The 57,671-nt window shown below is 42.7% G+C and carries 52 protein-coding genes and 1 pseudogene (1 of these 53 running past the window's edge); 30 read left to right on the forward strand and 23 right to left on the reverse strand.

The features are described from left to right. Positions 1-93 precede the first annotated feature (93 nt). Positions 94-786, forward strand: a pseudogene (gene rsmI / locus JMX89_RS09850) (16S rRNA (cytidine(1402)-2'-O)-methyltransferase); the annotation flags it as partial. A 58-nt stretch (positions 787-844) separates the two neighbouring features. Beyond that, on the forward strand, positions 845-1,864 hold the full coding sequence (locus JMX89_RS09855; RefSeq protein WP_201531963.1) for an adenosine kinase: 1,020 nt from the start codon (positions 845-847) through the stop codon (positions 1,862-1,864). A gap of 115 nt (positions 1,865-1,979) precedes the next feature. On the opposite strand, the gene JMX89_RS09860 is transcribed toward JMX89_RS09855, so the two are convergent. Together JMX89_RS09860 and nfuA are read right to left on the reverse strand one after the other, a co-directional pair. Further along, entirely contained in the window at positions 1,980-3,284 is a 1,305-nt protein-coding gene (locus JMX89_RS09860; protein WP_201531964.1) for an O-acetylhomoserine aminocarboxypropyltransferase/cysteine synthase family protein, read from the reverse strand. Between the two features lie 224 nt (positions 3,285-3,508). Further along, positions 3,509-4,192 carry a Fe-S biogenesis protein NfuA gene (nfuA, locus tag JMX89_RS09865; RefSeq protein ID WP_041753256.1) on the reverse strand — a complete coding sequence of 228 codons (684 nt, stop codon included), beginning with the start codon at positions 4,190-4,192 and terminating at the stop codon, positions 3,509-3,511. 366 nt (positions 4,193-4,558) lie between these two features. Between nfuA and JMX89_RS09870 the strand changes: the two genes are divergently transcribed. From JMX89_RS09870 to JMX89_RS09885, 4 genes are all read left to right on the forward strand, one after another. Then, positions 4,559-5,518 (forward strand): alpha/beta fold hydrolase, encoded by a 960-nt coding sequence (locus tag JMX89_RS09870; protein WP_201531965.1) that lies wholly within the window; start codon positions 4,559-4,561, stop codon positions 5,516-5,518. Between the two features lie 206 nt (positions 5,519-5,724). After that, the gene (locus tag JMX89_RS09875; protein WP_201531966.1) at positions 5,725-6,774 is read left to right on the forward strand and encodes a bifunctional nicotinamide-nucleotide adenylyltransferase/Nudix hydroxylase; all 1,050 of its coding nucleotides are present in this window, start codon (positions 5,725-5,727) and stop codon (positions 6,772-6,774) included. 110 nt (positions 6,775-6,884) lie between these two features. After that, entirely contained in the window at positions 6,885-8,282 is a 1,398-nt protein-coding gene (locus tag JMX89_RS09880) for a nicotinate phosphoribosyltransferase (protein WP_201531967.1), read from the forward strand. Further along, positions 8,276-9,118: an SGNH/GDSL hydrolase family protein gene (locus JMX89_RS09885; RefSeq protein ID WP_201531968.1), complete on the forward strand. Its 843-nt coding sequence runs from the start codon at positions 8,276-8,278 to the stop codon at positions 9,116-9,118. The genes JMX89_RS09880 and JMX89_RS09885 overlap by 7 nt, the downstream gene beginning before the upstream one ends. 118 nt (positions 9,119-9,236) lie before the next feature. Here the strand turns inward: JMX89_RS09885 and JMX89_RS09890 are convergent, their stop codons facing one another. Next, entirely contained in the window at positions 9,237-9,518 is a 282-nt protein-coding gene (locus tag JMX89_RS09890) for a type B 50S ribosomal protein L31 (protein WP_011281173.1), read from the reverse strand. Positions 9,519-9,952: 434 nt separating this feature from the next. On the opposite strand from JMX89_RS09890, the gene JMX89_RS09895 reads away from it, so the two are divergent. After that, positions 9,953-10,576, forward strand: coding sequence for a YceI family protein (locus tag JMX89_RS09895; protein WP_201531969.1), 624 nt, complete (start codon positions 9,953-9,955; stop codon positions 10,574-10,576). Positions 10,577-10,696: 120 nt separating this feature from the next. Here the strand turns inward: JMX89_RS09895 and JMX89_RS09900 are convergent, their stop codons facing one another. Next, positions 10,697-11,131 carry a hypothetical protein gene (locus JMX89_RS09900; protein WP_201531970.1) on the reverse strand — a complete coding sequence of 145 codons (435 nt, stop codon included), beginning with the start codon at positions 11,129-11,131 and terminating at the stop codon, positions 10,697-10,699. A 610-nt stretch (positions 11,132-11,741) separates the two neighbouring features. Here JMX89_RS09900 and JMX89_RS09905 point away from each other — a divergent pair. Next, a complete protein-coding gene (locus tag JMX89_RS09905) occupies positions 11,742-13,334 on the forward strand; it encodes an FAD-dependent oxidoreductase (protein ID WP_201531971.1) in 1,593 nt (530 codons plus the stop codon). 94 nt (positions 13,335-13,428) lie between these two features. Here the strand turns inward: JMX89_RS09905 and JMX89_RS09910 are convergent, their stop codons facing one another. Further along, positions 13,429-14,106 (reverse strand): TIGR00730 family Rossman fold protein, encoded by a 678-nt coding sequence (locus JMX89_RS09910; protein WP_020444341.1) that lies wholly within the window; start codon positions 14,104-14,106, stop codon positions 13,429-13,431. A 343-nt stretch (positions 14,107-14,449) separates the two neighbouring features. Here JMX89_RS09910 and JMX89_RS09915 point away from each other — a divergent pair, with 343 nt between their 5' ends. Then, entirely contained in the window at positions 14,450-15,343 is an 894-nt protein-coding gene (locus JMX89_RS09915; protein WP_201531972.1) for an alpha/beta fold hydrolase, read from the forward strand. A gap of 10 nt (positions 15,344-15,353) precedes the next feature. On the opposite strand, the gene JMX89_RS09920 is transcribed toward JMX89_RS09915, so the two are convergent. Then, the gene (locus JMX89_RS09920; protein WP_201531973.1) at positions 15,354-16,082 is read right to left on the reverse strand and encodes a putative quorum-sensing-regulated virulence factor; all 729 of its coding nucleotides are present in this window, start codon (positions 16,080-16,082) and stop codon (positions 15,354-15,356) included. Between the two features lie 336 nt (positions 16,083-16,418). Between JMX89_RS09920 and JMX89_RS09925 the strand changes: the two genes are divergently transcribed. Continuing rightward, positions 16,419-17,009 carry a M23 family metallopeptidase gene (locus tag JMX89_RS09925; RefSeq protein ID WP_133104877.1) on the forward strand — a complete coding sequence of 197 codons (591 nt, stop codon included), beginning with the start codon at positions 16,419-16,421 and terminating at the stop codon, positions 17,007-17,009. Between the two features lie 13 nt (positions 17,010-17,022). On the opposite strand, the gene phoR is transcribed toward JMX89_RS09925, so the two are convergent. The 3 genes from phoR to dtd form a co-directional block, all read right to left on the reverse strand. After that, positions 17,023-18,099, reverse strand: a complete 1,077-nt coding sequence (gene phoR / locus JMX89_RS09930; RefSeq protein ID WP_201531974.1) for a phosphate regulon sensor histidine kinase PhoR — start codon at positions 18,097-18,099, stop codon at positions 17,023-17,025. 105 nt (positions 18,100-18,204) lie between these two features. Continuing rightward, positions 18,205-18,909 carry a phosphate regulon transcriptional regulator PhoB gene (gene phoB, locus JMX89_RS09935; protein WP_011514526.1) on the reverse strand — a complete coding sequence of 235 codons (705 nt, stop codon included), beginning with the start codon at positions 18,907-18,909 and terminating at the stop codon, positions 18,205-18,207. A 147-nt stretch (positions 18,910-19,056) separates the two neighbouring features. Next, entirely contained in the window at positions 19,057-19,512 is a 456-nt protein-coding gene (gene dtd / locus JMX89_RS09940; protein WP_201531975.1) for a D-aminoacyl-tRNA deacylase, read from the reverse strand. Between the two features lie 186 nt (positions 19,513-19,698). On the opposite strand from dtd, the gene asd reads away from it, so the two are divergent. The 6 genes from asd (at position 19,699) to phoU (ending at position 26,107) form a co-directional block, all read left to right on the forward strand. Beyond that, on the forward strand, positions 19,699-20,532 hold the full coding sequence (asd, locus tag JMX89_RS09945) for an archaetidylserine decarboxylase (protein ID WP_201531976.1): 834 nt from the start codon (positions 19,699-19,701) through the stop codon (positions 20,530-20,532). A 300-nt stretch (positions 20,533-20,832) separates the two neighbouring features. Next, a complete protein-coding gene (pstS, locus tag JMX89_RS09950) occupies positions 20,833-21,987 on the forward strand; it encodes a phosphate ABC transporter substrate-binding protein PstS (protein ID WP_149409984.1) in 1,155 nt (384 codons plus the stop codon). A gap of 189 nt (positions 21,988-22,176) precedes the next feature. Then, positions 22,177-23,127, forward strand: coding sequence for a phosphate ABC transporter permease subunit PstC (pstC, locus tag JMX89_RS09955; RefSeq protein ID WP_011514530.1), 951 nt, complete (start codon positions 22,177-22,179; stop codon positions 23,125-23,127). A gap of 83 nt (positions 23,128-23,210) precedes the next feature. Continuing rightward, a complete protein-coding gene (gene pstA, locus JMX89_RS09960; RefSeq protein WP_201531977.1) occupies positions 23,211-24,125 on the forward strand; it encodes a phosphate ABC transporter permease PstA in 915 nt (304 codons plus the stop codon). A 99-nt stretch (positions 24,126-24,224) separates the two neighbouring features. Continuing rightward, positions 24,225-25,160 carry a phosphate ABC transporter ATP-binding protein PstB gene (pstB, locus tag JMX89_RS09965; protein ID WP_201531978.1) on the forward strand — a complete coding sequence of 312 codons (936 nt, stop codon included), beginning with the start codon at positions 24,225-24,227 and terminating at the stop codon, positions 25,158-25,160. Between the two features lie 215 nt (positions 25,161-25,375). Then, on the forward strand, positions 25,376-26,107 hold the full coding sequence (gene phoU / locus JMX89_RS09970) for a phosphate signaling complex protein PhoU (protein ID WP_011514533.1): 732 nt from the start codon (positions 25,376-25,378) through the stop codon (positions 26,105-26,107). 104 nt (positions 26,108-26,211) lie between these two features. On the opposite strand, the gene JMX89_RS09975 is transcribed toward phoU, so the two are convergent. From JMX89_RS09975 to fadB, 4 genes are all read right to left on the reverse strand, one after another. Continuing rightward, entirely contained in the window at positions 26,212-26,841 is a 630-nt protein-coding gene (locus JMX89_RS09975) for an HD domain-containing protein (RefSeq protein ID WP_201531979.1), read from the reverse strand. Between the two features lie 185 nt (positions 26,842-27,026). Continuing rightward, the gene (locus JMX89_RS09980) at positions 27,027-27,602 is read right to left on the reverse strand and encodes an isochorismatase family protein (protein WP_201551458.1); all 576 of its coding nucleotides are present in this window, start codon (positions 27,600-27,602) and stop codon (positions 27,027-27,029) included. A 247-nt stretch (positions 27,603-27,849) separates the two neighbouring features. Then, positions 27,850-29,022 carry an acetyl-CoA C-acyltransferase FadA gene (fadA, locus tag JMX89_RS09985; protein WP_201551460.1) on the reverse strand — a complete coding sequence of 391 codons (1,173 nt, stop codon included), beginning with the start codon at positions 29,020-29,022 and terminating at the stop codon, positions 27,850-27,852. 144 nt (positions 29,023-29,166) lie between these two features. After that, complete coding sequence (fadB, locus tag JMX89_RS09990) at positions 29,167-31,326, reverse strand: fatty acid oxidation complex subunit alpha FadB (protein WP_201551462.1); 2,160 nt, start codon at positions 31,324-31,326, stop codon at positions 29,167-29,169. A 710-nt stretch (positions 31,327-32,036) separates the two neighbouring features. Here fadB and JMX89_RS09995 point away from each other — a divergent pair. From JMX89_RS09995 to JMX89_RS10005, 3 genes are read left to right on the forward strand one after another with little or no spacing between them, the layout of a single operon-like run. Further along, positions 32,037-33,164: a polyprenyl synthetase family protein gene (locus JMX89_RS09995; protein WP_413786921.1), complete on the forward strand. Its 1,128-nt coding sequence runs from the start codon at positions 32,037-32,039 to the stop codon at positions 33,162-33,164. A gap of 40 nt (positions 33,165-33,204) precedes the next feature. Next, positions 33,205-34,023, forward strand: coding sequence for a DUF72 domain-containing protein (locus tag JMX89_RS10000; protein ID WP_201551464.1), 819 nt, complete (start codon positions 33,205-33,207; stop codon positions 34,021-34,023). Then, positions 34,023-34,799 (forward strand): hypothetical protein, encoded by a 777-nt coding sequence (locus JMX89_RS10005; protein ID WP_201531984.1) that lies wholly within the window; start codon positions 34,023-34,025, stop codon positions 34,797-34,799. Before JMX89_RS10000 ends, JMX89_RS10005 begins: the two co-directional genes overlap by 1 nt. A 92-nt stretch (positions 34,800-34,891) precedes the next feature. On the opposite strand, the gene JMX89_RS10010 is transcribed toward JMX89_RS10005, so the two are convergent. Then, positions 34,892-35,521 (reverse strand): superoxide dismutase, encoded by a 630-nt coding sequence (locus JMX89_RS10010; RefSeq protein ID WP_201531985.1) that lies wholly within the window; start codon positions 35,519-35,521, stop codon positions 34,892-34,894. A 457-nt stretch (positions 35,522-35,978) separates the two neighbouring features. Between JMX89_RS10010 and rdgB the strand changes: the two genes are divergently transcribed. From rdgB to JMX89_RS10035, 5 genes are all read left to right on the forward strand, one after another. Next, a complete protein-coding gene (gene rdgB / locus JMX89_RS10015; RefSeq protein WP_227673072.1) occupies positions 35,979-36,641 on the forward strand; it encodes an RdgB/HAM1 family non-canonical purine NTP pyrophosphatase in 663 nt (220 codons plus the stop codon). A gap of 446 nt (positions 36,642-37,087) precedes the next feature. Continuing rightward, positions 37,088-38,431, forward strand: a complete 1,344-nt coding sequence (tig, locus tag JMX89_RS10020) for a trigger factor (RefSeq protein ID WP_011514543.1) — start codon at positions 37,088-37,090, stop codon at positions 38,429-38,431. 407 nt (positions 38,432-38,838) lie between these two features. Continuing rightward, positions 38,839-39,534 (forward strand): ATP-dependent Clp endopeptidase proteolytic subunit ClpP, encoded by a 696-nt coding sequence (gene clpP, locus JMX89_RS10025; protein ID WP_133104853.1) that lies wholly within the window; start codon positions 38,839-38,841, stop codon positions 39,532-39,534. A gap of 133 nt (positions 39,535-39,667) precedes the next feature. Beyond that, the gene (gene clpX, locus JMX89_RS10030; RefSeq protein WP_201531986.1) at positions 39,668-40,942 is read left to right on the forward strand and encodes an ATP-dependent protease ATP-binding subunit ClpX; all 1,275 of its coding nucleotides are present in this window, start codon (positions 39,668-39,670) and stop codon (positions 40,940-40,942) included. Between the two features lie 451 nt (positions 40,943-41,393). Then, positions 41,394-42,377, forward strand: coding sequence for a c-type cytochrome (locus tag JMX89_RS10035; protein ID WP_201531987.1), 984 nt, complete (start codon positions 41,394-41,396; stop codon positions 42,375-42,377). Between the two features lie 127 nt (positions 42,378-42,504). On the opposite strand, the gene JMX89_RS10040 is transcribed toward JMX89_RS10035, so the two are convergent. From JMX89_RS10040 to argS, 3 genes are all read right to left on the reverse strand, one after another. Next, a complete protein-coding gene (locus tag JMX89_RS10040) occupies positions 42,505-43,599 on the reverse strand; it encodes a PTS transporter subunit IIC (protein ID WP_201531988.1) in 1,095 nt (364 codons plus the stop codon). A gap of 144 nt (positions 43,600-43,743) precedes the next feature. Continuing rightward, on the reverse strand, positions 43,744-44,535 hold the full coding sequence (locus tag JMX89_RS10045) for an SPOR domain-containing protein (RefSeq protein ID WP_201551466.1): 792 nt from the start codon (positions 44,533-44,535) through the stop codon (positions 43,744-43,746). A 66-nt stretch (positions 44,536-44,601) separates the two neighbouring features. Beyond that, the gene (gene argS, locus JMX89_RS10050) at positions 44,602-46,431 is read right to left on the reverse strand and encodes an arginine--tRNA ligase (protein ID WP_201531989.1); all 1,830 of its coding nucleotides are present in this window, start codon (positions 46,429-46,431) and stop codon (positions 44,602-44,604) included. Positions 46,432-46,846: 415 nt separating this feature from the next. Here argS and JMX89_RS10055 point away from each other — a divergent pair, with 415 nt between their 5' ends. Then, positions 46,847-47,065 carry a DUF2788 domain-containing protein gene (locus JMX89_RS10055; RefSeq protein ID WP_020444359.1) on the forward strand — a complete coding sequence of 73 codons (219 nt, stop codon included), beginning with the start codon at positions 46,847-46,849 and terminating at the stop codon, positions 47,063-47,065. 43 nt (positions 47,066-47,108) lie between these two features. Here JMX89_RS10055 and cmoB read toward each other — a convergent pair whose 3' ends face one another. Both cmoB and cmoA read right to left on the reverse strand, forming a co-directional pair. Continuing rightward, positions 47,109-48,200 (reverse strand): tRNA 5-methoxyuridine(34)/uridine 5-oxyacetic acid(34) synthase CmoB, encoded by a 1,092-nt coding sequence (gene cmoB, locus JMX89_RS10060; RefSeq protein WP_201531990.1) that lies wholly within the window; start codon positions 48,198-48,200, stop codon positions 47,109-47,111. Positions 48,201-48,260: 60 nt separating this feature from the next. Beyond that, on the reverse strand, positions 48,261-49,049 hold the full coding sequence (cmoA, locus tag JMX89_RS10065) for a carboxy-S-adenosyl-L-methionine synthase CmoA (RefSeq protein ID WP_201531991.1): 789 nt from the start codon (positions 49,047-49,049) through the stop codon (positions 48,261-48,263). A 232-nt stretch (positions 49,050-49,281) separates the two neighbouring features. Here cmoA and msrA point away from each other — a divergent pair, with 232 nt between their 5' ends. The 4 genes from msrA to JMX89_RS10085 all read left to right on the forward strand — a co-directional run bounded on the left by msrA (position 49,282) and on the right by JMX89_RS10085 (position 53,142). Beyond that, the gene (gene msrA / locus JMX89_RS10070; protein ID WP_201531992.1) at positions 49,282-49,803 is read left to right on the forward strand and encodes a peptide-methionine (S)-S-oxide reductase MsrA; all 522 of its coding nucleotides are present in this window, start codon (positions 49,282-49,284) and stop codon (positions 49,801-49,803) included. Between the two features lie 214 nt (positions 49,804-50,017). Further along, a complete protein-coding gene (gene tmpT, locus JMX89_RS10075) occupies positions 50,018-50,677 on the forward strand; it encodes a thiopurine S-methyltransferase (protein WP_201531993.1) in 660 nt (219 codons plus the stop codon). Between the two features lie 12 nt (positions 50,678-50,689). Then, complete coding sequence (locus JMX89_RS10080) at positions 50,690-51,403, forward strand: DUF1499 domain-containing protein (RefSeq protein ID WP_201531994.1); 714 nt, start codon at positions 50,690-50,692, stop codon at positions 51,401-51,403. Positions 51,404-51,669: 266 nt separating this feature from the next. Beyond that, positions 51,670-53,142 carry a lytic murein transglycosylase gene (locus JMX89_RS10085; RefSeq protein ID WP_181210872.1) on the forward strand — a complete coding sequence of 491 codons (1,473 nt, stop codon included), beginning with the start codon at positions 51,670-51,672 and terminating at the stop codon, positions 53,140-53,142. Between the two features lie 129 nt (positions 53,143-53,271). On the opposite strand, the gene JMX89_RS10090 is transcribed toward JMX89_RS10085, so the two are convergent. The 4 genes from JMX89_RS10090 to JMX89_RS10105 all read right to left on the reverse strand — a co-directional run bounded on the left by JMX89_RS10090 (position 53,272) and on the right by JMX89_RS10105 (position 56,935). Continuing rightward, on the reverse strand, positions 53,272-53,571 hold the full coding sequence (locus JMX89_RS10090) for a hypothetical protein (RefSeq protein ID WP_011514557.1): 300 nt from the start codon (positions 53,569-53,571) through the stop codon (positions 53,272-53,274). Positions 53,572-53,776: 205 nt separating this feature from the next. After that, positions 53,777-54,811, reverse strand: a complete 1,035-nt coding sequence (locus JMX89_RS10095) for a DUF4062 domain-containing protein (RefSeq protein WP_201531995.1) — start codon at positions 54,809-54,811, stop codon at positions 53,777-53,779. 195 nt (positions 54,812-55,006) lie between these two features. Beyond that, positions 55,007-56,008 carry a glutamate racemase gene (gene murI, locus JMX89_RS10100; RefSeq protein WP_201531996.1) on the reverse strand — a complete coding sequence of 334 codons (1,002 nt, stop codon included), beginning with the start codon at positions 56,006-56,008 and terminating at the stop codon, positions 55,007-55,009. 171 nt (positions 56,009-56,179) lie between these two features. After that, positions 56,180-56,935, reverse strand: a complete 756-nt coding sequence (locus JMX89_RS10105; protein ID WP_201531997.1) for a DUF1285 domain-containing protein — start codon at positions 56,933-56,935, stop codon at positions 56,180-56,182. Between the two features lie 639 nt (positions 56,936-57,574). Between JMX89_RS10105 and JMX89_RS10110 the strand changes: the two genes are divergently transcribed. Next, on the forward strand, positions 57,575-57,671 hold the 5' portion of the coding sequence (locus JMX89_RS10110) for an electron transfer flavoprotein-ubiquinone oxidoreductase (RefSeq protein WP_201531998.1). 1,541 nt of this gene lie beyond the right edge of the window; 97 of the gene's 1,638 nt are visible here — the first part of the coding sequence; its start codon is at positions 57,575-57,577; its stop codon lies beyond the right edge, outside the window.

The following is a 57,671-nucleotide window of genomic DNA, read 5'->3' on the forward strand; positions in this document are numbered from 1 at the left end:
AGTGCGCTTAACCTTTACAGTGTCTAACTTGTCCATGAATAAGCTCCTTTTTCGTAAACTTATTTCAGGACGGGACAGGCTAAACAAAAAGGTCATAATAAGCTTTGGGCTTATCATGAGCACAATAGCGCCATTCAAACACCCAAAATTATTGAAATGATTGAGCAAGGTCATTCTGTTGCGTTGATTAGTGATGCTGGCACGCCACTTATTAGTGACCCAGGTTATCAATTGGTACAAGCAGCACATGCTGCTGGCGTTCGTGTATCCCCTATTATTGGCGCCTCTGCTGCTATTGCCGCACTGTCTGTTGCAGGATTGCCCTCAGACCGCTTTAGCTTTATTGGTTTTCTACCAGCAAAAACACATGGTCGTCAAAAGCAGCTGGCAGCATTGCACTCTCGCACTGAAACCTTAATATTTTACGAAGCGCCGCACCGTATTATTGCCAGTTTAGAAGATATGGCGACTGTATTTGGTGCTGAGCGCGAAGTAACGTTTTGCCGTGAATTGACCAAAACCTTTGAGACCGTAAATAAAAGTACGCTTGGCGAATTGATTGAATTTGTTAAAGCGGATGACAATCAGCAGCGCGGCGAAATAGTGGTGGTGGTCGCTGGAGCCAATGTTGCGCAAGACGATGATGACATCAGTATTCATGATAAATTACTGCAACGGCTACTAGAGGATTTGTCAGTTAAAAAAGCTGCCGCTTTAGGTGCTGATATTACCGGTGTTAAAAAGAATGCGCTCTATCAGCGCTTACTTGAGCTACAAACTCAATAATTTTTAGACATTCCAACCGAATAGACGCAGTTATAAATTCTTTGAGGAGAGATAAGCAATGTACGATGTGATGGCGATAGGTAATGCCTTGGTTGACCACGAATATCTGTTATCAGATGCTGCACTAGAAGAAACTGACCTGACTAAAGGTAATATGACGCTGGCAGGTATTGAAGAACAACAGCAATTATTGGCATATTTTAAGCTGGCAGAAATAGAACCATCAAAACAAGCGGGTGGCGGTTCAGCTGCCAATGCCATGTATGCGTTTTCAAGTTTGGGCGGTAAACCTTTTTATGCCTGCCGCGTCGGCGACGATAAGCAAGGTGAATTTTATTTAAAAGACTTACATGAAGCAGGTGTTGTCACCTCACCTCAGTCCATTCATATAGGCGGTGTAACCGGCTCATGTGTGGTTGCAGTAACTGAAGATGGCGAGCGTACTATGCAGACGTTCCTAGGTACTTCAAGCGATATAACCGCTGATAACGTTGACTTTAACGCGTTAACTCAAGCTGAGTGGTTGTATTTGGAAGGCTACCTTGCGATGTCTGCAGGTATTCAGCCAGCGATGGATCAATTGCGTCAGCAAGCGACTGTAAACGGTGCCAAGATTGCCGTTAGCTTTGCTGATCCAGCCGTTGTGAAATTCGCTAAAGAGGGTTTGCTAAATATGCTCGGCAATAAAGTTGCGGTGATATTCTGCAATAGTGAAGAGGCACGTTTATTTACAGATGAAAAAGAATACAAGTCAGCGGCGCGTGCGCTACTTGAATACTGCCAAATTGCAGTAGTCACTGATGGTGCTAATGGTGCAGTGATTGCACATCAGCCAAATGATGAGTCCAACATTGAAATTCATGATATCCCTACGCCAGCAGTCGATAGTGTCATCGATACCAATGGTGCCGGTGATAACTATGCGGGCGCATTTCTATATGCTTTGTCACAGCAATATAGTTTGCCAGAATGTGGTCGTCTTGCCAGCGCAGTTGCCGCGCAAGTGATTCAACAGCTCGGTCCACGTTTAGCGTCAGAAGATTATCAGAATATTGCCAAACGTGTACTGACTGCTTAAAAAATGAAGCCTAATACTTAGCAGTGTTTAGATAGCTTAGAAAATATAGTTTAGAGAATATAAAAAGCCCATATCGATTTGATACGGGCTTTCTGCTTTATAAGCTATTATTTAATTAAGCCGCAGCCAATGCTTGCTCTAAATCGGCTTTGATATCTTCGATATGCTCAATACCAATTGATAAACGAACCATATCAATGCTGACGCCTGCCTTTTCGAGCTCTTGCTCATTGAGCTGGCGATGGGTGGTCGTTGCTGGATGACAAGCTAGTGATTTGGCATCACCGATATTCACCAAGCGTGTAATCAGCTTCAAAGCATCAATAAAGCGCGAGCCTGCTTCAAGCCCACCTTTTACCCCAAAAGTCAAAATAGCAGATGGCGTCCCTTTCATGTATTTTTTGGCAAGTTCATGCTCAGGATGGTCAGGCAGACCAGCATATTTTACCCAAGCAACTTTATCATGGTCACGTAGATACTCTGCAACCGCTTGCGCGTTTTGAACATGACGCTCCATACGTAAACCTAGCGTCTGTAAACCTTGTAAAATACTAAAGGCATTGAGCGGGCTAAGTGCTGCGCCAGTATTTCGCAGCGGTGCTACACGAGCACGGGCGATAAATGCTGCAGCGCCAACGTCTTTGACGAAGTTTACGCCATGATAGCTGGCATCTGGGGTATTTAATAATGGAAAACGTTCAGGATAATCGCCCCAAGGGAAAGTACCACTATCGACAATAGCGCCACCAATCGAGGTACCGGTACCGCTCATATATTTGGTCAATGAATGAATGACAATATCCGCACCAAACTCAAATGGACGACATAATGCAGGTGTCGCAACGGTGCTATCAATCACGACTGGCACGCCATATTCATGCGCGATATCACTGAGTGCTTGGATATCAATAATATTGCCGAGTGGATTGCCGATACTTTCCGCAAAGACCATCTTGGTCTTATCATCGATTAAATCACGAATCGCTTCAGGGTTTTTGTGGTCAAAAAAGCGCACCTCGATACCTTGGCGTGGTAATGCATGAGCGAATAAGTTATAAGTACCACCATATAGTGTCGATACCGCAACGATATTGTCGCCTGCTTCACAAATGGTTTGAATCGCATAAGTGATGGCAGCCATACCAGAAGCCACAGCAAGCGCGCCGATACCACCCTCAAGTGCAGCAACGCGCTCTTCTAATACCGCATTGGTCGGGTTCATGATACGGGTATAAATATTGCCAGCGACTTTTAAATCAAATAAGTCTGCACCATGCTGGGTATTATCAAACGCATATGAGCTGGTATGATAAATGGGCACGGCGACCGCTTTGGTGGTCGGCTCTACAGTATATCCGGCATGAATCGTCAAGGTTTCAAGGCGTTGATTATTTTGCTTAGCTGGTTGTCCGTCACTCATGTTGTGCTCCTATATATTTATTCGCTATCAAAAAATACTTGTTGATTAAAATAGCTATCGCTAAACGATAGGCATAAAAAAAGCTGAGTTAATCATAACTCAACTTCTTTATGAAAAGAATAGCAAATTATCCATCACTTAATGACAAAAACGCATAAGCAATAAAAAACAAGCATCCTGTTCGTACTTATAATCACCGATTAGTTTTATTAATCAAAGCATTCTTATTTATAATAGGCGTTTTCAGTACGAGTATGATCGGTCTCATCAATCACTTGAGTCAGCTCGGGTATTTGCTGTTTCAGCTGCACTTCAACGCCTTGACGCAAGGTCATATCAACCGCTGAACAGCCTTGGCAACCACCACCAAATTTCAATACGGCAGTCAAGCCAACGCCTTCTTCATCAATCAATTCAAGCAATTGCACATCACCACCATGCGCCGCTAGGCTTGGATTGATCTCAGACTGCAACACATAGTTGATACGCTCTTCCACACTGGCATCAGCGCCCACTTTTGGCACTTTAGAGTTTGGTGCACGGAAGGTCAACTGACCACCAAAACGGTCTTTATTATAGTCAATTACCGCATCTTCTAAATAAGGTACTGACGCCGCTTCAATAAAAGCAGAGAAATTATCGTAGCTGAATTTCAGGTCAGCACTATCCTCTTCGCCTGGCTGATTGTAAGCCATACAGCACTCAGCGCGCGGTGTACCCGGATGTTCAACAAAAATACGTACGCCAATACCATCGGTGTCTTGCTTAGATAACAAATCCGCTAAGTAACCTTGCGCCGCTTCCGTGATGGTAATATTGCTTTTAGCCTCAGTTTGCTCAGTATCAAGCGCTGACTCGTAATCGGCAGCAGGTTCTACTTGAGTATCCGTTGGGTTATGTTCACTCATAATGCGTCCTATCTGTGTTATGACACCAGCGTGCTGTGTACCCGCTTCTTGTGTCGTCAATGCAAGGGAATATGTGTCAGTGACTATCATGCTTATCGCTTGTTGCTTTGACCATGACAGCTATCTATTTATACGGCTCATTATAGCGCACTTAGTCGACTATTCCGACTGCAGCGGTGTGAATTAGCAGTGGCTATCTGTAATGATCCTCACTTATAGTGAGCTGACCGTATCTTCATTGTATATAAAGACAGTAAGCTGACTTATCAAGTCTATGATGCATTCAGTGTAGTTAAAAGCTGTTACAAGCAATGAGAGCAGCTAAAGAAATTTGCTCAGAAAACTTAAGTCTTAAGAGAGCCCTGTATGTTGACTGAAAATCTAAAATTTGTGAGCACAAAAGATAATGTACAAATCGCTATTTGGCATATTTTTGATAGTAAAAAACAGCAATATTTATCTAACAACTCTACTTATAGAGCCCAAAATATCTTTTTAACTCATGGTACATTTTCAGACAAAAAAACCTGCTTAAGAATCGCTGAATACTTAGCAATACTCGGACATCATTGTTATATCATGGAATGGCGCGGTCATGGTGCAAGCTTAGCATCAAAAGATAAATTTAACTTCGAAACCATTGCCACTTATGATTTTGCTGCGACGTTTGACTATTTATGTCATCAATTAGACCTCGATAATCTGCACTGCGTCACTCATAGCGGCGGCGGTATCGGCTTAACCATGTTTCTCATTCAAAACCCAGACTATATCGACAAAATAAACAGTATCAGCCTATTTGCCTGCCAAGCCTATGGCGCCGCCTTGCACCCTATTAACCGTGTCAAAATATTTATCGCCAAATATCTCAATCGCTTATCGGGCTATATTCCTGCGCAAAAACTCAAACTGGGTCCTGTCAATGAAAGCTACCATACAATGAAGCAGTGGTATGACTGGAACTTACAGCAAAACTTTCACAGTAGTTTTATCAAGCAAGGCGATACGAATAAAAGCGACATGAATAATAATGGGGTGCCACATATAATTTCTGATACTAGGCCTTTTGATTACCGACAGCATATGCCAAAGATTACCATACCCATATATGCTATTAGCGCCAAAGGTGACCAGTTTATTTCCCCCACTTTGGGTTGTCGCGCACTGTTTAATGATTTTAATAATCATGCGAATACCTTTCGTGAGTACTCGTTTAGCAATGGCAATTTAGACGACTATACGCATAGCCGCATTTTAAATAGCCGTCATGCTGCCAGAGAGGTTTGGCCAACAGTTGCGGCGTGGATTGACAAGCATAGCGACTAACTTTATATATTTACCTCTAGCTTGATTGCTCAATAATATAGATACAGCCTTAAACATCTTTACACTTGCCAGCCAGTTGCAGCCTGTGTCAGTATTGATGTCTTTAAATTATTTTGAATTGATAATATTTTGAATCCTAGTTAACAACCAATAATTAAAAAATCCCCATTAATAATTGATAGCAGTACGGCAGGAGCTGGGCGTTTATGAGTGAAGCATCAGAGCAAACTTCAAATAAAAACAATACACACTATCGCTATTTGGTATTTATCGGGCGTTTTCAGCCCTTTCATTGTGGTCATAAAGCAGTTATTGATGAGGCACTCAAGCGTGCTGACAATGTGATTATGCTCATCGGTTCTGCTAATCTGCCACGTAGTTTGCGAAATCCTTTTAGTGTTGCTGAGCGCGCGGCTATGATTAAGGGCGCCTATTCAGCAGAGAAAGCTGCGCGTATCCACTGCGTTGGACTCGATGATGCACTCTACAATGACACGCGTTGGCTACAATATGTACAAGCTGGCGTCAAATCCGTCACTGGTGACTTGCAGACTGATATCGGTCTGATTGGTCACTCAAAAGACAGCTCATCGTATTATTTATCTTTGTTCCCCAACTGGGCATCTGTCTCCGTACCCAATTATCATAACTTATCCGCAACGCCTATACGTGACAGCTATTTGATGGGTGCTACACCAACGCCTGAGCGCACCCCTGAGTCAACGCGCAACGTATTGGATGAATTCAAGAAAACAAGCGAATATCAACAACTGCACGATGAAGCCGATTTTGTTGATAAGTATAAAAGACAATGGGAGTCTGCTCCTTATCCGCCAACCTTTATGACCGCCGATGCCTTAGTCGTACAGTCAGGACATATCTTGCTGGTTGAGCGCCGTAGTATGCCGGGGCAAGGATTGTGGGCATTGCCGGGTGGATTTTTAAACCCAAAAGAGACACTATTTGACGCCTGTATCCGTGAGCTCCGTGAGGAGACTCGCCTCAAAGTCCCTGAGCCCGTATTGCGTGGCTCTTGTCATAGTCAGCATACCTTTGATGATCCTTACCGCTCAGCGCGTGGGCGTACGATTACTCAAGCATTTTATTTTCAGCTCAAAAATGACCCAAAAGGCTTGCCAAAAGTAAAAGGCGGCGATGACGCAACCACAGCGTTTTGGTTGCCGCTCGCCGAGCTTGATGCCAAAATGATGTTTGAAGATCATTATGCGATTATCACCAAAATGGTCGGCTTATAATATTTTGTCAGACGGCTATGCGATCCTTTATTAATAATTTCCTAAACCGATAGACGGTAAAGGCTTCGCGCCGCCATCGTTGCGGCATCTCAAAGCAGAGGAGTTCTGTGATGTACACCAGTAATTTAAATAATTTAATCCTAAATAGCGACAGCTACAAAACCTCACATTGGGTGCAATATCCAAGCGGTAGTGAATATCTATCGAGCTATATTGAGGCACGTAAAGGCGACTACGATGTGGTGTTCTTTGGCTTGCAAGCCTTTATCAAAGAATATCTAAGCACGCCAATCACTCATCGAGACATTGATGAAGCCGAAATGGTCATTCAAGCACATGGCTTAACCTTTAACCGTGCTGGCTGGGAGCGCTTGGTTGATAAACATGGTGGTTATTTACCACTACGTATCGAAGCCATACCTGAAGGTAGTATCGTGCCTGTATCCAATGTCGTCTGCCAAATCATAAATACCGACCCTGAGTTTTATTGGCTACCAAGCTATATCGAAACGGCGCTACTGCGCGCAATTTGGTATCCATCAACGGTCGCTAGTGTCTCGCACTATTGTAAAAACATCATTCGTCAAGCACTAGAGAAGTCTGCGGACAATACAGAATCGCTAACCTTTCGTTTGCATGATTTCGGCTCACGCGGGGCTTCTAGCCAAGAGTCTGTCGCCCTCGGTAGTCTTGCACATTTAGTCAATTTTGCCGGTACCGATTCGATGACGGCTTTGGTGGCTGCCAGCCGCTGGTATCAGATGGATAAAGACATGCCAGCATTTTCTATCCCTGCCGCTGAGCATAGCACGATGACGGCATGGGGACGCGACGGTGAAACTGCTGCCTTTGCCAATATGATTGAACAGTTTGGCGGGGCAGGTAAAAGCTTTTCTGTTGTCTCTGACAGCTATGACTTATGGAATGCCATTGACAATATTTGGGGCGGCAGCCTAAAAAACGATGTAAAAAATATGGGCGGTACCTTAGTTATCAGACCAGACAGTGGCGACCCGGCCAAAGTCGTACGCGAAGCCTTGGAGCGTCTGGCAGTAAAGTTTGGTACGACAGTCAACAGTAAAGGCTACAAAGTCCTGCCCGATTATGTGCGTGTTATTCAAGGTGATGGCATCAGTCCACAAAGCTTGAGTAAGATTATCGATGTGGTCATGAAAGCAGGCTTTAGCGCTGATAACGTGACTTTCGGTATGGGTGGTGGACTGCTACAACAAGTCAATCGCGATACCATGAGCTGGGCAATGAAAGCCAGTGCTATCTCTATCAATGGTATATGGAAAGACATCTATAAAGACCCGATCACCAGTCGTTCAAAGCGCTCGAAAAAAGGGCGTTTGGCATTAATCAAACACAGTAATGGACAGCTAAAAACGATTAAGGCTGAAGACCTATCTGCAGACGCAGATAACCTACTACGTGATATTTATGTTGATGGAAAATTACTTATAGACGAGAGTCTAACTATTATTAGAGAGCGTGCAGGATGGTAGCTACTAGCAAAATACAGAATAAAATAGCCGCTGCTGCAAAGGATGTTTTATTTGCTCCTGTATACCTTTATCAAGGTCGAAAAATCAAACGAGATACGGTCCGTTTGCCTGAGCCAAATGGAGAAAGACATGGGTCTGTGCAACTGGATCATGCCAGTAACGAGTCAGCCGCTCAGAATAAACCCGCACTACATATCATGATCGTTGGTGATTCAGCAGCCGCTGGGGTCGGTAGTGAAACGCAGCAAGAAGCGCTCGTTGGTAAGCTCATTCCAATCTTGCAGCAGCAGCCCACTATTAATGAGCAGTTTGCGGTATTGAACTGGTCACTGCAAGCGACAACGGGGCACACCAGTTTTGATATTCTACGCAGGCTATATATTATGCCAGCACCAAACGAGCCTATCGATGTGATGATACTAAGTGTTGGGGTCAATGATACGACATCGAGTGTTGCTGTAAACAAGTGGCAACAGCAAATCAAAGATATTATTGCCATCGCTCAGCGTAAGTTCGGCGTGCGCAAGTTGGTTTTTTTAAGTCTACCGCCTATGGCACAAATGCCAGCAATACCTGCTCCGCTAAATAACTTTGTTGGCGCAAAAGCGTCTATTCTTGACGGAATATTGCAGCAAATCTGCAGGGCTCATAAAAACGTCACTTATATGGCAACGGATTTCCCACGCATGATCGCTGAGCACTCTAACGGTACGCCGATCGATATCAAGGTAATGTTTGCGAGCGATGGCTTTCATCCAAGTAGCCTGATGTATGGCTATTGGGCGCAGCAATTGTCGGAGCTGATTGTAGATTTACTTGATTCATCAACCCATTAGCCAAAAGCTAGCACAAAAAAACCGCTGAATAGTCAGCGGTTTTTTATATTCTTAATACCATCACTGTGCATGCTTGAGAGAACACATGCTCAAAATAATATCACACAATACGTGTGAATTATTCTGCAGCGTCAGTATCAGCAGCTTTCTTACGGCCACCAAACGCACCAAAACGTTTGTTGAAGCTTGCAACACGACCTTCAGTAGAAGTTTTACGTTGCTCACCAGTATAGAATGGATGCGACGCACTTGAGATATCAAGTGGGTAGTATGGATATTCTGAACCTTCGTATTCACGAGTGGTTTTGGTTTTAACAGTTGAACGAGTCAAGAAGAACACGTCAGCGTTAGTGTCGTGGAATAAAACTTCTTGGTAATTAGGATGGATATCTTTACGCATAATAAACTCTCTATGTCCGATGTATGTATAACGACTTTGCAAAACAGCATTTTTAACAATGCGTTCAGCAAACGATGACATACGTAACTGAGGCACTAAGGACATTGATAAGTATGGCAGCTGCGTCACTGGCTTATTCCAGCACCCAACACCATTCCTCTGCTCGCTTAGCCTTTCCCCAGCGGGAAAATCAAACCGCGATTTTACCGGTTTTTGGGGTTTGATGCAAGCAGCAGTTGTGAGGGTTATCAGTGCTAATTTGTCACTGCAGCATCAATAGTATTGAGGCAGATAGACAAGCTGCGTATAATGATGCGTTAGATAATATAATCAATAACTATTAATTTTTAAGATTAATTTAATAATATTCAATTAGTATTGGTGATTTAATTATCAATACTAATTGAATACTAACATTTAATGAGGATAAGACAATGAAAAATACAATAGCGAAAAACAGTATAAAAGCTGTTCTATTTGGCTCAGCAATTGCTATAACAACGCTGGCAAGTGCGGCGCTACCAACTCAATGGCAGCTAGATGATGCACATACCCGTGTCGGATTTTCAGTCAATCACTTAGGGTTTTCGACCACCATGGGTCACTTTAATGATGTCAAAGGTATGGTCAATTACGATATCAAAACACCCAATAAAGCCAATATGAATTTCACCATTGCCACTGACAGCATTGATACCAATTGGGATGCTCGCGATGCTCATTTGAAAAAAGATGAGTTTTTTAATGTGGCAAAATATCCAACCATGACTTTTAAATCGACTAACATCACCTTTAAGAATCCACAACAAGCCACAGTCACAGGTGACTTCACTCTACTGGGTCAAACCAAGCCACTGACCCTAGATGTGACTTTGAATAAAATAGCCAATAGCCCGATGACCAAAGAGCCAGTTATTGGTTTTCGTGCCACCGGTGTGATTGACCGAGCTGCTTATGGCATGACCGCTTTTGCAAGTGGTATTACGACTGAAGTACCCATTCAAATAGACGGTGAGCTGGTTGAGAAAAAAGCGACTACGAAGAATAAAGCAAAATAGCTTTATACATATCAATGTTATACTTTTATGAAGTAAATTTGCAGTTAAAAATATTGCAATAAAAAGCAGCCATTAGATGGCTGCTTTTTTATGGTAAAACTTAGTCTTTATATTCAGACCTTACTTGGTTCTAACGATATGCCAAACACCAAGTTTATTGTCGCCATCTTTATCCCCAACATTGGTGTCATTGGCATAGAAATACAGCGGCTTGCCGTTCATGGCCCATTGATACTTGCCGTCTTCACGTTGGAAGGCAGCAAACTGCCCTGAAGCTTTGGCATTGCTAGGTGCCATAAATGCCGGCCAAACTAGCATACAAGCGCTGCCACACTCTGATCTATTCATCGAATCCTTATCAAAAGTATACAAAGTCATATGGTTACGAGAATCAACCAGCATGCCGTTTTTACTCATGACAGGCGCAGTATTTTTATTGGTTGCTTGCACGTCATGCATACCAGAGTCGTCATTACCGACCATATTGTTTAGCGTGGAACAACCGCTAAGAGCCAACACACCACTAAGAGTGGATAAAACTAAAATATGTTTCATAATAACTTCCTTGTCATTGTCATCATAGATTGTTAATTGTTATTAGATCGTTCTTATCACTCTAGGATTTAAGCCATAATAAATTGCAAGCGAATATCTTAAACCCATTATTGAGATTTTAAATATAGCATAGGATTTATAGCTGTTATTCTTGTCCTCATATAAATTTACAAAAGCCCATAAACATTACAATTTCGCCAAACAAAAATACTTAATACCATCAGTAATTAGCGGTTTTAGGAGAAAGTAAATCTGCTCGTCCCTATGGTAACAATAGGATGACGCTTTTAAATTGAATTAAAGATATTATCTTGATTGCGTAAGTTTATGGCCAATAGAATTTTGGGTTAAACGTTGACAAAAATCATGTATGCACTTACCAATTTGCCGTTCTATTCCCCAACGTTTTTTGTAGAATAGCGCTATAGAAATTAAGCATGACTACACAATGGCGAATGTGACCATTGAGATTTATGATCACTGTTGAACTTGACTGCCTCTGCACGCATATCAATATCCATAAGCCGCCTCATGCCTATGCCAAGTACGCCTTTAAGTACTGATTTAAGTACCACTTGATGCAAATGCTATTAAGGATATAACCTCGACAATGACTCACTCTCTCATGAATAATCAAGTAATTGCTACTCAACGTGTCGGTATCCTCGGTGGTGGTACGGCGGGGGCAACCATTGCCATTCGATTGGCAGCGTTAGGGCTTGAAACTTACGTGTTCGAAAAAAACAAATCGCTGATTGATGGTCCGCCTATGTGCCATTTGCATGCCGGTGGCAATCTCTACCGCGAAATCCCTGACGAGGACTGCGTCGCCCTTCTCAAACAGTGCATCGATATTTTACGTCTTTATCCTTATACCATTGATGTACGCCCAACGGTATTTGCGGTGCCGACTCGTGATGACGGCATGCCGGAAGACTTGCTACCGCGGCTTGAGATATTGACCGATGCCTATCGTGAGCTGATTGCTCAAGATGCCAATAACAAAGTACTGGGTGAACCGGAAGATTATTATCAGCTCTACAGTCATGAACAACTGATTGCATTGTCTGAGCGTGAGCAAGTGACTGTGCCAACTACCGTTGATGAATGGATGATACCGGTTGCTAAGTATTTAGATTTAAATAAAGTTAAATTTCCGCTGATTGTGGTACAAGAATATGGCTGGAATATCTTTCGCTTGGCAGCATCGGCGCAATTGGCATTAGATGGTTATGAGCATGCGCATGTCTTTACTGATACTCAAGTAAAGCAGGTCATGCCAGTTGATTGTGAAAACTGCTCAAATGCTGATCATCATGTGACCAAATGGCGTATTGATTATCAGCAAGGCGCTGGTTTAGATCCTGAAGCGCAATCTAATAGCAAAATCGAGTCCATCGAAGTTGATTACCTCGTCAATGCCTGTGGTTTTCGTACAGGGGTGATTGATGATATGGTCGGTGTCAAAGTCACGCGTATGGTAGAGTTTAAATCCTCTTATATTACTCATTGGGAAGATACTGGTGGACAGATACCAGAGATTATTGTCTATGGTAATCGCGGTACACCTGAAGGGATGGCACAACTAACCCCTTATCCAGGTGGTTATTTTCAGATACATGGCATGAGTAATTTTATCACGCTATTTAATGATGGTTTGGTGGCTTCAAGTAAAGACAGCGCCCAACCAAAATTGCCGCCGCAATATGTGCACTATATCGAAGATGGTTGGGACAAAGCACCGCTACAAGCGCGTAGCCAACAAGCGATTGATTATGTGGCAGAATTTGTACCGACCTTCCATAGTGCCCGTACTGTCGGCAATGCTTTATACGGTGGGCAGCAAATTCCTGGTGAGGATGATACACTCCGGGTCGCTGATGTGAGCTTATACTCTAATATTCGCTATGCCCGTGCTGAAAACGTCAAAGCATCTTCAACTCTAATTGCGGCAGATCAAATCGTTGATGAATTGAGTGAGCTTGGTTTGATTGAACTTGATACGCCCGTGAACCGCAATCGCTATTCTCATGAGTGGGCGTATCTGGCGCACAACGACAGTCTGGCTATTGAGACAGTCGCCCGTGATTTGGCAAAAGAGCGTGGCTTTCCGCAGGCAATGGCAGGCGTCAATCGTGGTATTCGCGAAAAAGCGTTAGAGGATTTAAATATTAATAATAGTTCAGATAATTATAGAACTTAAGAAAGATATTTTTAGTTAGCGGACAAAAAAAGGGAAAGAATTGCTTTTCTTAGCCATTCTTTCCCTTTTTTCATATTTGCTTATATATCTGCTTTTAGTTGCCAGCCATCTTTTCTGTATCGACAGCAGCATCTATTTTGACCATCGTCTGCAGTAAATCAATAGCATCACCAATCGTGTTACATACTACTAAGCGCTCAAGATCTTCTTGCTTCATAAACCCTTGCTCAGTGGTATATTTTAAATGCTCAATCATACGATCATAAAAACCATTAATATTCAGAATAATCATTGGCTTTTCATGTTGATATAGCTGGCGCCATGTGGCGATTTCCATGATTTCCTCTAAAGTACCAAGCCCACCCGGTAAAGTAATAAAGGCATCAGCATATTCTGCCATCACTGTTTTACGCGTGTGCATGGTATCTGTGAGATGTAAACGGGTCAGCTGCTCATGAGCAATTTCGTGTTTGAGCATAAAGGTTGGAATCACACCGACTGCTTCTGCACCACCTCGAATCACTTCATCAGCGACTGCGCCCATCAGCCCGATACTCGCGCCACCGTATACTAAACCCATGCCATTGTCTGCTAATGCCACACCAAGCTCTCGTGCGGCTTGCTCATATATGACATCATTACCCAAACGCGACCCACAATAGACCGCAACTAGCGGCATAGTTAACGCTGATTTATCCACGGCTTTTTCGATATTAGTAATATCTTGACTGGTAATCACTTCATACGTGTCATTGTTAATTTTCATTTGCATATAGCTTCCTTAACTTTTATATCAATTGTTTTTATTAAGAACTTGTTTGTTAAAGCATTTTTATCCGTGCATGTTGAATAGTCAAGATAGTTATTCAGTTCAGTCTTAATGGATCATATCATGCAAGATAAATTGGGATAGAACTTAGAAGTCATATTTGAGCGCCTTCCCTACTGAGATTTATTTTAACATAAGCAATGTTATCACGCGGTCACAACCATTTATCACTACGCAATTACTACATTTTTAAGGTTACACATTGGCAGCTTATTGCAAATTAACGCCCTCTCTTTGCTAACAAAGCTCATTCATAAAAATGACTACAATATGTTAAGGTTTAACCATGGAAAACAGCCCTACTATTACTCAAACAGAGGCTTATTCATTAAGCATTATGACCGATCGCAATCAGGCATTAGCAGCAACTGTCTATCGTCCCAAAACGCCTGTAAAGACGGCCATCATGATAGCACCAGCAACAGGTATCAAACGCCAGTTTTATCATAACTTTGCCACTCACTTAGCCGAGCATGGCTTTGGCATACTGACATTCGATAATGAAGGTATCGGTGAGTCACTCTCAACTGACTTGGCAAAATGTGATGCATCTTTAATCAGCTGGGGTCGCCACGACATGCCAGCCGTCCTTGAGGCCTTGCAAGATGAATTTACCGATGCCACTTATCATTTGATTGGTCATAGCGCTGGCGGTCAGCTCATTGGTTTGATGCCAAATTACCAGTCTATTGCTTCAATATTTAATGTCGCTTGCTCATCGGGTCGCATCAAAAACATGGACCTGCCTTATAAGCTTAAGGCCATAGGTTTTATGGAAGCATTTATTCCTCTCACTAATCTGACGTTAGGCTACACGCCATCGGATAAAATCGGCATGGGCGAGCCGCTGCCGCGCGGCGTCGCTCGTCAATGGCGTGAGTGGTGTAATGGCGCAGGCTATATCAAGACCGCCTTTGGGAAAAGTATACACACGCATTTTTATGATGAGATCGATATGCCAGCGTTATGGCTAGGGTTTAGTGATGATGAGATTGCCAATAGCAAAAATATGGATGATATGATTCGCGTTTTTACCAAAATGCCAGCAGAAAAACGCTTTTTAGATCCCAAAGATTTTGGTGTTAGTAGCATCGGTCACATGCGTTATTTTAGTAGCAGAACCAATGCTAAAGCGCCTAAGCTGTGGCAAATGGCTATTGATTGGTTACATAATCAATAGACTTCAGAGCCTATTTAATTACGGATTCGTCTACTGATTCTTTTGCGTTTTCTGCCGCTTCTGCCTTGATGCGTTTGGTCAATGCAGAATAAAGCGACGGCTGCAGATTATGGATATTACCCAGCATCCATTTTACATAATCGATAGGCACCTCTTTAATCACTTTCCCTTTATATTTACCAAAGGGCATTTTACTAACTGGATTGGCTTTATTGGCAATAGCATGCGCTGCTGCAAAATCAGTTGGTGCAATTGCTAAGCGCTCGCAGCAAGCCTGATACAGTAGATAACACATACGAGCATCACCGAGCGCATCATGAGCGGCAATCGTCATCCTACTAGATTCACCCTTGCCCAATAACTGCTCGATACACTTGGACTGACCATAGGCGCTCCATTCAGGAAAGGCGACGCGTGCCAGCCTAACGGTGCAAATTAGCTTAGCGGAAGGACTACCAATTACCCGCCAATCAAAGCGTACATTATGCCCAATAAGATACTCAGGCAATGTAAACTGCTCAAGCTCAAAACGCTCAAGCCCAGCCACATCGTCATCGGTAATGCCATGGACTCTAATCACAACTGGCGATATTGAGCGACCACTATTAAAGTATTTCATCCACTCAAAGCCCGTAGCTACGTTAATCGTTGCCACTTGGATAGGTCGTGGATCACGACCTTGATCGGTTTCGGTATCGATAATCAGCGCAGTATCGACCATGTTAAAAGCAGCAGCCATAAAAATTTAACCATAGCAAGTTGGACATAAATGACAGATAGTTTTGCTCGTTTAAAAGGAGCATTATGATTAATCTACTTTTGAAGGAGCACAACACTACTGGGGTTAATTATTCGCAGCTTCTGTCAGCTAGCTACAGCAAGCAAAATTAATCCCAGTAGTGATTGATAACATTTGTACTTCTTTTATTCAGGACCAACTACATAATAGATGCAATTAGATTCAGTAGCTTTTCATTTATGGGGATAAAAGTCAGATATAACAATGCTATACGAAGAGCCAAAGGTAATATCTATATAATATTAGTGAAAGCAATAACAAGACAAAGAGATGTCGATGCGACCAGATGGCAATCACGAACAACCAAATCCTACGTTTATCAGCCGTGCAATTAGCGTACTTATCAAGGCCGCAGTATTGCTGATGCTATTATTCGTATTTGACAGATTATTACCGAGTATCAGCCAACAAACTCAATCATTTTTCATAGCAAAATGGCAGCAGCTTAGCCTATTGCAACACCCGCTACCAACAGAGAATAGCCTGCCAAATCCGCTACCCAAGCAGCATCTGACTGATACATGGGGCGCTGCTCGTAGTCAAGGTCGCTCACATGAAGGGATTGATATTTTTGCAGCGCGCGGCACGCCGATTCAAGCGACGACCCAAGGTATCGTCAGCAAGGTAGGCGAAAATGCGTTAGGCGGTCGCGTCGTTATGATAGTGGGACCAGGCGGCGCAGGACACTATTATGCGCATTTGGAAGACTATGCTGACATTTCTCCCAATGACTGGGTAAATGCTGGTGATACCATTGGTTACGTGGGCGATAGCGGCAATGCTAAAGGCACACCGCCGCATGTTCATTATGGAATTTATATTAATGGTAATGCGGTAAATCCTTATCCACTTTTGCAAAAGGATTAAAGTATATTAAGCATTAATTCATTGCGGCAGATCGTACATGGTTATTTGGAAACACGGCACTAAATGTCGAGCCAATGCCTTCTACAGACTCAATTTGCAAGCTCGCTTCGTGCTGATATAAGACATGTTTTACAATCGCCAGTCCAAGCCCCGTACCACCTGTTGCTCGGCTGCGCCCGCTGTCAACGCGATAAAAACGCTCAGTTAAACGGGCAAGATGCTTTGGTGCGATACCGATACCATTATCTTCAACAGCAAATCTGCAGCCTTCAGCAGTCTTAGTCCAACTAATAGAGATATTGCCACCTTTTGGTGTGTATTTAATCGCGTTAATCACTAGATTGGACAGTGCGCTATTTAGGTACATCTCTGAGCCATATAGCCCGTCATAGGTATCAATATGCAAGTGAATCGTATGCTTATATTCTTGATTATACGCCTGTGCATCATCATAGACATGAGTGAGCAGCTTGGTCATATCGATTTCATTAAACGCATGGGTTTCTTCGATTTCGATACGAGACAGTAGTAATAAGTCATTGACCACCCTATTCATGCGTGCCGTTTGCTGAGTCATCAGCTCAAAACCGCGACGCCAATTCGCAGGCATATCTGGCTGATCAGAAAAATTCTCCAGATATCCCATCAAGACCGTCAATGGTGTACGTAGCTCATGCGAGACATTGGCCACAAAGTCGCGGCGCATCGCTTCTAAATGCTGCAAGCGGGTCACATCATAAATGATCAGTAGTTTTTCATCGCCAAATGGCGTCAGCTCACACTTTAAATAACGATTTGGGTCTTGCCAAGAGACGATATGCACACTCTCGTCGGCATCGGCATCGGCATCGATATTAATCATTGTTGCTTCCTGATAATACTTAATAAATTCAGGCACTTTAATGAATTCAAAAATACGCCTGCCTTTATCTGAGGATTGCAACAATAATAAATCCTGCGCCGCTTGGTTCCACCATTCAAGTCCATCATCGTCATTGAGCAAAATCACAGCATCACGTAATGCTCGTAAAGCACTTCTGATTTTTTTAAGTTGATTTGTGGCACCTTGCTCATTATCTTGGATAGGCATTTTTATTTATCCATTATTTTTTATAATTTTTCTACTATTGGCCGCTCCCGATAAAAGGCGACACTATTAAAAGGTGACACTATACAATATTCATATTACTAGCGATTACCCTTTTTCGATACGGCTAGAAAATCGATAACCTGTACCGCGTACCGTTTGTATCAATGTATCACAATCATGTGGACGTAGTAATGTGCGCAAACGCTTTACGTGAACATCAATGGTTCTATCTTCGATGTAGACGTTACCGCCCCATACTTGATCGAGCAGCTGAGCACGGGTATAAGCGCGCTCAGGATGGCTCATAAAAAACGCCAATAAGCGATATTCTGTCGGACCCATATCGATAATGTCATCACCCACCATAAAGCGTTGGCTTTTGGCATCTAAAGTTAGCCTGCCTATATTAATAGGTTTGTCGCCGCTTAGCGCGTTACTACGTCGCAATACCGCTTTGATTCTTGAGATAAGCTCACGGGTCGAGAACGGCTTGGTCATATAATCATCAGCGCCTGCATCAAGACCATGCACTTTACTGTCTTCTTCACTTTTGGCGGTCAACATAATAACCGGTATCTCGGCGAGCAGGGTATCGCTTTTTAGCATACGGCAAAAATCGATACCACTTTTATCACCGGGTAACATCCAGTCCAATAAAATCAGCGCTGGACGATGATCGACCACTTGTTGGTGCGCCTCTGACACATCCGCTGCCTGCAAACTATCAAAGCCTGCCATCTCTAGGGTCATGACGACCATTTCCCGAATGGCGTCTTCATCTTCAACAATCAAAATTTGCTCTTTAGACATAATGTATTCTTAATGTTAGAGGACAAAATAGCGTTTATAAAAGCAGTAACAAACGCAAATAAGCGTTTCTTTATTAAAGGGCTTAATTATGACAGCTTAATGACATTTACTCTTAAATTTATAATACTTAGTAGCCATGCTAATGACTTAATGCACTTCTAATAAAAAGTTTAATGGTCCATCATTGACACTCAACACTTGCATATCAGCGCCAAACTGACCCGTTGCAACCGTTAAATACTGCGTCTTTGCGTAATCAACCAATTGTGCAAATAAAGCTTGTGCCATATCAGGAGCCATTGCGCTACCAAAGTCAGGGCGGCGACCTTTATCCGTCTTTGCCATCAGAGTAAATTGTGAGACCAATAATAGCCCACCACCGACTTGCTGGATATTTTTATCGAGTTTACCGTATTTGGCTGGATCGTCATCATTTTCAAAGAGTCGATAAGTCAAGATTTTATCAATCATCCGCTGGGCGCTTTGTAGGTTATCATCGTGGCCCAAGCCGATATATGCCAGCACACCTTGCTCAATAGCACCAACCTCCTGCCCATCAACGCTGACGCTGGCATATTTGACTCGCTGAATAAGAGCTCTCATTGCTTACTTCCTTTAACGATTATGGTCATACAGTCTGCTGCGGACCATGGTAAAATACAATTATCAGTGCAGGTACTTATGATTATGTTTATAAATAAATCTAGCTATAAAACTGCCTATCTATGATTTTTTAATACAACTTTTTATTTTAATAACTATTTCTAATCCCTACTTTGGTCATCTATTATGAATGTATTTACTACCTTACAGCAATTTGTCCCGCAGCAAAAAATCAGTAAAGTCGCAGGGCGCTTAGCTGCCAGTCGCCACCCTTGGGTTAAGCGTACGTTTATCCGCAGTTTTGCCAAAGCGTATGATGTTAGCTTAGATGAATATGAGCGTCAAAGCCTAAACGCTTATGAGAGCTTTAATGATTTCTTTACTCGTGAGCTCCAAGACAATGCCCGTATTATCGATGCCAGTATCAATGGTATTGTTAGTCCTGCGGATGGCATGATTTCGCAGCTTGGGCAGATTCATGACCATAAGCTACTGCAAGCCAAAGGTCGTGACTATGATATCGGTCAGCTCTTAGCTGATAGCGCAGATGGCGATTATTTTGCGGATGGTAGTTTTGCTACGGTCTATCTTGCTCCAAGCAACTATCACCGTGTGCATATGCCATTTGACGGTATATTAACCAAGACCCGCTATGTACCTGGTACACTATTTTCGGTCAATAATACCACGGCTGCTAATGTACCGGATTTGTTTGCTCGTAACGAGCGCCTCGTCTGTCTGTTTGATACCGCCTATGGTAAAGCGGCGGTAGTGATGGTCGGTGCAATGATTGTCGCTGGGATTGAGACGGTCGCGACGGGTAAAATTAGCCGTACCGATGATATTCAAGAAGTAGGCCATGATATGAGCTTTAAAAAAGGTGACGAGCTTGGTCGTTTTTATTTAGGTTCAACCGCAATTGTAGTACTGCCAAAAGCAGCAAAAACGGATTGGCAAGATACCATGCAGCATGGCTCAATCGTTCAAATGGGGCAACTGTTGGGTAGCGCTAAAACCTAATACCATTTATCTAAGTAAAAAACTTGTGTAATAAGTAATATTGAAAAAAATGAGCATAGACAGTAATCAGAATACTGCCTATGCTTTTTTTGTGCCCACTCCTTTCTTATGTTTTTTTAACACTGTCTTTTTTCAGTCGTTTTTTGTGATAGTAAGGCTTTATGTCATCAAACTGTCATATTTATTTGGCACAATCTCCTTATTAACCGCAGAGCATCATTTCAGCAAACCCCAGAAAACCATTGTCATTGTTATTTATAAATGCTTGATACTCAAAATTGATTAATTTTAGGAGAAATAATGCGTTATTCATTCATGGCAGTAGCAATCGCTAGCACTTTGACATTAGCCGCTTGTAACCAAACGACTAGCAACAACGAGAGCGATAAAACCGACGAAGCAGCCACAACAGCACCATCAAACACTGCTGTGAGTAGCGACGCTAGTGCTAGCTCAGCTGAAAGTGCATCGATGAGTATTACCGGTGCTGGTGCTTCTTTTCCACAGCCTATCTATGCTAAGTGGTCAGATGCCTACAATAAAGCCACAGGTGGTCAAGTGAACTATCAGTCTATTGGCTCATCGGGTGGTATCAAGCAAATCGTTGCTAAGACCGTAGATTTTGGGGCATCTGATGCGCCGATGACACCAGAAGAGTTGAACGAAGCCGGTCTGATACAGTTCCCAAGCGTCATCGGTGGCGTGGTCCCTATTGTTAATATCGATGGTATTGAGCCCGGTCAGTTAAAGCTCGATGGCAAAATGCTTGCTGATATTTATCTGGGTAAAATTAGTAAATGGAACGACCCTGCAATCGCGGCTATGAATCCTGAGCTTAAATTACCAGACGCTGCCATTACCACAGTGTTTCGCTCAGATGGTTCTGGTACAACCTTTAACTTCACTGATTATCTAGCCAAAGTGTCAAGCGATTGGAATGACAGTGTAGGCGTCGATAAGACCGTTAAATGGCCAACGTCGGCTACCGGTGCGGGTGGTAAAGGTAATGAAGGTGTGTCGAGCTATGTCACGCGTATGAAAAACTCTATCGGCTATGTTGAATACGCTTACGCTAAGCAAAACGGTATGGCACACGTTGCCCTGAAAAATGCTGCGGGCAATGTCGTACAACCTTCTGCCAAAACCTTTGCAGCAGCAGGTGACATCGATTGGTCACAGCAAGAAGGCTTTTATAAAGTCATTACCAACTCTGAAACAGCGCAAGCTTGGCCAATCGCCGCAGCCACTTTTATCTTAGTACATAAGCAGCCACAAGATGCCAAACAAGTCGCTGGTGTATTGAAGTTCTTTGACTGGGCTTATGCGCAAGGTGATGACGACGCTATGGCGCTTGATTACGTACCGTTCTCTGATACTGCGGTTGCCTTATTTAAAGCAAAATGGAGTGAGGTCAAAGGCAGCGACGGCCAACCTGTCTATAAGCCTGCACAGTAACCTGTTTATCCTAGTGATTGCATAATCACTGTCGAGCCAACCTCTCAAACCACTATTCTCCGGTAGGGGTTTGAGAGGTTTTATCACAGAAAATTTAAAGATTTTTTTAAGTTTGTTGTGATAAAACCTCTTTTACTATTTTGACTCTTTTACTATTTTGACTTGATTCTATTCAACGCTGAGACACTTATGAATGATTTAAGGTCCCAACTGGCTAAACAAAAACGTTACGATGCTATCTTTGTCAATGCGACTAAAGCATTTGCAATCTTGGTGCTATTGTCACTTGGTGGCATCCTGCTCTCATTAATCGTGGGCGCTTGGCCCAGTATCACTGAATTTGGACTGGGATTTTATACCAGCAATAACTGGGATACAGTGAACGATCAATACGGGGCGCTTGCACCTATTTACGGTACGATTGTCACCTCCCTTATTGCAATCGCTATTGCTGTGCCAGTGAGCTTTGGTATTGCTATCTTTTTGACCGAACTGTGCCCTAACTTCTTAAAAAAGCCATTGGGCATCGCCATTGAGCTGTTGGCAGGTATTCCTTCTATTATTTATGGCATGTGGGGTTTGTTTGTCTTTGCGCCGTATTTTAGCGAACACATTCAGCCATGGTTGATTGAAAACATCGGTCCTCTGCCTATTATCGGGCAAGTATTCACTGGTGCACCGATGGGGCTTGGCATGTTTACCGCCTCCTTGGTACTGGCAATTATGATTATTCCTTTTATTGCCGCCACCATGCGGGATGTTTTTTCTGTAGTGCCTGATTTATTAAAAGAATCTGCGTATGGCATGGGTGCGACGACGTGGGAAGTGATGTTCAAAATTATCTTACCTTATACTAAAGCTGGCGTGGTCGGTGGCGTGATTTTAGGGCTTGGACGCGCATTGGGCGAGACGATGGCTGTGACTTTCTTAATCGGTAATGCCTTTAATATCAGCCCAAGTCTGTTTACTTCCGGGGTAACGATTACCTCTGCGCTCGCTAATGAATTTGCCGAAGCATCAAGTGAATTGCATTTGGCATCCCTACTACATTTGGGTTTAATCCTATTTGTTATTACTTTTATTGTCTTGTCCATCTCTAAGCTAATGCTTATGCGTATCGACCAAAAAGCCGGTCACTAAGTAGCGCCAATATCCCGTTATAAAGCAAGCATGTTAATCAACCACTTAACCCAATCCTTCGACCAACAAAGGACAAACGCCTAATGACTTTAGCGACTGTCACGACTAATAACGACCAAACCAGCCAGCCGACTTCACGCTTTGAAGACCGCTACAACAAGCGTTTATATCATAAGCGTCGCCTGATCAATAGATTGGGGCTTGGTTTTGCCATCTCAGCCATCGCTTTTGGTTTGTTCTGGCTGACATGGATTTTGCTGACGCTTTTTGTTGAGGGTTTTCAAGGGTTAATCGAGATGCCGGTATTTATGGCAGATACACCACCGCCTATGGGCGACGGCGGTTTGCGTAACGCTATTATTGGTTCATTGATGATCGCCTTGTTAGGTCTCGCGATTGGTACGCCGATTGGAATGATGGCGGGCATCTATTTAGCGGAGTTCTCACAAGGCAGCTTGTTGGGTAAAGTTACTCGCTTTTTAAACGATATCTTGCTGTCAGCGCCCTCTATCGTGATTGGTCTTTTTGTTTATGCATTGATGGTGAAAGGTCAAAGCTTCTCCGGCTGGGCTGGTGCAGTTGCGCTTGCTTTGATTGTGATTCCAATTGTCGTGCGCACCACTGAGAATATGCTCAATCTGGTACCAAATACTTTACGTGAAGCGGCGTATGCACTCGGTACGCCAAAGTGGAAGCTGATCAGCACGGTCACGCTTAAAGCGGCTAAAGCAGGTCTGACTACAGGGGTGCTATTGGCATTTGCCCGTATCACTGGCGAGACCGCGCCGTTACTATTTACTGCGTTAAATAATCAGTATTTTAGTACCGATATGAGCCAACCGATGGCAAACTTACCGAACACTATTTATCAGTTTGCCATGAGCCCTTATGACAACTGGCATGCATTGGCATGGGCGGCAGCATTACTGATTACCATGACAGTACTGATAGTCAATATTCTCGCGCGCTTTATTGGCGGTAAAGATCATACAAGATAGCTGATTTAAGAATTGACTAAGCAGCCAATTTATAGCGCACGTTTAGCACTTATGTTCAGCACCTATATTGACAACATTCTAAAATAATTGGATATGATGATGACAGACTTACTAGAAAGAAAAGCGGTTAAACAAGAGAATAAGCAAAACGTCAGCCAACGTGGTTTATTTGGTCAATCATTTTCCAATATAGATCAAGGAAGTCAGAAGCATCAAGGGCAGCAGCCTGACAGTGCCTTTTTGACTCAGCAAACAGTAGCCGATATCCCTCAGCATATGCCGCCTGCCAAGATGAGTATTCGAGATCTCAATTTCTATTATGGTGACTTTCAAGCGCTAAAAAATATTAATATTGATATTCCAGACAAAAAAGTGACTGCCTTTATCGGGCCTTCAGGTTGCGGTAAATCCACACTATTACGTACGTTTAATCGTATGTATGATCTATATCCCGGTATGCGTGCAGAAGGTAATATCAACCTCGATGGCAAAAATATCTTGGGCAAAGACATCGATGTGAACTTGCTACGCGCACAAGTCGGCATGGTCTTTCAAAAACCGACGCCATTTCCAATGTCCATCTATGACAACGTGGCATTTGGCGTACGCCTCTACGAGAAGCTAAGCAAAGCTGAGATGGATAATCGTGTCGAATGGGCACTCAAAAAGGCGGCTTTATGGGTTGAGGTAAAGGACAAACTTCGTGCATCAGGATTGTCGTTATCCGGTGGTCAACAACAACGTCTTTGTATCGCTCGCGGTGTGGCGACAAAACCTGAAGTACTGCTCCTAGATGAGCCAACCTCAGCGCTCGACCCTATCTCGACAGGCGCAATTGAAGAGCTCATTACCGATTTAAAAAACGACTATACGATTGCTATCGTTACCCACAATATGCAGCAAGCGGCACGCGTCTCTGACTATACCGCCTATATGTATTTGGGCGATATGGTAGAGATGGGTGAGACGGATCAGATATTTACCAACCCCGCTCAAAAGGCGACTGAAGACTATATTACTGGTCGCTATGGTTAAAACAGTTTGTATAAATATAGTCAGTCCTAAATACAATAAGTACAAATATTATAACGCGCTACTAGGATAAATTTTTCTTGCTTGCTGTGCCTACGCAGACAGAGGCGGCGCAAAACTTATCCCAGTAGCACTGTGTTTGATTTGTAGTGGATTGACTATAGATGTATTTTTTATGCTTATATCCTATTTAAATCTACAAGAATAAGGAAGCCGCCATGCTAATAACGCAAAAACATTTATCAAAGGGTTTTGATAATGACTTACATGATGTGATTGAGCTGTTTATGCAAATGGGTTACATGGCAGCAGAGCAAGTCATGGTTGCAACCCGCGCTTTGATAGCTGCAGATGAAGCGACCGCGAAAAAAGTGATTGCAGACGACCAGCTGATTAATCAGCTAGATATTAAAATCGATGAGCAAATCATTTTGTTAGTCACCAAGCGCCAACCCGCAGCAAATGACTTGCGTTTAGTGATGGCGGTTAGCAAAGGTATTGTTGACTTTGAACGTGTGGGTGATGAAGCCGAAAAAATCGCTCGTATGGCCTGCAAATTAATTAAAGACGGCGCTTCTCCAAGAGGATATTCAGAGGTTCAGCATTTATCCAATAAGGTGCACGTGATGCTACTTGATGCGATTGACGCCTTCTCGCATATGAATCCTCAGCAGGCATTTTCGGTATTGCAAAGTGATGTGGCGGTTAATGAAGAGTATCAATCTGCCACTCGAGCCTTGCTGACCTATATTATGGAAGACAGCCGCCACGTGTCCAGAGTGATGAATATACTTTGGGTATTGCGCGCCCTAGAACGTGTGGGCGATCATGCTAAAAACATTGCTGAGCTGGTTATTTTTTGCACCAGCGGCAAAGATGTGCGGCATACAAATTTTATGCAAGTAGAAAAAATCGTCCAGCAAACCACGGATGCTGGTAGTAATAAATGACATTTTAAATAGCATTTTCTTTATCGCACACGATGGTCCGTTTAAAACATAGTCCATTCAAAATAAAAAATACACGCTTTTAGTAATGCGATACTGCTATAAATTTAACCATCAATCAACCAGCCCTGCGCGGTGGCAAATTCAATCTGCCGTGCCTGCCACTCATAAATACTCGGAAAGCTGTCTTTAATAAAGGCATGCGCGCCAGCTACTTGCGAGCGCGTAACGCTAGACTCAAGCCACGTTTTTCCGTTGGTATTTAAATTAAGCAAAAACGGCAACAAGCGATCAACCACTTTCAGCAGCTGGGTTTCTTTGCTGCTGCCAGTTTCCTGTTCTTCCCAAATCTCATTTAAATCTTTAATGCCATTACCATGCTCAGCTTGTAAGCGCGCAATGCCAGCTCGCTCTTCAACGTGCGCATCAGTGCGTGTATCGGCATATAAAAAAGTATCACCGGCATCAATCTCGCCTAAGTCATGTACTAGCGCCAGCTTTAGTAACTTTTCATGATTGACATCAAGTTCAAACAATTCAGCGATTGACCAACATGCCATAGCGAGATGCCAAGAATGTTCGGCTGAGTTTTCTAGACGAGTCGTACCTGTCACGTAACTGCGGCGATTTACCCGTTTAAGCGCATCCAGCTCTAACAGATAATGAGTGACATGATCTATATCAATGTTTGAGGCAAGCGTTGGGTTAGTAAATGACATGGAATTAGCTGATGACATAAATATTCTCTTAATTTTTCTACTAATGTATAGCGCTTCATTTTACCTTTACGCATAAGCAATTATTATACATTTTATAAACGCTATAAAAGAAGACGTTAACCTATCGTTAATTAGCGTTACCATAAAAATAAAATAACGCTTATGTTAGTAAGCGCTATTTTATTTTAAATCGAGTGAAAAGACTATTTAATCAAATTACTAATGGTTTTAAACGCTGGGTCTTTACTGCTGCGGCATAATTCAAACAGAATGGATTCTACCGTGCTAATGACCCCACCAGCGCGGCGAATACGGCGAATCGCTTGCTTTTTATCATAAGGAAAGCGTGAGCCGACCGCATCACCAATAATTACGGGCTGCATACCATTATCGAGTAAATCAAGCGCTGTTTGCATCACGCAAACATGCGCCTCTACCCCAAACAATAAAACGATACTACGATTTTGCTGGGCTAAATAATGCCACGAATCATCGTTATCGCAGGCGCTAAACGTCACTTTCTCAAAGCTTTTGGCATTGTCACCTTCTAATACATCGCGTATTTCAGGCAAGGTATCGCCAAGTCCCTTTTTATACTGCTCATTGAGCATGAGAGGAATATCGAGCGCTTGCAAACCCTTAATCAGAGTGACGGTTTTTTTGACGATATTTTCGTGGTCATAGATATGTGGCGTCAAGCGTTCTTGAATATCGATAATCATCGCTTGGGTATTTTCGCGGGCGATACGATAAGTGCGATCGGTAATCATGGTAGACATAGTACACTCCTTGTACGACTGACCTTATTATTAAAGGCTATGTTAGATTTATCATGGGTGTTTTCGTTATTGTTCTTATTCTTATTTAGTCATAGTTTGCTAAGCGGGTCAATGAAGATAAATCTTATTAACAATTATGAACAGGATATTATAAAACCAGTTTTTAATTGACCAACACAAAAACCCCTAGTCTTCATGACTAGGGGTTTTTTTAAAGATATAAAACTAAAAAGATTTATTAAAACGCTTAAACACGCTCAATCACAGTCGCGATACCTTGACCTAGGCCGATACACATAGTCGCAAGACCGATTTCAGTATCCATTTGCTCCATGGCGTTTAGCAAAGTAACCGTGATACGCGCGCCTGAACAGCCGAGTGGATGACCTAGGGCAATCGCGCCACCATTGACGTTGATGATGTCTTGCTTGTCGGTCAAGTTCAAGGCTTTAAGTACCGATAGTGCTTGAGCTGCAAACGCTTCGTTAAGCTCGATGGTTTGCATATCATCGATGCTCATGCCAGCGCGTTTTAGGGCTTTTTGGGTCGCAGGAACTGGACCATAACCCATTATAGCCGCATCACAACCAGCAACTGCCATGCTGCGAATACGCGCACGTGGTTTTAGACCCAAATCTTTGGCTTTTTGCGCGCTCATGACCAGCATCGCTGACGCACCGTCAGATAGAGCTGATGAGGTCGCAGCAGTGACCGTACCGCCTTTTGGATCAAAGGCTGGACGTAGCTTTTGCATTTGCTCCATCGTCGCATCTGGGCGAATCACTTCGTCAACAGTACATAGTTGCAAACGACCGGCGGCATCATGACCTTCGATACCGATGATTTCATTGTCAAAACGACCTTCTGTGGTGGCAGCCCATGCACGGCGATGCGACTCAAGACCAAAGGCGTCTTGCTCTTCACGAGTGACGTTATTCATACGGCCCAGCATTTCAGCGGTCAAGCCCATCATGTTTGACGCTTTTGCATAGTGCTTTGAAGCTTCAGGGTTTAAGTCAACGCCATGCATCATACCAACGTGACCCATATGCTCAACACCACCGATGATGAAAACCTCACCTTGGTTGGTCATAATTTGCGCGGCAGCTGTATGAAGCGCCTGCATAGATGAGCCGCATAGACGGTTCACCGTTTGGCCGCCCGCAGTCTTTGGAATATCAGCTAGCAAGCCGATATTACGACCGATGTTTAAACCTTGCTCTAAAGTCTGGTTCACACAGCCCCAGATGATGTCTTCAACATCACGTGGGTCAAAGTCGTTACGCTCAACTAAGGCACGGACCAATTCAGCAGAAATGCTATCAGCGCGAACGTGGCGGAACATACCGTTTTTAGATTTTCCCATTGCTGAGCGTACGCCATCTACGATGACCACGTCTTTTGGACTTAAAATTGTCATACTATCTTCCTTTTCAATTTTTATTGTCAGTGGCAATACCTTAATGCTCGTCATATTTGATGTAAAAGATTATTGATAATAAATAAACCATCAATAACCTTATCAAGCATGGGTACAGCACTTCATCCTAGTAATGACCGACCATTACGCAGTGGCGTAAAAAGTCTCGCCTGCGGCTGCCATATCGCGAATCTTTTGCGGCGCTTCATAGGCTTTACCAAGGTGCGCATATTTTTCGCATAGCGCCAAGTAGTTATCTAGACCCATTTGGTCGATATAACGGCAAGGGCCACCACGGAATGGCGGGAAACCAACGCCCATAATCATCGCCATATCGGCTTCAGATGGCGTGCTGACGATATTGTCTTCTAGGCAACGTACGGTTTCATTACAGAACGCCAGCATAGTGCGGTCGATGATGGTTTGATCATCGAAGGTTTGCTTATCGCTATCCGTGGTCGCTTTTAGCAGCTCATAAGTCGCTTCGTCAGCCACTTTCTTTGGCTTACCGCGTTTGTCAGTCTCATACTTATAGAAACCAACGCCGTTTTTCTGACCTAAACGATTGTTTTCATATAAATGCTCAATCGCGCCTTTATAATCAGGCTTCATGCGGTCAGGGAAACCTTCTGCCATCACTTCTGCGCCGTGTACGCCCGTATCTAAACCAACCACGTCGATTAGATAAGCAGGACCCATTGGCCAGCCGAATTTTTCCATGACTTTATCGACATGAGCAAAATCCGCACCTTGCTTAAGCAGCAAGTCAAAAGCACCAAAGTATGGAAACAACACACGGTTGACCAAGAAACCTGGGCAGTCATTGACGACAACCGGCACTTTGCCCATTTTAGACGCTAGCGCAACTGTAGTTGCAATCGCTTCTTCTGATGATTTTTCACCGCGGATAACTTCGACGAGTGGCATACGATGTACTGGGTTAAAGAAATGCATACCGACGAAGTTTTCTGGACGCTCAAGTGCTTCTGCTAAATAAGTAATAGAAATCGTCGAGGTGTTTGACGCTAGGATACAATCGTCTTTAACCAAACCTTCAACTTCTTTAAGTACCGCACGCTTAACGTTTGGATTTTCTACGACTGCTTCGATAACGATGTCAGTCTCAGCAAAGTCACCATAGTTCAAAGTCGGACGGATACGGCTTAACGTTTCGCCCATTTTTGCTGGGGTCATTTTGCCACGTTCAACCATTTTGCCAAGTAGCTTGCTGGCTTCGCCCATACCAAGGTCTAATTGCTCAGACTTGATGTCTTTCATGATGATTGGCAAGCCTTTGCTGGCTGCCTGATAAGCGATACCGCCGCCCATGATACCCGCGCCAAGTACCGCCGCTTCATTGATTTCATGTGCTTTTTTGCTGTGCTGCTTAGCTAATTTTTTGACCAATTGATCGTTTAAGAACAGACCGACCAAGCTTTCTGCTTGTGGGGTTTTCGCCGCTTTGGCAAAACCAGCCGCTTCGACTTCGATTGCTTTATCACGTGGCAAATTGACGTGTTTTTCAATGGTTTCGATAGCGATTGCTGGCGCTGGGTACTGCTTAGGATTGGCTTTGGCAAAGATCATACCTTTGGCACTGTTAAACGCCATCGCTTGCTCAAGCTGGTTTAGCTTTACAGGATTCAGCTTCTCTTCACGCTTCGCTTGCCAATCAAGCTCACCTGAGATACATTTTTTGACTAGGTCAATGGCGGCATCTTGCAAGTCATCGGCAGGAACAGTCGCATCGACTAGGCCTAATTTTAGCGCATCAAGTGGTTTTTTCGGCGTACCAGTGGCGATCAATTCAAGCGCATTGTCGATACCAATCACACGCGTACTACGCACCGTACCACCAAAACCTGGGAAGATACCGAGCTGGGTTTCTGGTAGACCGATAATGGCTTTGTCGCTCATGACACGGTATTCACAAACCAAGGTCATCTCACAACCACCGCCAAGCGCTGCGCCATTGATGGCCGCTACTTTTGGAAACGGCAAATCTTCAAAGCGGTTAAAGGCATCATTGATGCTAACAACCCAATCTTTGATTTCGCTTTCTGGCTTTTTAAAAGAACCGACGAATTCTGTGATATCAGCACCAGCGATAAAGACGCTTTTGCCTGATGTCACGATAAGACCCTTTACGTTATCGGCTTTTTCTAAAGCAGTAACCGCTTCGCCAAATTGCTTATTGGTCTCAGCATCAAACTTATTCACGCTCTCATTTTCGGCGTTGTACTGCATGTTGGCGATGCCATCCTCTAGCATTGTCACCGTGATGCGATTTCCTTGGTATACCATTTGAAACTCCTTGCTATATAACGAAAGCTACGTTTTAAAATTAAAAGTTTTAAAATTAAAGCACATAGCCAGTTATTGTTAGTAAAACGAGTAATAACACTGCCAACATACTGCCTTATAAAGTCAGTATAAAGTAAGCAGTGCAGATGTCTTTATTATCCAGCGCTCATGCTTATATATTCATGTTTTATGCCGAATGTTACCGTGTTAGCACAACTGAATACGGCGCTTTATTTATATACGATTGTTACCGGTACTGATGTTATAAACACTGACTGAGCATTGAGATGATCAGTCACTTAAATCAGGCTAAAAACCTATGCGCTAAGTGCCAGACCAATTTCACGCCAATTAGTGTAGGGGATTATACCCCCGACTGTCACAAGCTAATACCATACTCGCAAGTCACTCTTAAGTCGACACCAACCCTTTACCTTGCGGCCAAGGTGCTTTAGGTGTCCGCCTGTATACTGAGATTTAAGATAAGAATTAGCCTTTATTATCAAAACACATCTAACCGTCAAGTTAAATCAATAATAGGTAACAAGGGTTTGTTGCATTATTACACCTATTCAACGGGCTTTTTTACGCCAATTTTTAACATTAAACCGCCAAAAATACGTCATTGATAATACTCGTAGCATAAGGAATATAATCTATCATGCTACACTAGCGCTATTTTTATTATTCACCTGATTAATGGTTGGATTATGACTGTTTCCCCTGCTTCTACTTCTATGCCAAGCCCTATGTCTTCAACAACAGCTTCAAACACTGTTTCAACAACGGTACCTTTTGCGAGCTTTAATAATAATACTGAGCAATTTCATAGCGCCGTGCGCGCGCAACTGGCGCAAGATATCGAGATGCTATTTGCTTACGCTGAGCTGCCAAGTCCGCTGCTTGATGCCTGCCGTTATGTGATGACCGGTCAGGGTAAATTGGTACGGCCGTTATTGGTCGCCAGCGCCTTTGATAGTGTCAATCGAAGCAATGCGAATGACGACGTTAATAGGGCTGATGAATATGTCGATAAAAGCACTGATAAAGAAGCTAAGCAAATTCAGCAAAATAGCGATTTAGAATCACTACTAGAAAACGACTCCGATTACGATATGGCGCGCCGTGCAGCGTTGGCGGTGGAGCTGCTGCATACTTATTCGCTGGTGCATGATGACTTGCCATGTATGGACGATGACGAGCTGCGCCGTGGTCAGCCAACTGCTCATATTGTCTTTGAAGAATCAACCGCCCTGCTCGCTGGTGACGTACTACAGACGCTTGCTTTTGAAGTATTGACTGCGGAGCTGCCAACCTTTGCGCCTTTTGATTCAGCTATCGCAAGTCAGTTATTTGCTATCTTTGCCCCGCGTGCACGGCGCATGGTTGCTGGGCAAATGCTCGACCTCAATGCCGAAGCCAGCACTGATATCACGCAAAGTGATTTAGAAGCCATCCACCGTGACAAAACAGGTGCGTTGATTGAAGCGGCGATGCTCATGGGCGGCATCTGTGCAGGTGCGACGGCGCCGCAGCGTATTGCTTTGCAAGATTGCGCCCAGCATATTGGTCTGGCTTTTCAAGTCCAAGACGATATCTTAGATGTGACCACCAGCACCGATACCCTCGGCAAACCTGCAGGCAGCGATGAAAAGTTAGACAAATCTACCTATGTGAAACTGATGGGCGTTGAGCAAGCGACCCACTATGCGCAATCGCTATTTAATGATGGCCGCGCAGCGCTTAATCGTGAATTAAATAGTCGTGAGTTAAGCGCTAATAAGGACACCAACGCCTTATTGGCACTCATTGAATGGCTATGGTCACGTAAAAAATAAGCTCAGCAATAAACATTAAAAACGATAAAGGGTGGTCAACATGGAAAGTACCCCTACTCAGCGTATCTACCTCGGCACGGGCGGCTATAGCGATACCGATCTGCTTGGTACGCTGTATCCAACGGGTACCAAAAAAACGGACTTCTTACGTGAATATGCCAAGCAATATGGCGCAGTTGAGATTAATAGCACTTTTTACGCACCCATTGGACAAAAAGCCTTTGCAGGTATGGTCGATAAAGCCTATGTGCAAGCAGACAGTGAGTTGAAGTTCGCGGTCAAGCTGCATCAAGACTTTACTCATGCGCGTAAGGGCACTAGCGATCACGCGCAAGCGTTTCTTACTGCCCTCACACCACTGATCGAAGCCAATGCGCTCGCGCCATTACTGCTGCAATTCCCACATGGCTTTGACCGTACCCGCGAGCATCGTCTATATCTGGCAAACCTTGTCAGCTGGTTTCAAGATTATCCACTAGCCGTTGAGTTTCGCCATAATGGCTGGCATACCCCGCAAGTGGTTGATAGTTTTGTTAAACAAGGCTTGATTTGGTGTAGCGTCGATTACCCCAAAATCAGCGGTCTTCCACCATCACGATTGATATTCACTCAGCGCACGGGCTATCTGCGTATGCATGGCAATAATCTAAACTGGTGGGATGCGATGAGTGCCGCTGACCGTCATGATTATCGTTATAGCGAAGCGGAGATGCAGGACTGGGCGCAAGCGATTGCCAATCAGCGTCAGCATTTTGATACGTTATATGTTTTCTTCCAAAATACGGTCAACGCGCATGCTTATTATAATATTGCGATGCTGAGAGAGGCGTTGGGTAAGTTTGGGTTTGAGGTGCTGTAATGTCGATAAGACTAGCGAATTTAATTGGTTTTTTTCGGTCTCATAAAGAACCAGATCATGAGCAAGCAAAAGCTATTCAGCTTTTACAAACGATGCAATGGTCAAAGTTATGTTGGGATGCAAGTTGGGAAGATACTATCGAGCTAGAGGATTTACTACCAGAAGTTGGAAAAACATATCCTATAAAACTCGAAGAAAACGAAGATTTTACTCAAGATGGACAAGCACTCATATTATGGCAACCGCCTCATTCCGATCTTAATGGCTGGTACGACAAGCGTCCTTCTGAAATTTTGAAGTCCTATGTTATAGAAGGCATTTTAACCGATCGTTACTCAGATCATGAAACCCGTGAAATAAATTTTAACTTTAAAGTCAGCAAACGTTCAAGTCTAGTTGATTACTTCTTTGAAGCGCCTTTAAATAGAATATCTTCTTTATCTTCGGTCGGTCAGGGTGATGGTTCTTCAAGAGTTCAATGGCAAGATGCTCAATATATTCAAAAATACTCTTTAGGAAAGTTTTTATATCTTAGCGGATCAGAGGGCGAGACTGGTTTAGAGCTTATCCTTTCATGTGAAGAGAGCAAGATATGTATTCATTATTCGGCAACGCTACATTATCCTGCTCATTACGAAACCGTTATTACCAAACATTATTTAGATAGAAAAGAGCAGAAAATAATTGAAAGTATAATTGATAAAGCTACTGAGATAATTGATACCTCAGACAAGTACCTTACTGATACTCAGATTCTTGGCGCTGAGTACTGGTAGTTACTTTTAGTTACTTTTAGTCAAATTTCAAACAAAAAAAAGGACGCCTCTCAGCGTCCTTTTTTATTAATCAAAATCTTAGTCGTTAAAGATTACTCTTCAACACCAGCATCTTGACCTTTATATTTTGCGTTTGCGTAGTCCCAGTTCACTAGTTTGTCTAGGAACGTATCAACATAGTCAGGACGACGGTTACGATAATCGATGTAGTACGCATGTTCCCATACATCGCAAGTCAATACCGCGATTTGGTCATGTGCAAGTGGCGTGTCAGCGTTAGCTGTTTTGGCGATAGACAATTTGCCACCGACTTTATCAGCGACTAGCCATGCCCAACCAGAACCGAACTGAGTCAATGCTGCGTTTTTGAACTCTTCACGGAACTTGTCATAGCTGCCGAAGTCTTCTTCGATTTTAGCTTTTAGATCGCCAGTAGGTTCGCCACCGCCGTTAGTTGGCGTCATGCAATTCCAGTAGAACGTGTGGTTCCACACTTGGGCTGCTTGGTTAAACATCCCTTGCTTGCTGTCGTCTTTAGCTATTGCTACGATGATTTCTGACAACGTTTTGTCTTCTAGACCAGAACCTGGTAGCAACTCGTTAAGCTTAGTCACGTATGCATTGTGATGCTTATCATGATGGAACTCTAAAGTTTCAGCACTGATGTGCGGTTCTAAAGCATCTTTTGCATATGGTAAGTCTGGTAAAGTAATCTTTGACATAGTTATTTTATCCTTGCTGTTTTAGCTGTTATTTTATGGAAACTGAATTTTACGCTATTTTTAACACGCAAAAAACCCTATAAAATAGCTGGCTAAATTGGCTGAGTTTATTGTTTGAAATGAATTTTATCGATTAATACATTGTATTGCTGAACACAGTATCACGTATTATTATGAATCCAAAATTAACTATTATTCTTTTCTTGCTCTTGGCTCAAAAGCCAAACACTTGACTTTGTCAGCCTTTATTAACCAAATATTCACAAGCTATAAGATATAATTCACTGTAGCTTGGCATCTATTATAGCAATAGTGGCGACAAATACCAGTTACCAAATGTTATGCACAGCGCAATCAGTATTGCTTGTGAACAGCAAACAAAAAAATTATAAAAATAGTACCTTAATATAAATCACTATTTTTTGTTTAGATCTAACGACACGACGGAATATTCTCTATGAGTGCTATCAATACACTACACACATCGCGACCCTTGACCCAATCTACATCTCACAAGCAATGGGTACTCGCCAGCAATAATAAAGGCAAGCTTGCTGAGTTCACAAGACTATTTTCGGAAGCAGATTTGGATGTGACAGTAATACCACAAGGACAGCTCGATATCGACGATGCGATTGAAGATGGCTTGAGTTTTATCGAAAATGCCATTATAAAAGCCCGTCATGCTAGCCGTATTAGTGGATTGCCTGCGATTGCCGACGATTCTGGACTTTGTGTGCCAGTATTGGGTAATGCACCCGGTATTTATTCGGCGCGCTATGCCGGTGAGCATGGTAACGATAGTAAGAATAATGAAAAGCTTATCGCTGACTTGCAGCCTATCCGCGCAGCACAGCCTGATACTGCTATTAAGAGCATGTTCGTTTGCGTACTAGCGATGGTGCGCCATGCTGATGATCCGCTACCAATTATCGCGCAAGGTTTATGGCACGGTGAGATTTTAGAGTTGCCACATGGTGAAGGTGGCTTTGGTTATGATCCACTGTTCTGGTTACCAGAGCTGCAGGCGACGGCTGCAACCCTCAGCGCTGCGGATAAAAATAGCATCAGCCATCGCGGTCAGGCGATCAAGCAGTTATTGGCGCAATTGCCTTTATAAGACGCTTATCTCTTGTAGTTATCCAATTTGATGCCATTTAATCCTCACATCAGTAAATCAGGCGTAGACATACAAGACGTACTTTAAATGAGATGACTGATATAGTAAATTGATACCGCGTAAACGACAAAACAGATAATTTTTACTTTAATAAACAGATAGATTATACTGTTCTACTTTTAAAATTTTGTTGAAAGCCGTTAATTGTCTGTATTATTCGCCAAAAAGCGTTATTATGCGACCTATTGACGGTTTATTATTGATATTTGATAGTATCGACTAAGATTAAACATGTCGTTTTTCAGAGCCAGCAGCGATTGCTAAAGGCATTGATTTGAGAATGACTTGCTATCACTATCCCCTATTTATTCCAACGGCAACCAGTCATAAACGCCCGTATTTTGAGGCATGGTTGTCTATTATTCAATCCTAAAGGTGTAATGATCATGGCTACAGATTTACAAGTCACAACCAACAAGCTATCTAACAAAGAAACTCAGTTAACGGTTAAAGTACCCGTTGAAAAGATTCAAAACAAAGTTGAAGGCCGTATTCGCCAAGTAGCGAAAACTGCCAAGATTGACGGTTTCCGTAAAGGTAACGTGCCTATGTCACATATCCGTTCACAGTACGGTGCTGGCATTCAACAAGAAGTGATCAACGACGTTATTCGTGATACCGTTTTTGAAGCGATCAAGTCTGAAGACATCCGCGCCGTTGGCATGCCGAATATCGACGACGTAAAACTTGAAGATGATTTCTTGGTTTATCAAGCCACTGTTGAAATCTTCCCAGAAGTTGATGTACAAGGTATCAATGAGATCGAAGTTGAGCGTCATACCGCCAAGGTTGATGAAGCTGATGTTGACACTATGATCGAAAACCTACAAAAACAACGTGAAGAATTCGTTGAGAAAAAAGGTAAAGCGGACAAAGGCAATCAAGTCACTTTTGACTTTGAAGGCTCTATCGATGGCGAGAAGTTCGAAGGCGGATCTGCTGAAGACTTCAAATTGGTTATCGGTAGCAATCAGATGATTCCTGGCTTTGAAGCAGGCATCAAAGGTATGAAAGCTGGCGAAGAAAAAACCATCGACGTGACTTTCCCAGAAGATTATCAAGCTGAAAACTTAGCGGGTAAAGAAGCTCAGTTCAAAATCAATGTAAAATTGGTTGAAAAATCTAAGCTACCAGAAATTGACGATGCATTCCTTGAGCTATTTGGTGTTAAAGAAGGCGGCGTTGAGAAGTTAAAAGATGACGTTCGCAAAAACATGGAACGCGAAATCAAAAATGCTGCTCGTAGCCAAGTAAAGCAAGCAACATTTGACGCTTTGTTAGAAAAGAACGAGTTTGACGTACCTAATGCTATGCTAGAGCAAGAAATCGAGCGTCAACGCAACATGATGATGCAACGTTTTTCTCAGCAGTTCGGTGCGAATGCTGATAGCTTCGATAAAGATATGCTACCAAATGAGTTATTTGAAGAGCAAGCACTACGTGCGGCACGTCTTGGCATCATCGTTGCTCGCGTTATCGATACTAAAGGTCTAGAAGTTGACCAAGCTCGCGTTGAGACGTTCATCAAAGAAGCGGCTGAAAACTACGAAGATCCAAGTGAGGTAATCGAGTACTACACCACTGATAAGCAACAGCGCGCGAACATTGAGTCTGTTGTACTAGAAGACCAAGTGGTTGATTATCTAATCGAGCAAGGTAAAGTAACTGACAAAGAAGTCAGCTACCAAGACCTATTAGCTGCTCAGCAACAACAGCAGCAAGCAATGTAATCTAGCTAGCTCTTTGCCATTAACTGGTACTGACTGCTAAGATTGCTCTAAAAATGCCCTGACAAATTTGTTAGGGCATTTTTATTGGTGGCTTATATGCTATCTTTATGGATAGATTATAGACAGTACCCTTGATAAGTACGCACAAACGCCCTATTAATAGGAAGTCATTTATCATTTGTCACATTAAAAAGTTACTATTACTCTGATAAAAAAGTTACCATTAGCTCAATTATTTTAAGCTAATAGCCTTTATTACTGCTATTTATCAACTATTGATGCGATACCCGTCTCATTTAGCGTAATAGGTTTTATTATAAACCGACAATGTTTACAATGATAAACACCAATAAAAATTTAACGATTTTCTACTTTTTATCTTCTATCTTTATAAACAGGATATTTTTATGACAGATTATGATCGCATCACTGCCAACCCGCATTTTGATATGCTGATGAGCGCACACACTACTGCCCAGAGCGCACAGTATAGTCAAAGCGCAACCCAAGCAGCATTAGTTCCTATGGTAGTTGAGCAATCAGCTCGCGGCGAACGCTCGTTTGATATTTTCTCGCGTCTACTACGTGAGCGCGTTATCTTTTTGACCGGTCAAGTCGAAGACCATATGGCCAATCTTATTGTGGCGCAGCTGCTATTTTTGGAAGCCGAAAACCCTGATAAAGACATTCATTTATATATCAACTCACCAGGCGGCTCGGTCAGTGCTGGTTTGGCCATTTTTGATACGATGAACTTTATCAAACCTGAAGTATCAACCATCTGTATGGGCGGTGCGTATAGCATGGGCTCATTCCTGCTGGCTGCTGGTGAAAAAGGCAAACGCTATGCCCTAGCCAATGCTCGCGTCATGATTCATCAACCTTCAGGCGGCGCGCAAGGTCAAGCAACAGATATCGAAATCAATGCACGTGAAATCCTAAAAACTCGTGCGCGCTTAAACGAGATTTTAGCTGAGCGTACGGGTCAGCCAGTAGACAAAATTGAAAAAGATGTTGAGCGTGATTATTGGTTAGATGCTAAAGAAGCCAAAGAATATGGTCTGATCGATGAAGTATTAGAACGTCGTCCTGCTTCTTTATAATAGCCAGTCTATGAGCAGCTGTATCGATGTAGCTAGTAGCGCGGCTTATGCTTAAGTGCTCTATATTAGACACTTAAACGTTGATACACACATCAGAATATTTATAAGTATAAAATTTTAGGAGTGCCTGTATATGGCAGAAGATAACACCCCGCAGTGCTCGTTTTGCGGCAAAGAAAAAAGTGAAGTGAAGCAGCTGATTGCCGCTGACGATGCCAATATCTGTAATGAATGTATTGAGCTATGTACAGACCTTATCGCCGACAGTGACGAACATGGTGATGACGATAGCGATATTGATACCTCTTGGGTCAATAAAAAACTGCCAACACCAAAAGAATTGCGCGCCAAGCTTGATGAATACGTCATCGGTCAGGATGCTGCTAAGAAAGCCTTGGCTGTTGCCGTTTATAACCATTATAAGCGTCTAAAAGTTAGCCAAACTTTAGCCAATGATAGCAAAAAAGCTAAAATTGGGGCTGATGATGCAATGGTAGAATTGGCAAAGAGTAATATTTTGCTGATTGGTCCAACAGGTTCTGGTAAGACTTTACTTGCGCAAACGCTAGCACGTCTACTTGATGTTCCTTTTGCGATGGCGGATGCCACGACTTTGACCGAAGCCGGTTATGTCGGTGAAGACGTTGAAAACATCGTACAGAAGCTATTACAAGCATCAGATTATGATGTTAGTAAAGCGGAGCAAGGCATCATCTATATTGATGAGATTGATAAAATCAGCAAAAAAGGTGATAACCCTTCTATCACGCGTGATGTGTCGGGTGAAGGCGTACAGCAAGCATTGCTAAAACTTATCGAAGGTACGGTCGCGGCTATTCCACCACACGGTGGTCGTAAGCATCCGCAGCAAGAGTTGATCCAAGTAGATACCAGCAATATTTTGATTATCGTTGGTGGTGCATTTGCCGGTCTTGATAAAGTCATTCAGCAGCGTACTGAAAAGACAGGCATTGGCTTCAATGCTGATGTCAGCTCAAAAGACGATAGTAAACGTAGCTCAGAGCTACTACAACAAGTAGAGCCGGAAGATTTGATCAAGTTTGGACTTATTCCGGAGCTTATCGGTCGTCTTCCAGTACTTGCTGCGCTTACAGAGCTAGACGAAGATGCATTGGTTCAGATTTTGACGGAACCTAAGAACGCCTTGGTTAAGCAGTATAAGTATCTGTTTGATATGGAAGGCGCTGACATTACGTTTACTAAAGAAGCACTTGATGCGATTGCTAAAAAAGCGATGGCACGCAAAACCGGTGCTCGTGGACTGCGCTCTATCGTTGAAAATGCTCTGTTAGAGACGATGTATGAGCTGCCTTCTATGAAGGATGCTAAGACCGTACTCGTTGATGAGCAAGTGATTAACGAAGGCAAGACGCCTGAAATTGCTTAACTGTTAACTTGCTACATCACTCGTTTTAATTAGCGAAAAGTTAGCTAAAATTTAAAAAAAGCGCTCAAACATGATCTATGTTTGAGCGCTTTTTTATGCTACATACCAGGACTTCAGTTCAAAAGAAGCAACGAAACACTGATGTTTTGGCTTCTGTTTTCAATTTTAAAACACTTTACGTATTTGTATTTGATACACTAATGTTACTAGCAACCTACCGCTTCATTCTTTGTTATATTTCAATTGCTAGAGTTAGGCTGCTGAGCAACTAAGATTGCATCAAAGGCTCGATATTACGTGTTATTTTTATGCTGTTCTAAAGATTATCCTTATTTTTACTGCTCTTAGCCTTTTACTGACACAAAATATCGAGTTGGTTTTACCATTATGGCACCTAAACTAGCATATAAATTTAAATTTCTATATTACTTTTTAAAATAAGGATATTCCTATGAAAATGCTCCCATATCCTAAGCGCTCCGTTTTGATAGCCACTGTGTTTGCCATTAGTGCTGTCGGTATTACTGGTTGTAGCGATCACACTGAAACCAAAGCCGTTGACCGTGTCGAAGAAGCGGCAGCATTGGCACGAGTAAAAGATCTCGAAGCACGCGCTGAAGTGATTAAAAGTAACATGCCAGCTGCCAATGACATGACTGCGACCGCAGGTGGCACTGATACGGCAAGTGGCAAGCCTACTATTAAGATGCCAGATGAATCTACGATTCCAGATGATGAGTTTGGTGCCGCTGTGCGTCGCGGCTTACAAATTGCCAATCACACTTATAAAGAGATGCCAAATAACGTTGGTAATCAACTGAACTGTACCAGCTGTCATCTTGGCAATGGTTCAGAGGCTTATGCTGCGCCTTGGAACAATATGCCCAGCATCTATCCTATCTATCGTACGCGCGCAGGTCGTGTCAATACGATACAAGAACGTATTAACGGCTGTTTTGAGCGTTCGATGAACGGTAAGGCACTTGATCTGGGTTCAGATGATATGAACGCGATGGTGGCTTACATGAGCTGGTTGTCACAAGACATGCCATTTGGCGTATCGCCTGAAGGTCGTGGTTTTGTCAAAGTGGATAAAAACCTCGAGCCAAACACTGATAATGGCAAAAAGCTATTTGCAGAGAAGTGTAGCGTTTGTCATGGTGCAACTGGTGAAGGTCAGTATAACGACGATGGCACTTACGTTTATCCTGCTGTCGCTGGTGAAAAGTCCTTCAATGATGGTGCTGGTATGGCACGTACCTATACGGCTGCGGCATTTATCAAAGGCAAAATGCCCTTTGGTCAAGGCAATACGTTAACTGACCAAGAAGCCGTCGATATTGCTGCTTACTTTACTCACTTGCCACGTCCGGTAAAAGCCAATAAAGACAAAGATTGGCCAAAGGGCGACGCTCCTAAAGATGTACGTCGCTAATTTAAAAATGTTATAAATGCTAGAAGAATGAAAAGCCCAGCTACCTTAGATAACTGGGCTTTTTGATTTTCCTGAGTTCTCCTTAAATCTTACTTTTTAAGGAATGCTTTTTATTTTTTAATGAATGTTAAGGCAGTTTCATATCGCCATCGACCAACCAACCAAATCGGCGCATCATATAAGCCACAACGCCAGCAATCACAGCGGGCAATATAAACATCAATAAAATAATCGCCGTCCATAATTGACCAGTACTCATAATATCTTGTGACGCTTCAATCACGCCAAATACGCCAACCAGTCCTGCGGTTCCCATACCTGCGCCTGTAGCCGTACATGCTAGCTCAAAGCCGACGGTCGCTATCGGACCGACGATAGCACTTGCTATAACAGCTGGTAATAGAATAATGGGTTTTCTGAGCACATTAGGGATTTGTAACATGCTAGTGCCCAAACCCTGAGAAACCACCCCACTTATGCCATTGTCCTTAAAACTGGCGACGGCAAAGCCAATCATATGGGCCGCACATCCGACGACTGCCGCCCCACCTGCAACTCCGCCAAGTCCAATAGTAATACAAATCGCCGCACTCGATGTCGGCATCGTTAGCAATATACCAACCACGACAGCAATCACGATTCCCATTAATAACGGTTGTAATGTGGTTGCCGCTTGAATCCCTTGACCAATGGCATTGACCGCAGCAACAACAGGAGGATTGAGCAGCGCACATACGGCTAATGCCACCGCGCAGACCAGTAAAGGTACCAGTAGAATATCGAGCTTGGTCTTGCCTGCAACCCATGTACCAGCGCGATAAGCAAAAACTGACGCCAAATATGCACCGATTGGATTACCCGGTAGCGCAGCAAAGGTTGCCGGACCTGCGTCTTGAGCAATAAATAGATTACCTGCCATTAATGCTTCAGAGTGAGCGCCCAACATACCAGCGACCAAGCAGCTAAGCATTACCAAAGTTGGCGCTTTTAGATAATAAGCAATGCCGACACCGATGCCCGCGCCCATTAACACAGATGCCAATTTTCCGACCGCAATCAGTGTTGGAAGATTTAGCCAGCCACCGATTTGCGAGATGATAAGACCCGCTATTAAGGTGACAAAAAGCCCCAAAGCCATACCAGTAAATGCATCGATAAAGTATTTTTGAAAAAATGCTTTAAAATGACTGTGCGTGGTTACTGCTGAATTAGATACCGTCATAGCGATACTCTCGGTTAGTGTGGCAATAAAAAATTTCAATATGGTGGATTAAGTTTAAAAAAATACGCCGCTATTAGCAAAAAAAACGTATAAAAAAAGCGCCACTGTGACGCTTTTTTTCTAAACAATCAAACCAATTTAAAACTAACGACGTTGTTCAACGATAATAGAATCAATCCCGTTATTTTGCAGGCGCTGCTGAGCAGTAGCAACGGCTTGACGACTATTCATTGGGCGTGAGATCACCTGATAGATAGGCAAGCCATTACCAGTAGTGTTTTTAACGACTTTCGCATCAACACCTGCCATCAGTACTTGCGCACGGCGACGGTCGGCTTCATCAGCATCACCAAAACTGTTAATTTGTAAGATATACGTAGCAGCAGGCTTAGCAGCTTGAATGCTTGCATTGCCAGCATTGGGTTTGTTTGCATTAGTACCCGGATTGCTTGTCGCTGGCGTACCATCGTAGGTCGCATCTTCTTCAATAATAACGATATCATCATTACCAGTAGCTGCGCCAGCATTTGGCGCACTGGTTGTACCTTCAGAAATACTACCCGTACCATCATTAGCACTAGGCACATTACTGTCAATTTGATTGACTATCACATCCGGTTCAAAATCTATGATTTCACCCAGCTGGTCATTGTCGGTCTTGTCAAATTCTTCATCAGGGACGGTTGCCATTTCTTGATTGGGTAAAATATCATAGAATTCATAATCACCATTGTCGGCATCCGGATCCACTCGTTGCTGTATTTGCTTATTAGGATCTCCAGCCGTATCAGCGGGGCTAAAATTAAACCATGGTGACAGATATAAGAATACCCCGATCATCAGCGTCAACACTGCACCAACAAACATCCATAATAAGCCTGACGCACTACTTGTTTTGCGCTTTTCAGTGGCACCTCTTGGTTTTTTGGCTAACATGGATCGCATTCTCCCTACTGAATCTATCTGTCATTATTGAATTATTACTATCAGTTGCCAGCTTTATTACATGCTAGACGGTGCAGACAGCCCTAATAAACCAAGCCCGTTACTGATAACTTGGCGTACTGCTTTAGATAAGCGTAAACGAGCTTGCATCATCGCCATCTCATCGGCGCTTGGTGTCTCACCTGAAGTCAGGCTCACAGGCAGAATACGATTGCTATCGTACCAACCATGGAATAACGCTGCCAACTCTTTAAGGTAATTAGTCAAGATGTGCGGCTCATAACCTGTCGCTGAGCGCATCAAGGTAGCAGGATAAGCGGCAAGCAGCTTAATCAACTCCTCTTCACTTGGTGCAACAAGTAATTCTTGCTGCGCCGCACCTATCGCATCATCCACACTTAAACCACTGGTTTCTAGTTTTTCTAACACACGGCAAACGCGGGCATGTGCATATTGAATGTAATAAACTAAGTTGTCTTTACTTTGCGATTTGGCAAGCTCCAAGTCAAAATCAACATGTACTTCGGGCTTACGCGCGACGTAATAAAAACGCGCTGCATCGTTGCCAACTTCGTGACGTAGCTCACGTAAGGTCACAAATTTACCAGAGCGTGATGACATTTGTACTTTTTCATTACCGCGCCATAATGCGACAAACTGCACCAACACCACATCTAAACGGTCGGCATCGATACCAAGCGCCAATAAAGCCGCTTTTACGCGCGGTACATAACCATGGTGGTCTGCACCCCAAACGTTCACGACTTTGTCGAAACCGCGATCGAATTTATTTTTATGATAGGCGATATCAGAGGCAAAGTAGGTGCTTTGCCCATTAGCGCGGCGTACGACACGGTCTTTTTCATCACCAAAGTCCGTCGATTTAAACCAGATATTGCCGTCTTTTTCGTAGAGATAGCCTTTGTCTTCTAAAATCTGTAAGACTGGTTCAATCTCACTATCAATTGATCTTTCGCTAAACCAGCATTCATAACTCACACCGAAGTCATTTAGATCGTCTTTGATATCAGCCAAAATACTGCTTAATGCTGCATTTAGAAACAGCTCATAACCATTACCAAGTAAAGCTTTACTATTGGCAATTAGACCATCGATATGGGCTTCTTTATCACCTGATAGCAGTACTTTTTCGCCATCGGCATTTATTTCGAACTGCGCATCTTCTGGCACGTTCTCGGCAATATCTGCGAAACGATGTACGTAGGTATCAGCATGCTGCGTCTTTAATGTCTGAGCAATATCACTGACATAGTCGCCTTGATAGCCGTTGACGGGGAAGGTGACCGTCTCACCATTGGTTTCTAGATAGCGCAAATAAGTACTGGTCGCTAAGATATCCATCTGGCGACCGGCATCATTGACATAGTACTCACGCGTGACATCATAGCCAATCGCCTCAAGCAAGTTTGATACGCTCATACCAAATGCAGCGCCGCGACCGTGACCAACGTGTAAGCTAGAAGTTGGGTTAGCAGAGACAAATTCGACCTGTATTTTTTGTCCGTCAAACTGCTTGCTTAAGCCAAAGCCATTTTGCAAATTGAAGATATCATCTAACACGGCAAACTTAGCTTCAGTATTCAAAAATACATTAATAAACCCTGGACCCGCGATTTCTATTTGGCGGATATCTTGATTCTCAGGCAATGCATTAACGATTTTTTCAGCCACTTGGCGCGGATTGGCTTTGGCAGCTTTGGCAGCAGTCAGGGCAATATTGCTGGCAAAATCACCATGGCTGGTATCCTTAGTACGCGTAATTTGGCTATTATTTTGCCAATCAGCCGGTAATTCGCCGTCATTTTTTAGGACTGCAATCGCACTGTCAAACAGTGAGGTAAGCGTATCGATTTGGGCTTGTGACATAGGACTATAAACTCGGATAAATAAACAATAAAAGTGGTGGAATATAAAATACGATAAAAAGATAAGTAACCTGCAAATATAACAACCTTTACCTGTTATTGCACTATTTGGACTAAAAATAGCGATAAAATACTATTTATAGCAAGGTGCTGGGGTTTATTCGACGTTTAAGGGTTATTATAATTGGCAGAGGGCTTATAGGTCAGAGTTATTGTAGCGTTCCTGTTTCCCAAGGTTGATGAAACATTCATACCTAGCCTATTCCACGTTATAATAACGCCATTTATTGGCTACTTTCTCTAGATATCGTGACGCTTAAATATTTATTCAACTATTTGTAAGTATTTCATTAAAAAGCAATAAAGTAACGAACAGAGAACGTAGTACTTTATGACTTTATATATAGGATAAAATTATGTTTGCCATTGCTGCCAGTACCGTTACCAGTTGGGGGCTTTACATCTTATTGCCCATTTTTATTGCCTTTTTATTCTTTATCATTTGGGACTTATCAAAACAGTCTGGTGCTGGTCGCGCTGGTACATTTTGGATGTTTTTGGCACTTGGTGCTGGTTTTATCGGTTTTATCTTAAAAATATTGTTAGAAATGGCGTTTACAAGGTGGTTTATCTAAAAAGCATTGAAAATTTACTGCTTTGCCAATTATTTTTTTGCAATCATTTCTTGGCAATTAGAGTAGCACGCATCGGCGCAGGATAGCCTTCAAGAGTTTTGCTAGAATCATTAGGATCTAAAAAATCTGCTAACGAATGATAGGTCATCCATTCCGTTTTACGCTGTTCTTCCGTCGAGGTGACTGCCACATCGACGCAGCGCACCTCAGTAAAACCAGCTTTCTCTAACCAGCCTATTAATGCGGCAACCGAAGGTAAAAAGTACACATTATTCATTTGAGCATAGCGGTCATGCGGTACCAGTACCGTATTGGCATCGCCTTCTATTACCAAAGTTTCAAGTACCAGCTCACCGCCTTTGACCAACTGTCCTTTGAGCTGTTGCAAGTGTTCAAACGGCGATTGGCGATGATAGAGCACACCCATGCTAAACACGGTATCAAACAGCTGGCTATTATCCGGTAATGCTTCAAGCGGCACTGGAATATAATGAGTTCGATAACGCCCTGTACCATGAACATGAGTATGAGCATCGGCGCTACCTACAAAATGCCGAATCGCCATAAACTGATGATAAAACAAGCACGATGGGTCAATGATGATGACCGTATCGGCGCCTGCTCCTGCCATACGCCAACCATGATAACCAGAACCACCACCAACATCTAAGATGCGACGACCTTTTAAAGGACTCAAATGCGGTGCGACTCGTTGCCATTTCCAATCACTGTGCCATTCGGTATCAATCAATATTGGCGCATTGGTATCGTTGTCATCTTTAGTATGAACAGTTTGACGACTACTGATCTGACCACCAATTTGAAAAGGCCCTTTGCGCCACGGCATCAGCTGCTTTAATAATGCCATTGTTTGTTTGCGCTGAGACTCACTAAGATTTGCCTCAATCGTCAAGACATCACTGTTCAGATCGACATGATTGACTGTTATATTTGGTAAACGCGCAACCGATGCTTGATAGGCAGGCGCATGCGCGTAATTGGCTTTGTCCTTGATATCATTTAACCATGTTGGCAAGCGCGTAAGCCACTCATAAGCATTTGGCTGCTGTTGCGCTAGTTCTAGCAGGGTTAAATACAGTTCACGTTCGGCGTGGGTAATAGTGTCGTTAAGCATAAAAGCGGATTACTCTGTTGATCAAAAGATAGGATAAAAAGGGTTCTAACAATGTAGCCGTTATTTAAACGCCACAATAGAGACGAAGTTTAAAAACTGAAACCACGTGAGATGACGCTGAAAGCCAACATCACTCAATCGTGCGTGATGCTCATCTAAAGTATCCGTAATAAGGACGTTTTCTAGTGCATTTCGTTTGCCGCTGATTTCCATCTCGGTATAGCCGTTGGCACGTTTAAAATCGTAATAACGTTCAACCAACCACGCATCATACTGCTCATCAAAAGCATGAGTCTTTTCGGTCAATACCAATATACCCCCTTCGCTGAGTGCCGCATAAATCTTTTCTAACACCGCCACTCTATCGGCAGCCGGTAAAAACTGTAAGGTTAAATTCAAAATCACCATATCACATGGCTCAAGCTCAATATCGCGAATATCCGCAGTGATGACCTCTATGTCATGCTCAGGATAATTATCATTCAGTAAAGTAGTCGCTTCAGTGGTCATCGCAGGTGAAATATCAATTGCTTTAATTTGCAAATCTTGTGGCTCAAACTCGCCAGCCAACGTCATACTTGCGGCACCCAATGAGCAGCCTAAATCATAAATACGGCTCACACGTTGTCCATTATTGCCTTGCTGACGATATTTACAATGACGACGGGCAAATATGGGTAACATCGCCAATACCTGACCATAACCGGGAACACTGCGTCGAATCATATCCGGAAAACAAGCCACCACTTGCTCATCAAATGAAAAGCGCGCTGCTTTATCTAGTGGCGTGGTGAATAAGGTGTCATGTTTAACAGTGGTAGGCTGAGATTGGCTCATAATGTGACTCATTCTTTGGTAATTAAACTAAACTTTAACGTGTGTAATCATCTTGACCGACACTATCAATAAGAAGCAGCTGATAATAACGAGCTTTTTAACGTAGCAAAAGCCCATTATAACATTACTATTTGTTACTTATCGCAGGCAACTGCACTGTTAAGCTAAATGTATATCGCCAAGCAAAATAGATTTGTAAAACATGCTTGGCTCATATTTTATAATGATAAGAATAGGAAGAATTATGCAAACCATTATATTAGGCGGTGGCTGTTTTTGGTGCACCGAATCAGTATTTTTATCTGTAAAAGGCGTACAGTCTGTAATATCAGGTTATATGGGCGGCGATGCGGTATCAGCCAATTATGAAGCAGTCTGCGGTGGGGATACTGGTCACGTTGAAGTGATTAAAGTCGAATTTGACGAATCGATTGTCCCATTAGAAGTGATACTTGATGTCTTCTTTGCCACTCATGATCCCACCACAATGGATCGTCAGGGTAATGATGTAGGTAGCCAATATCGTAGCGTCGTGTTCTACACTGATGAAACGCAAAAACCGACCATCGATCGTACCATTAACAAGCTGCGTGACATGGGTATAAATGTGGTGACCGAAGTACATCCTGCGGTTGAATTTTATCAAGCAGAAGAGACACATCAAGACTTTTTTAATCGCAACCCAGGACAGGCTTACTGTAACTTCGCCATACCACCAAAACTTGCCAAACTGCGTAAAGAATTCAGTCAATATATGGTGAGCTAAATATTATCTTCTGATTACAGAGTTTTTGAATTCAATGCCCAGCTTTTAATCTCGTAAAAGCCAAATACTTATAATATAAGTATTTGGCTTTTTTAATTTCTGATAATTTTATTGGAGTTAATGACTTTGACAATATTATGCGACAAGTTATGATAATGCATCGACTGTAAAAAATAACTGATAATAGAAATTCTTATAACTGAAGGCTAAAGCAATGAATCCAGAATTTTGGCAGGCTCGCTGGAAGGAAAAACGCATCGGCTTTAATCAGCCTAAAGTGAATCCTTTGTTGATTAAATACTTTTCAGATTTACAAATGGCCATCGGAAGCCGTATATTCATCCCTTTATGCGGCAAATCTATTGATATGATTTGGCTAGCCAATCAAGGTTTTGATATGGTCGGCGTGGAATTGGTTGAGTCAGCGGTACAGGAATTTTTTACTGAAAATAATATCTCTTACACGATAAAAGCGCATGATAAAAATTCAAATATTAAATGCTATCAAGGGCAGTTATCAGGACAAATAATAGCGTTATGGGTTGCAGATATATTTATGCTAAGTACCAATGATGTTGGTCGCGTTGATGCGGTCTACGATCGAGCAGCATTAATTGCGATGCCAGCAGAGTTGCGCCCGCAATATAGCCAGCAAGTCATCGACCTCAGTCAAAACGCTCCTCAGTTATTACTGACACTCAATTACGACCAAAATGAGCGAGCAGGACCGCCCTTTTCAATCAGTCATGAGCAAATCCAGCAGTACTATAGCGCTCACTATCAAATTCAAGAGCTTGAGGGCAAACCATCGACTTTGAACGCTGCACCTGAGATGGCGGTGACAGAGCATGTTTGGTTATTAAATCAACCATAAGCGAGAAATCTAATGAAAATTTTAGTGAGTTTCGTAAGTCTCATTGCTTTCTTATTAGTCGTATTGACAGGCCCTCTTTATAAGTATGACATCATTGAATTAGGTACGGTGTTTACAGGATTTAAATATGGCATATTGACTGCTGTTGCAGCGCTTGTGTTGCTCGTATTACAAGTTATATTTAAGCGAAATACACTAACGCTTGCCAATGTGATAGTCACCATTGCGTTATCCGCCGTTGCTATCGGATTACCACTTAGTATGCTGAGTAAGAGCAAAAGTGTAGCGCCTATTCATGATATTTCAACTGACTTAGTCAACCCACCTGAGTTTGTCGCTATTGCTCCGCTACGGGCTGACGCACTCAATCCAGTCGCTTATGCTGGTGAAGCAACTGCCGAGCAACAACGTCAAGGCTATCCGGAACTAAAAACGCTAGTCTATTCACAATCAAAAGCTGAATTGGTGAACGCTACCGAACAAGTTGCTAAAAATTTAGGTTGGGAGCTTGTCAATATCGATGCTAATAAAGGTATTGTTGAAGCAACAGATACTACGGCGTGGTTTGGTTTTAAAGATGATGTCGTTGTACGTATCAATGATAATGGTAGCGAGCGTCTGGTTGATATCCGTAGTAAATCGCGGGTTGGCGGTAGCGATTTGGGTAAAAACGCAGCACGTATTCATGATTTTATTGAGGAGTTGGATATCATATTAGCGAAATAGCTTTGTAAAACACCTGTAAAATTAATCACCCACATTAAAACCAAAGACTTTCCTAAAATTATGTAATGCTATATTTTTCTAAAACCCTATCCTAACCTCACGCCAACGTCAGCTTATAGTAACCGAGTGCTACGATACCTTTTCTTTACTATTGAGATTGGTTACTCTAAGTAAAATCGACTTTTCATCGCTTTGTTTTACTTTCTAATAACTAATTTCTAGTAACTGTTTTTTAACAGCTACTTCGACGCTTATAGGATATTTTTATGCGCTTGAATCACTTATCCACCTTATCTTTATTGACGGCAGCGATTGGCTTAAGTCTTGCCAGCACCGCTCAAGCTGCCAAGCCAGACGCCCCAAACTTGTCTAATGCTCAGTTTCAGCAGTGTCTAGATGGTCTAAAAAACTCTAGCAAATTTCGTGATGTTGATAGCTATACCTTTAATAACTATCGTCCCAGTGAGCCTGACCCTAGTGTTATTCAATCGCTAAACTATCAACCTGAATTTCAAAAAGACGTTTGGGATTATTTGTCATCACTTGTTGATACCGAACGCGTAGAAGATGGTATCCGTGCCAAGCGTCAATGGGCGGATACGTTACGTAAAATTGAATCGCGCTATGGCGTTAAAGCCGAGCACGTATTAGGCGTTTGGGGCGTAGAGTCTAACTTTGGGCAGACATTGGGCAAAAAACCTTTGTTTGAATCTTTAGCGACCCTATCTTGCTTTGATCGCCGCCAAAGCTATTTTCAAGGCGAATATGCCAATGCACTAAAAATTGTACAAAACGGTGATATTGCGCCAAGCGATATGACAGGTTCATGGGCAGGCGCGTTTGGTCAGACGCAGTTTATGCCAAGTACATTTTTAGAGTTGGCAGTCGACTTCGATGGCGATGGTCGCCGTGACTTAGTCAATAGCGTCCCCGATGCCCTTGCCTCTACGGCAAACTTCTTAGATAAACGTGGCTACCGTTCAGGCGAAGCATGGGGTTATGAGGTAAAACTGCCAAGTGGATTTTGGGCAGCGTCCAACCGTAAAGATAAAAAATCAATGAGCCACTGGCGCAATCAAGGTTTAACCCTTGCTAACGGCAGCCCACTGCCTTCTGACTTGAGTAGTGCTGGATTATTATTACCAGCAGGTCCTGACGGCCCTGCATTCTTAGTCGGTAAAAACTTTGATACATTCTATTCTTATAATGCCTCAGAAAGCTATGCACTGGCGATTGCCCATTTATCAGATTTGATTACTCGCGAGAGTAGCAGTAAAACTGACTTTATCACAGCATGGCCAACTGACGATCCTGGTATAGGTCGCCAAGAATCCAGAGCGATTCAGCAAGCATTATTAAATGCAGGATATGATATCGGCGCCGTCGATGGCATTATCGGTGATAATACTCGTACCGCCATTCAGCAGTACCAGTCTAGCCGTGGCATTTTTCCAGCTGATGGACGTGCAGGGCAGAAATTCTATCGTGCCATCGTTGGTAATACGGCGCCTAATACTTCGCAATACGGCAATCAGTATAACCAGCCAACAAACAGTCGTCCTTTAAACCCCGCGTCTGCTGATCGTATGGGACAATTGATTCAACAGCAAAATACCGCACCTAATAGCTACTCGCAGCCTACAGCGATCAGCCCATCAAACTCAAGTACAACGCGATATCGCCGTGTAACGGGTGCTGATGGTACTATAAAACTGGTACGTATTGATGAAGGCTCTTGATTAGGTAATGTCTTTTAAGTATTAATAAAAATAAAAAGCCACGCTAATTAGCGTGGCTTTTTTATAATGTCAGTTCTGACACTCTTTATGACTTGACACAGTTTATATGATATATCTAATTTTCGAACGTTAAACGATAGGCGGTGGATTCGGCTTACCATTGTCACCATCCCAGTTTTCACGAGCTTTATCATCTAAATCTGCCGGCGTCTTAGGCTCCCATTTGCCATTTTCTTTCCACGTGGCATCACCCCAATCTGCATCCTCTTCCTTTCTATCCAATTCCTTATATACTTTGGTCGGATCGATACCGCGGCGCTTCATATCTGCTACTTGCTCTTCTAACGTATGAAACTGACTTGCCTCATGCATGGTTTGCTCTAAGCTATCCAACTCACTTTTTAACGCGTCATTTTTAGCATTACTCATTATTGGTTCTCCTTAATTGCTCAGTATTATTATGTGTTCATCCTGATCATTATTACGAGTATCAAAGGGATTCACAACGAGTACCACGTATACTTTGTATTACAAAACGTAGCCATCAGCAAAAAACGTGTTAGTCAATCATGATTTGTATGAGGTTCTAAGATTGGTAGCAACGATAATGACTGATAATAGCGAAGGCGATAATTTAGCTAGTGGCAGTTGATATAGCAGGATTTTCTATCGATGGCTTTTTTGCATCAAGTAAACTTTTTGCATAAAAAGTCAGCTTCCAAAGCTCCTGTGTGACCCGTGTTCCATAGGTAGTTAGCTGTATCCAATTAGCCGCAACCAATTGCCGCTGTAGATGATTGAGATCGTCTTGAGAGATTTGACAACGTGCCACAGCATGGACATTTGGCATCTCGCGCTTGATATCGATCTCAGCTCGCACAGCGATTAAGCGGTTGATACCACTTTGTAAACCATAGCTTGAAAAGGTAGCCGGCATTTTTATCAGAGTGATTAACACGTCTTGCCACGCTAATACCATAGGTCTTGTAACATCACTCAAATTACCACCTTCATAAGCTTGGGCTTTATAGTGAATCTCAAAGGTATCTGTCAATACGATTGGCTTACTGACATTATCGTCCATACTCTGAGTAGGGGCGACAGTATTCTCTTGCCTTGTCATTCTATTATATGCCAAATTAGCCGCTAGAGTCTCCGATGCCGAAGGTTTGTTAGACTCCATTGCCTCTTCATCAACCCTCACCCATCCAGCACCTATTTGATGACTGGCAACCATTTTATAATAGGCTTGGATAAGCAATTGCTCAATGTCATTTTCTGTCTCGTAATAATAAATCTTATCCGTTTTTGAGGTAACCATACTGGTAAATTCCTGCAACTGCCGACTGATATTGGCACCGGTATGATGTTTTTTTATTAATATTAATAGAGGCTTGAGCTTCGCCTTAGCATTTAGATAGCTCAAATGCATTTGACTGACACCGGTATTTTGCGCAGTACCGTAGCTATCGCCAATGACCATCAAAGCATAGTCACAAGCATCAATACATTGACGCCCATATAACGAGGCCTTGGGTAATTTACTAGAGACATCATAGGTTAAGAAGGCGCGCCCTTGAAAAAATATCGAAATACTATCCAATACCAACAACTGGTGGTTATCAGCACATACAACATGAATATGGTAGCGACGATTTGGCACGATCACCTCTAATCTTAGTTAGCTGGTCAAAAAACGTAAGTTCTCTAAAAATAGCGCAATAATACCCAATTTAAATATTCTTTTTGGCAAATACAAGCCTAGCATACTATTGCTAGAATGCGTTTAATTTATTTCCAATTCCATTAATATACTACGGGATTATAACAGCTGTATCGAGATTAATCCTAGGAGCCCCTAAGCCTAATACTCAAAATGAGGATGGTATTGTAAATGCGTTTGCTCACCAAGTAAGCGTGATAGCAGCAAATCCATCTGTTTATCGTATTTGGTCGCATAAAATATCAACGGTGGCTTAATCGGACTGTCACTCAAACTGGCATCTAAAACACCATTTCTACTTAATCCATCTATAGGCAATGCTGACAAATTATTGACGATCAACAATTGCTTAACGCGCTCCGCAATTGCTTGACCTGAATCAACCACTTGCATTGATAGTCTTTGCGATTCAATTGCTTGCATCACAAAATCTTTAAAGAATGGATAATGTGTACAGCCTAATACCAGCTGGTCTACCCCATCCTTTGCGAACACTTGCAACTGTCCACGAAGATTTTGCGCCGTTTCACTGTTTTCCGGCATACCTGATTCTACCCAAGGCACCAGTTGCGGGTCAAAATATTTGGTCACTCTGGTTGCACTTGGACTGGCTATCGTAGCAATGACATCGTTCAGGAGTTTACCGTTTAGAGTCGCTTTGGTTGCTAGTACCGCCACATGACCACTTTTGCTGGCCAATACCGCAGGTTTCAATGCTGGTACCAAACCCACAATGGGTAGCTGCGGATAATGGCACCTTGCTGTCTGCAACGCATAGGCTGAAGCACTATTACACGCAATGACAATAAGCTTGCAGCCTTGCTGATATAGCCACTCTACTGCCGTCAATGTTAACGTTTTAATATCATCACTATCTCGATTGCCATAGGGTACATTCAGGGTATCAGCATAGTAAATATAACGTTCATTGGGCAGTTGCTGGGCTAAATGTAGATAAACAGACAAGCCACCAATACCGGAATCAAATAAGCCAATGGGCGCGCTACGGTCTGGATCTGCCTTTATCCCTTTATTATAATTGTATATCACACTATCGACCATCGCTTCTGCAGCAGTGTTATTATCAGAAATTATTGAGTAATTATTAACTGTGTTAGTAACAGCACTTGCGGCAACTTTCATATTATTTCACCGCCATTTTGATAAAAATACTGTCATACCGACCCTACTAATAAATTTAACCAATATTACTTTCAATAATAGTCCCATAAATAAAAAGGGCTATAAGATAGATAACAAGATTTGCTCAAGATCAATAGCAATCACTGCCTAATTATAGCTCATTATTGACCGTTAAATAGATGTCATCGTCAATGTATAAGCATGACCGCCACTTTGCAGGGTTAGCGTGGTTTTACCATCTTGCTCTGTCAATTCGCCAATCTCGATTAAATGATAAAATACATTGCGACCAATAAGTGCCGTCAATCCATTTCGAACCAACATATAAGGACGCATTTGTACCTCAGATGTTAGTTGTTGGTTTTCCTCTCCGTGACTATTATGAACAGCATCCATATCATTAGAGTGATCATTTCTATTTTCATTACCCTCCACATTAACAGAGTCATAAGGACGTAAAAAAATAGGATGCTCATCATCTAAGCGTACGACATCACCCGTTGTCGTGGTAAATTCAAGCCAACTATTGGTGTCTTCGTTGACGATACCGACATCATTGATTAGTAGTGGCGCATCTTCCACTTGGATACGCAATTTCTGTACGGGCGTCTTTAGAAAATACTCAGTCACGCCTTCTTTTTCTTCTTTCCATAAGATAGTGGCAAACAGACTGACTAATGACTCTCGGGTCATGTGTCCGCCTTCATGCCACCACTCGCCATTGGCTTTGATGACCAAGTCCATATCATCGATTTGTTCAGGATGCCAATTTTCTAGTGGCGGTATGGCACGTCCTTCACGTGTCCCTGCCGCAGACTTTAAATATTGGCTCAAATTGTCTATAGTATTTAGCTCAGACAGCTTGTCATTAGAGGTTTCAGCATCTTTTACAGTCGTGGCATCGATATCTTTATTATTATCTGTCATCGTACAATCCTTCACGTAGTAATCAAAGTTTGGCAAATCTGTTATTACTATAAATTTTAGTTTCGGGTATGATAAGACAATATCGTCATTGTACCCCCACCGTCTTAATCTTACCTTAACACTGATGTTGTGAAATGCGTATCGTGTTTGTGGGACTTTTCTTTTATAATAAGTAACGATTTTTTATTTGAACTAGTCTGGTGGGCGTTGTACTAACGACACATTTTACGTTATGTTTTGAAGGTTTTTAAAAACACTTTCATCGTAACGTCGTCAACTGATACCGTAAAGACCCTTTTTATCGGGCAGCCATATGTCTGAGTAAAGTTAGCGCCACAAGCCTTATTATTCAATTGTTAAGCTAATGATGCCCTGAGATAAGCCACTACAAGTTTAGGAGTAGGTATGCAAGAGCAAGACAATCAATCGCCAGTTATTGATGGTGATACTGTAAATATCGACACGCCAATCGTGACAGACACAGCAAATTCAGAGCCAGCAGTGGTAACACCAGAAGTGCTCGCTGAAGAAACGCCCGTTATTGTAGATACGCAAGCCGTTGAGCCAGTTGCTGAAACGATCGTTGTCGACAAAGCGCCAGAACCTGTTGCAGCAGAACCTGAAGTAGAACGTGAGTCAATGGAATTTGATGTCATTATCGTTGGTGGTGGACCTGCCGGACTTTCAGCTGCCATCCGTCTACGTCAGCTTGCCATCGCAGCAGGTAACGATGAGT

The organism is Psychrobacter sp. DD43, from assembly GCF_904846555.1.
Lineage (GTDB): Bacteria > Pseudomonadota > Gammaproteobacteria > Pseudomonadales > Moraxellaceae > Psychrobacter > Psychrobacter cryohalolentis.

Bases quoted from the DNA above. Each gene is read 5' to 3' on its own strand.
- fadB (WP_201551462.1), bottom strand. From the start codon at position 31,326: ATGGTATACCAAGGAAATCGCATCACGGTGACAATGCTAGAGGATGGC.
- pstC (WP_011514530.1), top strand. From the start codon at position 22,177: ATGAATGATTTAAGGTCCCAACTGGCTAAACAAAAACGTTACGATGCT.
- JMX89_RS09925 (WP_133104877.1), top strand. From the start codon at position 16,419: ATGCGACCAGATGGCAATCACGAACAACCAAATCCTACGTTTATCAGC.
- murI (WP_201531996.1), bottom strand. From the start codon at position 56,008: ATGAAAGTTGCCGCAAGTGCTGTTACTAACACAGTTAATAATTACTCA.
- JMX89_RS10040 (WP_201531988.1), bottom strand. From the start codon at position 43,599: ATGACGGTATCTAATTCAGCAGTAACCACGCACAGTCATTTTAAAGCA.
- fadA (WP_201551460.1), bottom strand. From the start codon at position 29,022: ATGACAATTTTAAGTCCAAAAGACGTGGTCATCGTAGATGGCGTACGC.
- asd (WP_201531976.1), top strand. From the start codon at position 19,699: ATGAATGTATTTACTACCTTACAGCAATTTGTCCCGCAGCAAAAAATC.
- pstA (WP_201531977.1), top strand. From the start codon at position 23,211: ATGACTTTAGCGACTGTCACGACTAATAACGACCAAACCAGCCAGCCG.
- JMX89_RS09895 (WP_201531969.1), top strand. From the start codon at position 9,953: ATGAAAAATACAATAGCGAAAAACAGTATAAAAGCTGTTCTATTTGGC.
- JMX89_RS09880 (WP_201531967.1), top strand. From the start codon at position 6,885: ATGTACACCAGTAATTTAAATAATTTAATCCTAAATAGCGACAGCTAC.
- rdgB (WP_227673072.1), top strand. From the start codon at position 35,979: ATGAGTGCTATCAATACACTACACACATCGCGACCCTTGACCCAATCT.
- tig (WP_011514543.1), top strand. From the start codon at position 37,088: ATGGCTACAGATTTACAAGTCACAACCAACAAGCTATCTAACAAAGAA.
- JMX89_RS10105 (WP_201531997.1), bottom strand. From the start codon at position 56,935: ATGACAGATAATAATAAAGATATCGATGCCACGACTGTAAAAGATGCT.
- phoR (WP_201531974.1), bottom strand. From the start codon at position 18,099: ATGCCTATCCAAGATAATGAGCAAGGTGCCACAAATCAACTTAAAAAA.
- pstS (WP_149409984.1), top strand. From the start codon at position 20,833: ATGCGTTATTCATTCATGGCAGTAGCAATCGCTAGCACTTTGACATTA.
- JMX89_RS10085 (WP_181210872.1), top strand. From the start codon at position 51,670: ATGCGCTTGAATCACTTATCCACCTTATCTTTATTGACGGCAGCGATT.
- clpP (WP_133104853.1), top strand. From the start codon at position 38,839: ATGACAGATTATGATCGCATCACTGCCAACCCGCATTTTGATATGCTG.
- JMX89_RS09875 (WP_201531966.1), top strand. From the start codon at position 5,725: ATGAGTGAAGCATCAGAGCAAACTTCAAATAAAAACAATACACACTAT.
- phoB (WP_011514526.1), bottom strand. From the start codon at position 18,909: ATGTCTAAAGAGCAAATTTTGATTGTTGAAGATGAAGACGCCATTCGG.
- argS (WP_201531989.1), bottom strand. From the start codon at position 46,431: ATGTCACAAGCCCAAATCGATACGCTTACCTCACTGTTTGACAGTGCG.
- JMX89_RS09905 (WP_201531971.1), top strand. From the start codon at position 11,742: ATGACTCACTCTCTCATGAATAATCAAGTAATTGCTACTCAACGTGTC.
- JMX89_RS10010 (WP_201531985.1), bottom strand. From the start codon at position 35,521: ATGTCAAAGATTACTTTACCAGACTTACCATATGCAAAAGATGCTTTA.
- JMX89_RS09980 (WP_201551458.1), bottom strand. From the start codon at position 27,602: ATGTCTACCATGATTACCGATCGCACTTATCGTATCGCCCGCGAAAAT.
- nfuA (WP_041753256.1), bottom strand. From the start codon at position 4,192: ATGAGTGAACATAACCCAACGGATACTCAAGTAGAACCTGCTGCCGAT.
- JMX89_RS09995 (WP_413786921.1), top strand. From the start codon at position 32,037: ATGACTGTTTCCCCTGCTTCTACTTCTATGCCAAGCCCTATGTCTTCA.
- JMX89_RS09870 (WP_201531965.1), top strand. From the start codon at position 4,559: ATGTTGACTGAAAATCTAAAATTTGTGAGCACAAAAGATAATGTACAA.
- JMX89_RS09915 (WP_201531972.1), top strand. From the start codon at position 14,450: ATGGAAAACAGCCCTACTATTACTCAAACAGAGGCTTATTCATTAAGC.
- JMX89_RS10045 (WP_201551466.1), bottom strand. From the start codon at position 44,535: ATGTTAGCCAAAAAACCAAGAGGTGCCACTGAAAAGCGCAAAACAAGT.
- JMX89_RS10080 (WP_201531994.1), top strand. From the start codon at position 50,690: ATGAAAATTTTAGTGAGTTTCGTAAGTCTCATTGCTTTCTTATTAGTC.
- msrA (WP_201531992.1), top strand. From the start codon at position 49,282: ATGCAAACCATTATATTAGGCGGTGGCTGTTTTTGGTGCACCGAATCA.
- tmpT (WP_201531993.1), top strand. From the start codon at position 50,018: ATGAATCCAGAATTTTGGCAGGCTCGCTGGAAGGAAAAACGCATCGGC.
- JMX89_RS10000 (WP_201551464.1), top strand. From the start codon at position 33,205: ATGGAAAGTACCCCTACTCAGCGTATCTACCTCGGCACGGGCGGCTAT.
- JMX89_RS09885 (WP_201531968.1), top strand. From the start codon at position 8,276: ATGGTAGCTACTAGCAAAATACAGAATAAAATAGCCGCTGCTGCAAAG.
- JMX89_RS09910 (WP_020444341.1), bottom strand. From the start codon at position 14,106: ATGCAAATGAAAATTAACAATGACACGTATGAAGTGATTACCAGTCAA.
- JMX89_RS09920 (WP_201531973.1), bottom strand. From the start codon at position 16,082: ATGGCTGCTGCTTTTAACATGGTCGATACTGCGCTGATTATCGATACC.
- JMX89_RS09860 (WP_201531964.1), bottom strand. From the start codon at position 3,284: ATGAGTGACGGACAACCAGCTAAGCAAAATAATCAACGCCTTGAAACC.
- JMX89_RS09900 (WP_201531970.1), bottom strand. From the start codon at position 11,131: ATGAAACATATTTTAGTTTTATCCACTCTTAGTGGTGTGTTGGCTCTT.
- JMX89_RS09855 (WP_201531963.1), top strand. From the start codon at position 845: ATGTACGATGTGATGGCGATAGGTAATGCCTTGGTTGACCACGAATAT.
- JMX89_RS10090 (WP_011514557.1), bottom strand. From the start codon at position 53,571: ATGAGTAATGCTAAAAATGACGCGTTAAAAAGTGAGTTGGATAGCTTA.
- JMX89_RS10035 (WP_201531987.1), top strand. From the start codon at position 41,394: ATGAAAATGCTCCCATATCCTAAGCGCTCCGTTTTGATAGCCACTGTG.
- JMX89_RS10005 (WP_201531984.1), top strand. From the start codon at position 34,023: ATGTCGATAAGACTAGCGAATTTAATTGGTTTTTTTCGGTCTCATAAA.
- JMX89_RS09975 (WP_201531979.1), bottom strand. From the start codon at position 26,841: ATGTCATCAGCTAATTCCATGTCATTTACTAACCCAACGCTTGCCTCA.
- JMX89_RS10055 (WP_020444359.1), top strand. From the start codon at position 46,847: ATGTTTGCCATTGCTGCCAGTACCGTTACCAGTTGGGGGCTTTACATC.
- cmoB (WP_201531990.1), bottom strand. From the start codon at position 48,200: ATGCTTAACGACACTATTACCCACGCCGAACGTGAACTGTATTTAACC.
- pstB (WP_201531978.1), top strand. From the start codon at position 24,225: ATGACAGACTTACTAGAAAGAAAAGCGGTTAAACAAGAGAATAAGCAA.
- dtd (WP_201531975.1), bottom strand. From the start codon at position 19,512: ATGAGAGCTCTTATTCAGCGAGTCAAATATGCCAGCGTCAGCGTTGAT.
- phoU (WP_011514533.1), top strand. From the start codon at position 25,376: ATGCTAATAACGCAAAAACATTTATCAAAGGGTTTTGATAATGACTTA.
- cmoA (WP_201531991.1), bottom strand. From the start codon at position 49,049: ATGAGTCACATTATGAGCCAATCTCAGCCTACCACTGTTAAACATGAC.
- clpX (WP_201531986.1), top strand. From the start codon at position 39,668: ATGGCAGAAGATAACACCCCGCAGTGCTCGTTTTGCGGCAAAGAAAAA.
- JMX89_RS09890 (WP_011281173.1), bottom strand. From the start codon at position 9,518: ATGCGTAAAGATATCCATCCTAATTACCAAGAAGTTTTATTCCACGAC.